We start from the raw sequence: 54,961 nt of genomic DNA, 5'->3' as shown, positions 1-54,961 counted from the left end.
GGGTCGTGCGCATTGATTGTTGCTACAACTAAGACCGTACACCGCTTTATTTGTATCTACAACTATTGCCCGGCACACTGGCTCCTGTGACCGATACCGACTGGCTCGACGACCGCGAGCGGGCCGCCTGGGTCCGCCTGGCCGCGGTACTCGAGGTGCTGCCCGGCGTCCTCGATTCCCAGCTCCGGCGCGACTCGGGGCTGACTCACTTCGAGTACTACGCGCTCGCGATGCTCTCCGAGTCCGGTCAGCACACCCTGCGGATGACCGAGCTCGCCGCGCAGACCAACGCCACCCTCCCCCGCCTCTCCCACGTCGTACGACGTCTCGAGGAACGTGGACTGGTCACCCGCTTCCCGTGCCCGGAGGACGCGCGCGCGACCAACGTCCGGCTGACCGAGGCCGGCTGTGCCACCGTCCAGGCGGCGGCACCGGGCCACGTGGCCACGGTGCGGGCGCGGGTGATCGACGCCCTCACTCCCGAGCAGGTCGACCAGCTCACCGCCATCGGCGACGCCGTGCTCGGCCGGCTCGACCCGTCGGGCTCGATGGCAGCCACCTACACCCGATACGACCAGCCGGCCACGTCCGGAGAGAGCGCGTGATCGTGCGCCCACTGTGCGCCTGCACGCCTTCTTCCCCGAGGCCGGCATCACGTGGGTGTAGACCCCGAGCGTGAAGCCGGGACCTACCGCGTCACCTGGGTGCCGGCGAGGCCGGCGATGACGGCCCCGGCGTCGGCGAGGGCGCCGATGGCGGCGCGCCTCCCGGTGTCGCTGACGAAGCGACGGGCGGCCTCGACCTTGGGGCCCATCGAGCCGGCGGGGAAGGTCGTCGCGTCGAGCTCCTCGGCCAGCTCGCGGGACCGAGGTACCGGGCGACACCGGTCCCCGACCGCCGGGACCTTCTTCCCTGGTGGGTGACGGACCCCGTCGGCAGGGTGGGAGCGGAGGCGCGAGGCCTCCGTCGACGAAAGGGAGTGCGACATGCTCGTGCGAGAGATCATGACCGCGGGCCCGGCGACCACGACCCCGCAGGCCACCACCAAGGCCGCGCTGCGTCAGCTCGCCGAGCGCGGCATCACGGCACTGCCCGTCGTCGACCGGCACGGACGCCTGTGCGGCATCGTCAGCGAGGCCGACCTCATCCAGGATCTCGTCGTCCGCGACCCGCGAGCCCAGGAGCGGCCCATCACGATCGACCCCGTCTACCCGCCGAAGACGGTCGAGGACGTCTACACCCGGGCACCCGTGACGGTCGCCGCCGAGGACGACGTGTCGGTCGCCGTCGACCTGATGACGGCCACCGGCGCCAAGAGCCTCCCGGTCGTCGACGACGACTGGACCGTCGTCGGCATCCTCAGCCGCAGCGACGTCATCAGGACCCTGGCCCGCGACGACGCGGAGATCGCCGCCGACATCGATCGGGTGCTGGCGTCGGTCGGGCACGAGGACTGGCTGGTCGAGGTCGTCGACGGCGTCGTGTCCGTCACCGGGCCCGCCGCTGTCGGCGAGTCCGCGATCGCCACGGTGGTCGCGCAGACCGTGCCCGGCGTCGTGCACGTCAAGGTGGCCGCCGACTGACGCCGAGCTCAGAGCGACGGCGGCCGGGTGGCGCCGTTGCGTGCCGCGAGGTCCGCGGTCTCGGTGGCCGCGCGGTCCTCACGCCGCAGGAACGCGCCGAGGTCGCCGCTGCGTGTTCCGGTCCGCCCGACCGACCGTCGATCACTCGACAGGCAGCTCGCGGTGGGTGACCGGGATCTTGCGCGGCGCGAGCGCCGCGGTGCCGGCCGGCATGGAGACCGTCAGGACTCCGTCGTGGTACTCCGCCGTGACGTCCTCGGCGCGGGTCCCCTCGGGCAGCGGGAGGATCCGCTCGAAGCTGCCGTACCGGATCTCGGTGCGGTGCTCGGCGTGCTCCTCGGAACGGCGCTGGCCGTGCAGCCGCAGGGTGCCGCCGTCGACGGTCAGCTCGATGTCCTTCTCGGGGTCGATGCCGGGGAGGTCGGCGCGGATGACGCGACGCTCACCCTCCGTCCACTCCTCGACGCGCACCTCCGGTGCGGCGACAGCGGTCCCCATCCAGGTCATCAGCTCGTTGACCAGCGACTGGCCGTTGCACTGAAGTGTGGTGCTCATCATCGGTGCTCCTTCCTTCTCGTCCACCTCCATCAGAGCGCGCCGATGCGCGCCGGCACAGAGGAGAACGTCCCGTTCCCGAGATGGCCGGAGTCACCGGATCGCCGGGATCAGACCGGTTCGGGGGTCCACTCGTACTCGGGCTCGTAGCTCGGCGTCTCCCGGTCCACGAAGGCGTCCGGACCGGCGAAGAACAGCGACAGCTCACCGGTGTCGGTCCACCGGATGACGTAGGGCGGCGTGCCGTCGTCGTGGTCGACCTCCAGGACTTCGGCGAACCGGTCGGTGTGGTCGAGCCGCGGGGCGCGGACCACGATCCGGTCACCCTTGCGTGCATACATCGGTGCTTCCTCTCATCGTGAAGTCCTAGCGCTCCTGCGGTTCGCGGGCGACGGCACGCCGGGCCCAGGCGTCGAAACCCCCCGGGTCGCGCCGCTGGATCTCGTCGAGCAGCTGCGCTCGCTCCTGCACCAGGCGCAGGACCGTCGCCGGCGGGCAGCCGCGCCGCCGGATCTCGTCCTGCGAAGTCCGCCACCGCCGGGCGAGGTCGCGGTCGGAGAGGCACTCGGCGCGGTCGACCGGACGCACCGGCCGCCTGCTGGGCACGGTACTGAGAGCCGCCTCCACCAGGACCGGGGTGCCGGCTCCGACGGCCACCAGCACCAGCAGCGCCCACACGTCGAGTAGCGCCGGCAGCCCGACGATCAGAACCGCAACCACCGCGAACCAGCCCCCGCACGTGAGCGACAGCCTCAGTCGGTGCTCCATCGGCTCCGTCCAGGTGAGCCCGAAGACCACGCCGAGGCAGGTGAGGGTCACGACGGCCCCCAGCAGCGGCGCGGCGCCGACCCCGACCCATCCGGCGACCGCGGACACGGTCACGAGAAGGGCCAGGGTCCAGGTCCAGGCGGCGCGGTACGTTCTCATGTGTCCACGCTCCATCGCCCGCCGCCGCGGTCGACAGGGCCGAAGGTGCCCTGTCGCCGGGACCTCCGGCTCCGCCGGTCGGACGGCACCCACCGTGGTGACGGAGCCGTCCGACCGGGACCGCAGGGCCGAAGGGCCCTACGCAGCCCGCCGGGAGACGATGAACGTGGTGTCCATGAGCGTCGACACCAGCGGCCACTCCGGACCGGGTGCGTCCGGGCACCTGATGCTCGATCCGATCCAGGCGGTGCTGGTCGCCGTGGGCAGCGACACCGACGGCCTCAGCTCGGCGGAGGCGGCCCGACGGCTCGCCGAGACGGGACCGAACACCCTCAGCGCGCCCCCGCGCGCATCGTTCCTCGCCGCGCTCGGGCGCCAGCTCGCCCACCCGCTCGCCCTGCTGCTCTGGGTCGCCGCGGGCCTGGCACTCGCGGTCGTGCCCGCGGCCTTCGCCTACCGGTTGCCCGCGGGGCCGCCGGCCGCCGACCTCGCTCCCCTCCTCTGCGGCGGGATCATCGGCTACCGTGCGCTGCTGCGCGCCCAGGTTCCCCCGGCCGGCACCCTGGTGCCCGTCGCGCTCGAAGCGCTGGGTCACGGTGGGGCGCTGGCACTCGCGGGCATCCACATGTCCGACGTGCCGCCGCTGGACTACCAGCGCCACCTCTTCCTCGAGCGCGACCTGCGCACCGTCACCTCGAACACCCGCCGCGACGGCGAGGAGCTGCTGGCGCTGGCCGAGCGGCTCGGCGTGCGCACCCACGTCACGACGTACGGTTTCGACCAGGTCGACCTCGCGCTGCGGGACCTCGCGGCCGGCCGGCTCAGCGGGTCCGCCGTCGTCGCGACGGGCTGACCGAGCGGGTCATCTCCGCCGCAGGGCCAGGGCGACACCCGGGATCGCGCTCAACGCCAGCAGCGCGGCCGCATGCACGGGCGAGATCGCCACCGTGCCCAGGAGCCGCTGCAGGGGCGACCACACGACGGCCGCGACCTGGAACAGACCGGCCAGGACGACCGCCCCCTCGAGGCCGCGCGACCTCCACGCCGGCCCGGACCGCGGCGCGCGCAGCGCGAGCGCCACGCCGAGCTGGGCCAGCCCCAGGCTCAGGAACACCCAGGTCTGCACCGCGTCCGCGTCCGGGCAGGTGAGTCCCGCGACGACGGCCACCGCAGCGATGAGAGCGCCGGTGGCGAGGATCTGGGTCACCAGGCCCCGGCCGAGGACGGACCGCTCCGGCGGCGGCGACGGCCGGCGCATGTCGTCGGGGTCCATCGGCTCGCCTCCGAAGGCGACACCGGGCAGGCCGTGGGTGACCATGTTGATCCACAGGATCTGGGCCGGGCCCAGCGGCAGCGCCATCCCGACGAACGGTCCGACCACGAGGACCAGCACCTCGGCGAGACCTCCGGACAGCCCGTAGCGCAGGAACCGGCGGATGTTGGCGTAGATGCGCCGGCCCTCACCCACCGCGACGACCACGGTGCGCAGGTCGTCGTCGGCGAGCACCAGGTCCGCGGCCTGTCGCGCGACCTCGGTGCCACGCTCCCCCATGGCGATCCCGATGTCGGCGCGGCGCAGCGCCGGCGCGTCGTTGACCCCGTCCCCCGTCATGGCGACCACGTCACCCCGGCGCTGCCACGCGGCCACGATGTCGACCTTGTTCTCGGGCTGGGTCCGGGCGTACACCCCGATCCGGTCGACCCGGTCGAGGTGCTCGCCCCGGCGCACCTGGTCGCCGTCGGCGACCTCGGGTCCCTCCCGGGTGATCGTCAGCTCCTCCGCGATCGCGCGCGCGGTCGCCGGGTGGTCGCCGGTGATCATCACGGTCCGGATGCCCGCGGCGCGACAGGCCTCGACGACCTCGCGGGCGGTCTCGCGGGCGGGATCGGACAGCGCCGCCAGCCCGCGCAGCACCAGGCCGCTGTTGAGCTCACCGGCGCCCGGGCTGACGTCGTACGACGCGTCCGCGACCGCCAGGACCCGGAAGCCGCGCGCCGCCAGCTCCCCGGCTATCCGCCGGGCCTCGTCCGCGCCGGACGGGTCGGCGAGCCGGTCGAGCACGGCCTCCGGTGCTCCCTTGCAGACCACCAGCCAGGAGTCCGCGCCCCGGTGCACCGTCGTCATCTGCTTGGTGCCGCTGTCGAACGGGACCTCGTCCACCCGGGGCCACGCCCCCCGGGACCCGAGCACCGAGCCGTCGTGCTTCGTGGCCGCGACGAGGAGCGAGGCCTCCATCGGGTCGCCGATGACCGCCCACTCACCGGCCTGCGGCCCGTCGATGCGCGCGTCGTTGCAGAGCACCAGGTCCCGCATCATCAGGTCCAGGGTGGCCGGGTCGGCCGTCCCGAGCAGCTCGCCGTCCGCGCCGTACCCGCGCCCGGTCACGAGCCAGGAGCCGTCCGGGGTCCAGAGCTCCTGGACCACCATCCGTCCCTCGGTCAGCGTGCCGGTCTTGTCGGAGGCCAGGACGGTGACCGAACCGAGGGTCTCGACCGCCGGCAGCCGGCGGACCAGCGCCGAGTGGCGAGCCATCCGGTAGGCGCCCAGGGCGAGGGCGATCGACACGACGGCCGGCAGGGACTCGGGGATCGCCGCCACGGCCAGGCTCACGGCGAGGATCACCATGTCGTCGAGCGGCTCTCCGCGCAGCAGCCCCAGCCCGAGGACCAGGGCCGCCAGCGCCAGGGTGAGGACCACCAGCTGGCGCGAGAGGCGCGCCAGCCGCACCTGGAGTGGCGTGGGCCGGATGCCCGTGGCCAGGAGACTGGTCGCGATCCGGCCCAGGCCGCTGTCGGCGCCGGTCCGGGTCACGACCGCGCCGCCGCGGCCGCGGGTGACGACGGTGCCGCCCAGGACCGGCTCACCGATGCCGCGCCCCACCGGCACCGACTCCCCTGTCATCGCCGACTCGTCGACCTGCAGCCCGGCCGCCGCCGTGAGCTCGCCGTCGGCCGCGACGATGTCCCCCGCCTCCAGGCGAAGCAGGTCGCCGGGGACGACGTCGGCTCCGGACACCCGGACCAGGCGACCGTCTCGACGGACGGTCGCCTGCGGCGCGGACAGCTCGTCGAGCGCGGCCAGCGCGGTGGCGGCCCGCATTTCCTGGACCACCCCGATCGCGGTGTTGAGGACCACGACCGCGGCGATGATGCCCGCGTCGGTGACGTCACCCAGCACCGTGACGACGACGGCCGCGGCGATCAGCAGCAGGATCGTCGGGTCCCGCAGCTGGCCCACGACGCGGCTGACGAAGCTGCGCGGGCGAGCCCGGGGAGGCAGGTTGGGGCCGAACTCGCGCAGCCGGGATTCCGCGTCGGCGCTGCTCAGCCCCGCCGGATCGGCGGGGCCCGCAGTCATTTGCTCAGCGATCCGGCCTGCTCGAGCACGAGACCCGGGACGGCGTCCACGACGACCTTCGGCGGCACCACCCGGACGGGGCACTGGGCCGTGCGCAGTAGCGCGCGGGCCGTGCCGCCGAGGTGGACGGCCGCGGGGATGCCGTGGGAGCGACGCACGATGACGAGCACGTCGGCGTCCGCGGACGCCTCGACCAGCGCGGTCACCGGGCGACCGTGGACGATCCTCGTCTCGACCTCGACGTCGGAATAGGTCCGACGCCACTCCTCGGTCAGGAGGTCCATCTCGTCGGTGGCCCGTCGGCTCCAGTCGTCGAGGTCGACGCGGGCCTCGATGATGTCGTCGTAGCCGCTGGGCAGCTTCCAGGCGTGCAGCACGACGAGCCGGGCGCCGCGCGCCGCAGCCACGGCGAACGCGTCACCCAGCAGCTCGGTCGCGTGGGTCGGCGACTTCACGCCGACGAGGACGACGCCGCGGGCGGGCTCCGGGCGCCAGCCTGCGGGCACGGAGAGCACGGGGCAGCTCGCGGTCGCGGCCACACCCGTCGCGGTGTTGCCGAGCACCAGCCGCTCCAGCAGGGGGCGGTCGTCGCGGCCGACGACGAGGAGGGCCGCTCCCTCGGCCGCCTCGGCGAGGCGCTTGGCCCGGGGGCCGCGCAGCAGCTGGCTGCCGGCCTCGAGCTCGGGGTGGATCTCCCGGAGCTCCTTCAGGGCGCCGCGCAGGACCTCACCCCCGATCTCGGCGAAGTCGTTGGGCGTGACCGGCATCATCGGGGAGATCGCGACGTAGTCGGGGACGACGTGCGCCAGGGAGACCTCGACGCCGAGACGTCGCGCCTCGCTGACACCGAGGCGCAGGGCGCTCTCGTCCGTGGGTGAACCGTTGACCCCGATGACGACGGGACCGGTGCTGGCGCTCATGTCATGCCTCCTCGATGGTGGTGGTGGACGGCGGTACGGGATCGACCACCATGACCGGGCACGTGCCGAGACGCAGGACTGCGCGCACGACGGAGCCGAGGTGGGGTCCGAGCGGGATCGCGTGGCGGTGGCGGCCGACGACGAGCAGGGCGACCTGCTGCGTCTCGTCCACGAGGGCCTGGCCGGCGCGGGCGTGCCGGGCCACGACCTCGGTCTCGACGTCGGGGTACTCGGCGAGCAACGGAGCCAGGTCGGCGGTCATCGCCTGCACCTGCTCGGCGTCGTGCCGAGCGACACCCTCGGCGTCGAAGATCAGGTCGTCGTAGACGTCGCTGTAGTGCCAGGCGTGCAGCAGGCGCAGCGTCGCGCCGCGCAGGTGCGCCTCCTCCAGTGCCGCCCGGACGATCTCGTGGGACCCGCCGGGTTCGTGGACCGCGGCGGTCACCGTCTGGCGATCGGAGCTCTCGCTCCAGCCCGCGGGGACCGCCACGACCGGGACCGGCGAGAGCGCCGCGACCGGGTTGGTGGTCGACAGCGTGGGCACCAGGCCCCGCTGCCCCATCCGCTGGTGCTGCAGGACGACGAGTCCCGCGTGCTGGGCGATGTCGGCCAGGACCCGGGTGACGGGACCGTGGGCGAGCTCGGTGCTCACCGGCAGCTCCTCACCCAGCTCGTGCTCGAGCGCCAGGGCCGCGTGGTCCAGCGCCTTGCGGCCGAACTTGCGTACGGCGCGCTCCTCGACGGTGAGCGGGACGCCGTCGGGTGAGATGAGGACCGGGTGGAGCACGTGCACGAGGTGGACGCCGGCACCCCGTCGCCGCGCCTCGGCGGCTGCGAACCCGAGCGCGGCCTGGACGTCCTCGTCGCCGGTGACGCCGACCAGGATCTTGCGGGGCGTGGTCTCGAGCATGGTGACCTCCTCGGCCAGGGCTTCTGTCTCCAGACTCGCCCGGCCCCCGTACGACCGACAGGGACCTTGGTCACCACGACCGCGGACCGGCGACCCGTGCGTCCACCTCCACTCCCCGGGAGTGTGGAGGGAGGACGATCGAGGAGGACCGACATGAGTGGCAACGTGAGCGCCGAGAAGGAACTGCAGGCACTCGTGGTCTACGAGTCGATGTTCGGCTGCACCGAGCAGGTGGCCCGTGCCGTGGCCGAGGGCCTCCGCATCGAGGGCGTCGCGGTGACGCTCACCGACGTGCGCGACGCCGCACCCGCCGACGAGTCGGAGTTCGACCTGCTCGTCGTGGGTGCCCCGACCCATGCATTCTCGCTGAGTCGTCCGTCCACCCGGGCCGACGCGGTGCGCCAGGGCGCAGAGCCTGAAGTCGCCACCACCGGGGTGCGCGAGTGGCTCGCCGCGATGGGCGCGGCGTCCGGTGCGCCGGACCGCCTCGCCGCGGTCTTCGACACCCGGGTCACCAAGGTGCGGCGGCTGCCCAAGGCCGCGGGCACCCGCGCGGCCCATGTGCTCACCCGCCACGGCTACGACCTGGTCTCGCGCCCGACCCCGTTCCTGGTGGAGGACCTCAAGGGACCGCTCGTGACCGGCGAGCTCCACCACGCCGTCACCTGGGGCCGGGTCGTCGCGCTCGCCGCGCGGCAGCGCCTCCACCCCACTCCTGCTCCGGTCCGCTGAGGGGTGCGTCATGCATGAGCTCCTCGTCCTCGGCGGCGGGACCGCCGGGACCATGGTCGCCAACAAGCTCCGTCGCCGCCTCGAGCCCGACCTCTGGTGCATCACCGTCGTCGACCAGGACGACGAGCACCACTACCAGCCTGGCTACCTCCAGGTCCCCTTCGGCACGGCGGACCCGGCCGACGTCACCCGCTCCCGTCATGCCCAGATCGCCGACGGCGTGCGGTTCGTGACCGGAACGATCGACGTCGTGGACGCCGAGCGTCGCGAGGTGCGCCTCACCGACGGCACCGTGCTGGCCTACGAGCAGCTCGTCATCGCCACCGGGACGTCGCCCCGCCCGGACGCGACGCCCGGCCTGACCGGCGAGCTGTGGCAACACAGCATCCACGAGTTCTACACGCTCGCGGGAGCCACCCGTCTCCGGGAGGCGCTCGGACGCTTCGGCCGCGGTCGGCTGGTCGTCCACATCACCGAGATGCCGATCAAGTGCCCGGTCGCGCCGCTCGAGTTCACGTTCCTCGCCGAGGCGTGGTTCCGCGGACGCGGTCAGCGCGACGCCGTCGAGATCACCTACGTCACCCCGCTCTCGGGCGCCTTCACCCGGCCGATCGCAGCCGAGCGTCTGGGGCACCTGCTCGACGAGCGCAAGATCCACGTCGAGACCGACTTCGTGGTGGAGCACGTCGACGACGAGCTCTCCGCCCTCGTGTCGTACGACGGGCGCACGATCCCCTTCGACCTGCTGGTGACCGTGCCGCTCAACATGGGAGCGGACTTCGTGGCCCGGTCCGGCCTGGGTGACGACCTCAACTACGTGCCGGTCGACCCGGAGACGTTCCTGGCCCGCGGCCACGACGACATCTTCGCGATCGGCGACGCCAGCGACATCCCGACCTCCAAGGCGGGGTCGGTCGCCCACTTCGCCGTCGACGTCTTCGTCGACAACTTCCTCGAGCACATCGCCGGACGCCCGATGACCCACGCGTTCGACGGGCACGCCAACTGCTTCGTCGAGAGCGGCGACGGCAAGGCGCTGCTCATCGACTTCAACTACGAGGTCGAGCCGTTGCCCGGCCGCTTCCCGCTCCCGTTCCTCGGACCGATGACGCTCCTCGAGGAGACGCGCATCAACCACCTCGGGAAGCAGGCGTTCCCGTGGATCTACTGGAACGTCCTCCTGCCGGGCCGGCCTCTCCCGTTGCCGGCGGCGATGAGCATGGCCGGCAAGCACGCCCCGCACCCCACGGACCCTGAGGAGGAGTGATGACGACGACCACCATCGGCGGCCACGTGCTGACCGTCGACCAGGAGGGCTTCCTGACCGACCCGAGCGAGTGGGACGACGACGTCGCCGTCGCGCTCGCCGAGCAGATCGGGGTGGTGCTCGACACCGAGCACCGGGAGATCCTGAGATTCCTGCGCGCGGAGCACGCACGCACCGGCGAGACGCCGACGCTGCGGCGTGTCAGCACCGGGATGTCGATCCCGGTCAAGCGGCTCTTCGAGCTGTTCCCCGTCAAGCCCGCCAAGAAGATGGCGTACGTCGCCGGGCTGCCGAAGCCCCGCGGCTGCGTGTGAGGAGACCACCATGACCACCGACCTGTCCCCCGAGACCCCCCTGGTGCCGTCGTTCGGGACCGCGGAAACGGGCCGCAAGCTCGCCATCATCTGCTCGAAGGGCAGCCTCGACATGGCCTACCCGGGCCTGGTCCTGGCCAACGCCGCCCTCGGGGAGGGCGTCGAGGTGCACCTCTTCTTCACGTTCTGGGGCTTCGACATGATCAACCCCCGGCACATGGACAGCCTGAAGTTCACCCCGCTCGGCAACCCGGCGACCCACCTGCCGCAGGGGCTCGGCGGCGTGCCCGGCATGACCGCCCTGGCCACCCACCAGCTGCGCAAGGCCATCGCGGACCTCGACGTGCCCGACGTACCGGACTTCCTCGAGCAGATCATCGCCTCCGGCGGTCACCTGTGGGCGTGCCGCATGTCCGCGGACATGCAGCACCTCACCGAGGCCGACCTCTACGAGGGTGTGGAGGGGATCATCAGCGCCTCCGACTTCATCGAGAAGACCGAGGGCGCCCAGCTGCTCTTCATCTGATCGTCAGCGCGCGGGGACCGACCAGCGCACCGTCGTGCCGGAGCCGGCCTCCGAGGACACCACGCACTCCCCGCCCAGGCGCTCGGCCCGCTCGCGCATGTTCGAGAGCCCGCTCTCCGCGACCCGGGCCGGCAGACCGCGGCCGTTGTCACTCACGGTGAGGGTGATGTGCGCACCCGCACTCAGCAGGACGGTGACGGCGCTGGCCTCGGCGTGCCGCGAGGCGTTCGACAGCGCCTCGGCCAGCACCGCGAGCACGTCGGGTGCGATCTCCGGACCGATGAGTGTGCGGATCGGGCCCTCGAAGGTCAGGCTGGGCCGGAACTTCAACGTGCCGGCGGCCCGGTCCACCATGCGGGTCACCTCGGCCTGGATGTCGGCGGTGTCGCCCATCGCCCCGAGCGCGAAGATGGACCGGCGGATGTCCTTGATGGTCGCATCGAGGTCGTCGACCGCGGCGTCGAGGCGGCTCGTCACCTCGGGCCTGTCGACCATGCGGGCCGTGCTCTGGAGCCCGAGACCGATGGCGAACAGCCGTTGGATCACCAGGTCGTGCAGGTCGCGGCCGATCCGGTCCCGGTCCTCGAAGACGGCGAGCCGCTGCTGGTCCTCCCGGCTCCGGACGATCTGCAGGGCGAGCGCCGCCTGCTCGGCGAAGCTCGCCGGCATCGCGGTGTCGACCGCGTGGAAGCGCGCGATGTTGCCGGGGGTCCAGGCGAGGGCGAGCACGCCCTCGATCCCGGATTCGCTCCGCAGGGGCACGACGACGGCCGGCCCGAGACTCGGCCAGCCGAGGAGTGCCGACAGGTCCAGCGCACGGGGGTCGCTCGTCAGGTCCTCCACCGAGACCGGTGCACCGGAGCGCACCACGTCGCTCGCCAGGGACCGCTCGAGGTCCAGCCCCGCCATGAGCTCGGCGTCGGCCGGCGCTCCCGACACCACGCGCAGGCGGAGAGCGTCCGCGTCCGTGCCCGCCACGATCCACGCGGCGTCGGCCTCCGCCACCTCGCGGGCGCGGTCGGCGACGAGCTGGAGAGGGTCGGACGCCCGGGCGGGGCCGGACAGCATGCCGGTGATCTCCGCGGTGGCGGCCAGCCAGCTCTCCCGCCGGGTCGCCTGCTCGGCGAGCCGAGCGTTCTCGATCGCCACGCCGGCGGCCGCGGCCAGGGCGACCACGATCTCCTCGTCCTGCTCCGTGAAGTCACCGCCGCCTGCCTTCTCCGTCAGGTACAGGTTGCCGAAGACCGTGTCCCTGATCCGCACCGGTACGCCGAGGAAGGAGCTCATCGGCGGGTGGTTGTCCGGGAAGCCGTAGGACGCCGGGTGCTCGGCGATGTCGTGCAGTCGGAGCGGTTCGGGCCGTTCGATGATCAGACCCAGCAGCCCGTGCCCGGTGGGCAGGTCGCCGATCTCGCGTACCTGGGCTGGGGAGAGCCCGTGGGTGACGAACATCCGGAGACCCGGTTCGGGACCCGCGCCGAGGACACCCAGGGCGGCGTACCGGGCGTCGACGAGGTCCCCTGCGATCTCGACGATCCGCGCGAGCAGCCCGTCGAGGGACAGGTCGGCGGCCATGGTGACGACCGCGTCGAGGAGGAGCCGCCACCGCGCCTGCTCGTCGAGGACGCCGTGCACCCGGCCGAGGAGCTCGCGCAGGAGCTCGTCGAGCCCCGACGCAGCGAGGGCCTCGCCGGCCTGCGGAGGAGGCACCGGCGGCCCGGCGTGACGGGGACCCTCGGCCGTCATCTGCCCTCCCTGTCGCGTCGTGGCGCCATCTGCGACTACCACCATGGCATCTGTCGGGCGCCGACGGGGCGATGAGGTCAAAGGTCCTCCTCTCCAGGGGCCGGTGTGTACTGGTGACAGGCGGGCGCCGGGGTCACGATGAGACGGACCCGAGGAGGCATCATGAACAACACCCGTGGACCCGCCGTCCGACTGGCCGAGCTGCCCGCCTTCGACTGCTGGCACCTCATCGAGTCGGTCGAGATCAGCCGGGTCGCCTGGAACGGACCCCGAGGTGTCTCCGTCGTCCCGGTGAACCACGTCGTGTCGGACGGCGCACTCTGGTTCCGCACGACCCCCTACTCCGCCCTGGCCCTCGAGTGCCGCGGCCAGTGGGTGGCCGCGGAGGTCGACAGCGTCGACCCGACGACGCGCACCGGCTGGAGCGTGGTGGTGCGGGGGGTGGCCGAGCTGGTCGACGCCGAGGACGTCCCCGAGCATCTGGCCGACTTCCGGGTCTGGCCGGCCGGCACCCGCAACGTGTTCGTCCGTGTCGACCCGGTCGAGGTGACCGGCCGCAAGCTGGTCGCACCCCACGAGGGCTGACCCGACAACTCAGGCGTCCAGGTGCTTGGTGGCGAAGATCGCCGCCTGGGTCCTGCTCTCGAGACCGAGCTTGGCCAGCATCGAGGACACGTAGTTCTTGACGGTCTTCTCGGCCAGGAACAGCGTCGTCGCGATCTGCCGGTTGGTCATGCCGTCGGCGATCAGCTCGAGGATCCGCAGCTCCTGCGCGGTGAGCTGCTCCAACGACGGGTCCGTCTTCGGCCCGCTGCGCAGCCGTTCGAGGACCTGGGCGGTGACGGCGGGGTCGAGCATCGACTGACCGGCCGCGACCCGGCGCACCGTGTCGATGAAGTCGGTGCCCCGCACCTGCTTGAGGATGTAGCCGGCGGCGCCGGCCATGATCGCCGAGAACAGCGCCTCGTCGTCGTCGTACGACGTGAGGATCACCGCGGCGATCTCGGGGTCCACGGAGCGGATCTCCCGGCAGACGTCGATCCCCGAGCCGTCGGGCAGGCGCCCGTCCAGGATCGCGACGTCGGGCTTGAGCGCCGGGATCCGCCGGGCGGCCTCCTCGGCCAGGCCGGACTCGCCGATCACCACGATGTCACCCTCCGACTCGAGGAGCTCCTTGATGCCTCGACGCACGATCTCGTGGTCGTCGAGCAGGTAGACCTTGATGCGCGTGGTGGCACGGGGTTCGTCCGACATGACCCCAATCTAGGGCGCCGCTGCCGGTCCGTCGGGCTCCGATGGACCCGCCTTCGCGGGACCTTGGTCCCTCGACCGCGACCGGCGACCGGCCGGGACCTGATCGGGACCGTCTCGGGACCTCTGGCCCTACGGCCCACCGCTCCGGCACTGCAGCGTTGATGCATCCCGAGGAGGTGGGGTCATGAGCGCGAGGCCCGGGCCGGCGACACTGCGCCGGATCGTCGAGCTCGCCTGTCGCGCCCCGAGCGTCCACAACACGCAGCCCTGGCTCTGGCGGGTGACGGGAAGCCGGCTCGACCTGTACGCCGACCCCACGCGTCAGCTGGTCGTCGCCGACCGCGACGGCCGGAACCTGACGATCAGCTGCGGCGCCGCCCTCCACCACGCCCAGGTCGCCGCGGGCGCCCTCGGCCTCCAGGCGTACGTGCGCCGGCTGCCGGTGGCGGGCAACCCGCGCCACCTGGCCTCGCTCGAGCTGACGCCACGCCGCCGGTCCTCGCACGCCGAGGCCGAGCTCCGCGCCCTGGAACGACGCAGCACCGACCGCCGCCGGTTCACGGCGTGGCCGATGACCGAGGAGCGGCTCACCGCCCTGGCCGGCTCCGCCTCCACCTGGGCCGTCCACGTCACCCCGGTCACCGACGTCGCCACACGGGTGCGCCTCGAGCTCTTGGTCAGCCGGGCGATGGCGCTCCAGGACGCGGACCCGCGGCTCACGGCGGAGCAGCAGCGCTGGATCGACCACAGCCCGGTCGACGGGATCCCATCGTCCGCGGTCCGTTCGGGCTGCGGTCGCCGGCTCCGAGCGTCCCGCTTCGACCACCCGGTCCCGGCCGAGCCGGAGGAGCCGATGCAGAGCACCGACGGGGTGCTGCTGCTCAGCACCGACGCGGACGACCCGGCGGCCTGGCTGCGCACGGGCGAGGCTCTCAGCGCCTTGTGGCTGCGCGCGACCACCGAGGGGCTGTCGGTCGTCCCCCTGAGCCAGGTGGTCGAGGTCGCGGAGACTCGGTCCGTGCTGCACCACGACCTCCTCGGGGGTCGGGTGGTGCCCCAGGCCCTGCTCCGGATCGGCTGGCAGGAGATCGGCCGCAGCGAGTTCCCGCGCACGCCCCGCCGCCCGGTCGACGACGTCATCCTGCGCTGACGCACGGGCCCTGGTGGGCCCTAGGTCCGTGCGTCGCAGGCCGTCCGTCCGTACCGCGACGGGAGTCCGGTGCCGACAGTGGACTCATGGAGACCACACCCCTTCCGACCGGCGGCATCGTCGTCGGCGTCGACGGCTCCGAGTCCGCCGACCGCGCTCTGGCCTGGGCCGCTCAGGAAGCCGCCCTCGACCACCGGCCCCTCGTCCTCGTGCACGCCCTCGGCACCCTGGGCACGCCGGGCACCGTCTGGCTCACGGAGGCGGACGAGCTCGTCCAGGAGATGCGCGAGCACGGTGGGAAGCTCCTCGCCGACGCGGCGCAGGACGTCACCCGGCGCCATCCCACGGTGGACGTGCACACCTGCGTCGTGACCCAGGACGCCCGGCAGGCCCTGCTCCACCTCGCCGACGACGCCCAGATGATCGTCATCGGGTCGCGGGGCCGGGGTCCGATCCGCAGCCTGGTGCTCGGGTCGGTCAGTGCCGCGGTCGCCCGACACGCGAGCTGCCCGGTCGTGGTCGTCCGTCCCCACCACCCGGGCACGGTGCGTCGCGGGGTCCTCGTCGGTGCCGACGGGACCGCCGGCTCGATCCCGACACTGGACTTCGCCTACCGCCAGGCATCGATCCGCGGCCTGCCGCTGACGGTCATGCACTGCGTGTGGGACGTGATCGCCGCGTCGACCACCGCCCAGGTGGTCCCACCCGGTGAGCCCAGCACGGAGGATGCTCGCCTCCTGCTCGCGGAGTCGGTCGCGGGGATGACCGAGAAGTACCCCGACGTGTACGTGACCGTGGAGGTCGGCCGAGGGCTGCCCGAGCGGTGCCTGGGGGCGGCGTCCGAGCAGATGGACCTCGTCGTCGTCGGTCGCCGGCACTCCGGGGCACTCTCCCGTGCGTTGTTCGGCGACGTCGCCCACCATCTCGTCGAGCACGCTCGCACCGTGGTCGCCCTCGTCCCCGAGACCTCGTGACCTCGTGACCGACGAACCCACCTCCCCCGTCCTCGCAGGAGTCGACATGATCATGTCCGAGCACGTCACCGGGTCCATCGTCGTCGGCGTCGACGGGTCCGCCTCGTCGGACGCGGCTCTCGACTGGGCGGCGAGCCAGGCCGCGGCCGAGGGCCTCCCCCTGATCCTGCTGACCGCCGTCTCGACGCCGGCGCCCCGGTCCGCCGCCTGGCTGACGGCTCACGGCATCGACGAGCGCCGGCTGCGCGTCCAGCTCAAGGAGGAGGCTCGCGCGCTCCTGCGTCGGTGTGACCGGCGGGTGCACGAGACCCACCCCGACCTCGTCGTCGAGCACGACGTCCGCTGCGAGGACGCACGCGACGCCCTGCTCGACGCGGACGCCGGCCTGCTGGTCGTCGGGACCCGGGGTCTCGGCTCCGTGTCCCGGCTGCTCCTCGGCTCCGTCGCCAGCACCGTCGTCAAGCACGGCACCAGCCCGACCGTCGTCGTGCGGTCCGACGGCCCGTCCGGGACGGGTGGCGGCGTGGTGGTCGGGATCGCCGGTGACGCCGGAGACACCGCCGCGGTCGACCTGGCGTTCCGCATCGCGTCCGCCCGCGGCCTCACGCTCACCGCGTTCCACAGCTTCTGGGACGTCGTCGGCGCCGACGAGGAGCGTGACATCGCGCGCGACGAGCCCGGGTACGACGACCAGTGGGAGCTGGTGGCCGGCGCGGTGGCCTCGGCGGCGGCTCGGCACCCCGACGTGCCGGTGCGCCACCGGCTGTCGCGGGGGTTCGCCGACGAGCGGCTGCTCCGGGCGTCGCGGGGCGCCGACCTGCTGGTCGTAGGGCACCGCCGCAAGCCGTTCCTCAGCGAGCTGGTCTACGGCTCGGTGGCTCCGCACCTGGTCGAGCACGCGCACTGCTCGGTCGCCGTCGTGCCCTACCGGGAGCAGGTCTCGCCGGCCGAGGACTGAGTCCGCGCTACCGTGACCGGGACCGGCCGCCCGCCACCACGTCGAGCAGCCGCAGCTCGTCCTCGGAGACGGACGTGGACGCGGCGGCCGACGTGGTCATGCGGTGCCCCGCCTCATGCGAGCTGGGCGGGGCGCCGGTCCGCGCGCCGGACGTGGTGGGCGTGCCGGGGTGCGGCCAGCAGCACCGGGCAGGCGGCCTCGCGCAGGACCGACCGGGCCACCGGGCCCAGCTGCGAGCCCCGCGGCAGCAGCGGGTCGTGTCGGCCGAGCACCAGCAGCGCGGCGTCGTACGACGCCTCGATGAGCGCTTCGCCGGGCCGGGCGTTGCGGACGTGCACCTCGACGGGCACGTCCTCGTAGGCGACCAGCAGCGGGGCCAGCGCGCGGTCGATGCCGGCACGGAAGGTCTCGGGCCACGTGGGGTCGGTGACGTGGGTGAGGGCGCCCTGGCCGGCGCCGGGCGGGCGCCACCATGTGCTCACGACGGTCAGCCTGGCCTGCCGGGCACGAGCGGCGGCGAAGGCCTCGAGCAGCACCTCGGCGCTGTCGGCGGCATCGTCGACACCGACCACCACGTGGGGGGACCCCGTGGGGTCCTCCCAGCCGTCCGGGACCGAGACGACCGGGGCGTGGACCCGGGCGGCGACGCCGCCGGTCACCGAGCGCACGTAGGGGTGGGTCCGCCGGGACTCCGGGCTCCGCCCGACGACGACGAGCGGTGCGCTCCCCGCAGCGGACACGACCGCGTCGACGGCCGGCGCCTGCACGAGCGCCGAGGTCACCGGCACCAGGTCGGTGACCAGTGCCGAGACACTGGCGACGGCCGTCTCCAGGACGGCGGCTCCCTGCCGCTCCAGCTCGCGGACGTCGGCGGCGCGCAGCAGGTCGACGGCGTGCAGCACGTGCAGGCCGCGCCCCTGTCGCAGTGCTTCGACCGCGGCGTACTCGAGGGCGGTGGCCGAGCCTCCGCGACCGACTGCGACCACGACGGGTGGGGGCATGGATTCCATGACGTCTCCGTTCTGTTGTCTCCACCGTCGGGCACCACGGCCCCGCGACCTAGGGACCAACGGCCCCGGTCCGGGGGCCACCGGTCCTCGCGGGACCTTCGGCCCTCCCGCTCGTCGCTCCACGGATACACGCTCGACCCATGAGCACCTTCGTCTTCGACTTCACGCAGGGAAACAAGGACCTCAAGGACCTCCTCGGCGGCAAGGGCGCCAACCTGGCGGAGATGACCCGGCTCGGCCTCCCCGTGCCCCCGGGGTTCACCATCTCCACCGAGGCCTGTCGCGCCTACCTCGCCCACGGCCGGGAGCCGGACCAGCTCGCCGCGGAGGTCACGCAGCACCTGAGGGCGCTGGAGCAGCGGATGGGGCGCCCCCTCGGCGACCCCCTCGACCCGCTCCTGGTCTCCGTCCGCTCGGGAGCCAAGTTCTCGATGCCCGGGATGATGGAGACCGTCCTGGACATCGGCCTCAACGACGAGTCGGTCGTGGGCCTGGCCCGTCAGAGTGGCGACGAGCGGTTCGCGACCGACTCCTACCGCCGCCTGCTCCAGATGTTCGGGACGACGGTCCTCGGCCTGGACGCGGCCGACTTCAGCAGTCGTCTCGACGATCTCAAGCAGGTCCGTGGCGCGGCCGCCGACACCGACCTGGACGTCGACGACCTGAGGTCGCTGGTCGATGCGTTCAAGTCCGTCATCCGGGAGCGGACGGGCGGCGACTTCCCCCAGGATCCCGACCGGCAGCTGCGGCTCGCGATCCGCGCGGTGTTCACGTCCTGGAACACCCCGCGGGCCGCCCTCTACCGTCGCCAGGAGCAGATCCCCGACGACCTCGGCACGGCGGTCAACGTCCAGGCCATGGTCTTCGGCAACCGCGGCGGCGCCTCGTCCGGCTCTGGCGTGTGCTTCACCCGCGACCCCGCTACCGGAGAGAAGGGGGTCTACGGCGACTACCTCCAGAACGCCCAGGGCGAGGACGTGGTCGCCGGCATCCGCAACGCGATGCCGCTGGCCGACCTCGCCGACCTCGACCGGACGTCGTACGAAGAGCTCCTGCTCATCATGCAGGTGCTGGAGCGGCACTACCGCGACATGTGCGACCTGGAGTTCACGATCGAGGACGGCCGGCTCTGGATGCTGCAGACCCGGGTCGGCAAGCGGACGCCCGATGCGGCCGTCCGGATCGCGTGCGCCCTGGTCGACGAGGGCCTGATCGACCTCGACGAGGCGCTGCTGCGGGTGACCGGTCCGCAGGTGGCGTCCCTGATGTTCCCCCGCTTCGCGGCCGACCCCGACCGGCACCCGGTCGCCGTCGGCATGAGCGCCTCCCCCGGCGCCGCTGTCGGCCGGGTCGTGTTCGACTCGCCCACCGCGGTCGCGTGGACCGGCCGGGGCGAGGACGTGATCCTGGTCCGCAAGGAGACGAACCCCGACGACCTGGCGGGGATGGTCGTGGCGCGCGGCATCCTGACCAGCAGGGGCGGCAAGACCTCCCACGCGGCCGTGGTCGCGCGCGGGATGGGGCGCACCTGCGTGTGCGGATGCGAGTCGATCGACGTCGACCTCCCGCACCGACGCTTCCAGGTCCGCGGCGGCCCGCTCGTCCAGGAGGGCGACGTCATCTCGATCGACGGGAGCACCGGCGAGGTCTTCCTCGGAGCCGTCCCGGTCAGCGACTCGGCACTGGTGCGTCGCCTCGAGGGCGAGCAGACCGATTCGGCGGTCGCCGCCTCGGTCGCGCGGCTCCTCGTGCATGCCGACGCCCGGCGCCGCCTCGGGGTGCGGGCCAACGCGGACACGCCGACCGACGCCCGCCGGGCGCGTCGCTTCGGCGCGAGCGGCATCGGGCTGTGCCGCACCGAGCACATGTTCCTGGGCGAGCGACGCGAGCTCGTGGAGCACCTCATCGTGGCCGCGGACGAGACCAGCCAGACGGTCGCCCTGGACAAGCTCCTCCCCCTCCAGCGCGCGGACTTCACCGAGATCCTCGAGGCCATGGACGGGCTGCCCGTGACCATCCGGCTCCTCGACCCCCCGCTCCACGAGTTCCTGCCCGACCTCACCGAGCTCGCCGTCCAGGTGGCGCTCGAGGACGAGCGGTTCACCGTCGACGAGCACGACCACCGGCTGCTCACGGCGGTCCGGCGCCTGCACGAGCAGAACCCGATGCTCGGCCTGCGTGGCGTCCGTCTCGGCATCGTCATCCCCGGTCTCTTCGCCATGCAGGCCCGGGCGATCGCCGAGGCGGCCGCCGACCGCACCGCCGCCGGCGGTGACCCGCGGCCGGAGATCATGGTGCCGCTCGTCGCGTCCGAGCGGGAGCTGGCGCTGGTGCGCACCCAGCTCGACCAGGTCGTCGCGGCGGTCGCTGCCGAGCGGGGCGTCGGGCTGGCACTGCCGATCGGGACCATGATCGAGCTGCCGCGCGCCGCCGTGACCGCCGACCGGATCGCCGCCTCGGCCGACTTCTTCTCGTTCGGCACGAACGACCTCACCCAGATGACGTGGGGCTTCTCGCGCGACGACGTGGAGGCCTCGTTCTTCCCGACCTACCTGGACCACGGCATCTTCGCGGTCTCGCCGTTCGAGTCGCTCGACGTCGAGGGGGTCGGCTCGCTCGTGCGCACGGCGGCCCGGCTGGGCCGGCAGGCGCACCCGGGCCTGCACCTCGGGGTCTGCGGAGAGCACGGCGGAGACCCGGCGTCGATCCACTTCTTCGACGAGATCGGCCTCGACTACGTCTCGTGCTCGCCGTTCCGGGTGCCCGTCGCCCGCCTGGAGGCGGCTCGCTCGGCGCTGCTGGGCGCCGAGCGGGAGCCACTTCCTGACGACAGCTGACCTGGTCCCTGCCCGGCCGCGCCGGGATCCGGGTCGCCCGGCAGCTCACTCTCGGGGCCTCGGAGGTCGAACCTGCTGCGCGACTCGTCGCCCGGAGCAGACGCGGGTCGCGCCGTAGCGTGGTCGTCGTGAGGACCTACACGCGCCGGGGGCTGCTGGTCGTCGGCGCCCTGGGCGCGGTGTCGGCCTGCACCTCGGAGGACCCGACGTCCCCGCAGCCGCGGCCGACGCCCAGCGGTTCGACCAGTTCGACCAGCGGTTCGACCGGGCCGGGCCGGGCCGGCTGGGCCCAGCTCCGACGCTCGGTCTCGGGCAGCCTGGTGCGGCCCGCGGACCCGACGTACGACCAGGTCCGCCTGCTGGAGAACCCGAGGTACGACGGGCAGCGGCCGCTCGCCGTCCTGGTGGTCGCGTCGGCGGCGGACGTCGCGACCGGCCTCTCGTTCGCCCAGGAGCACGACCTCCCGATCGCGATCCGGTCCGGCGGGCACAGCTACCCGGGCTGGTCGGGAGGAGGCTCGCCGCGGGCCCTCGTGATCGACTGCCGGCCTCTCGCCCAGGTGCGGCTGGAGGGCAGCACGGCCACCATCGGGGCCGGTGCCGCGCTCGCCCGCGTCTACGATGCGATCGGGAGCCGGGGCCGGGCGGTCGCCGGCGGCTCCTGCGCGACCGTGGGCATCGGCGGCCTCGCCCTCGGCGGCGGGGTCGGGGTGCTCACCCGGGCGATGGGCCTGACCTGCGACGCGGTGACGTCGATGCGGGTCGTGACCGCCGACGGCCGGGTCCGCACCGCCAGCGCCGACGAGGAGCCCGACCTCTACTGGGCCCTGCGCGGAGGCGGAGGTGGTCACCTGGGCGTGGTCACGTCGTTCGACCTCGGGACCGCGCCCGCGCCGACGCTGCACACCGTCTACCTGCAGTGGCCGATCTCCGCGGCTCCGCGGGTGATCGAGGCGTGGCAGCAGTGGGCGCCCGGCGCCGACGAGCGGCTCTGGTCGACGCTCAAGGCGCTCGGCGGCGGGCGCCACCCGGACGGCCCGATCCTGCTCCTGTCGGGCACCTGGACCGGCCCGGCCGCCGCCCTCGACGCGCAGCTCGCGGGGCTCCTCGACCACGTGCCCGCTCCGGCCGTCCGCGCCGACCACACCCGGGGCTACCTCGACGCGATGCTGTCCTACGCCGGGTGCGCGTCGATCCCGGTCGACCGGTGCACCACCGGACCCGGGGGGTCGCTGACCCGCGAGGCGTTCGGCGCCACGTCGCACGTCATGTACGACGAGCTCGGCCCGTCCGGCATCGGCGACCTGCTCGACCGGGTCGACGCGGCCCAGTCGTCGGGTCTGCTCGAGGCGGGCATCTCGCTGGACGCGCTCGGCGGCCGGGTGCGCGACCTCGCGCCGGGCGACACCGCGTTCGTGCACCGGGACGCGCTCGCCACCGTGCAGTACACCGCGACCTTCCCGCCCGGCACCCCCGGCGCCGCCGACCGCTACGTCCGCGGGTTCCGCGCCGCGATGCTGCCCCACTGGGGCAACCACGCCTACGTCAACTACGCGGACCCGACGATCCGCGACTACCGCACGGCCTACTTCGGCGCCAACGCCGAACGACTCGCGCAGGTCCGGTCGGCGTACGACCCGGACCACGTCTTCAGCCAGCCCCAGGACTTCTGACCTGCCGCGCCGCTCAGGCCGAGGTCACCAGCAGCACCACGTCGACGAGGGCGATGCCGATCGCGGCCACGAACGGCGCCCGACCCCGACCGGTCAGGGCGACGACGGCGAAGACCGCGACGACGCCCAGGGCAGCCAGCGACCCGACGCTCGCGAGACCGGTCCCGACCGCGACCACCACGGAGCCGGTCACGAGGACGGTCGTCGCCACGGCCGGCAGCCGGCGCGCACCGATCCGGTGCGGGAGGCCTCGGACTCCCGTGGCCTCGTCGTCGGCGAGGTCCGGCAGGACGTTGAGGAGGTGGGCGCCGACCCCGAGCAGCGCGGCCGCGGCGACCGCCCACCAGGGCGGCAGGTCGGCCGGCTCACCGGCGAGCCCCACGAACACCACGAGGGCACCGAAGGAGAAGGCGTACGGGAGCCAGGACCACAGCGTCGACTTGAGCCGGAGGTTGTAGCCCCAGGCGGAGGCGACGGCCAGGAGGTGGACGATGCCCGCGGCCCAGCCGCAGGCCAGCGAGAGGGGCACGACCGTGAGCACCGCGAGCCCGCAGGCGACCCGGACCGTCCGGCTGCCGACCGCCCGGGTGGCGAGGGGCTTGTCAGGGCGGCGCACCGCTCGGTCGCGGCCCAGGTCGACGAGGTCGTTGGACCAGCCGACGGACAGCTGGCCGGCGAGGACGGCGAGCCCGACGAGCACGACGCGTCCCGGGGACAGGTCGTCCGCCACCGCCAGGAGCAGGGCGAGCACGACGACCGCCGCCGCCGGACCGACGTGGGCCGTGCGCACCAGCGCCGACATCGGGCCCATGGACCGAGTATGCCGACCGACGCGTCAGTCCCCCGCCAGCCGCCGCGCGAGGTACGGCGCGGTGACGCTGTCGGAGGACGCCGCGACCTCGGCCGGGGTGCCGGCAGCGACCACCCGGCCACCCGCGCCGCCTCCACCGGGTCCCAGGTCGATCACCCAGTCGGCGGTGAGGATCGTGTCGAGGTCGTGCTCGACGACGACCACCGTGTTGCCCGCGTCGACCAGCTGGTGCAGCTGGCGCTGCAGCAACGCGACGTCCGCCGGGTGCAGCCCGGTGGTCGGCTCGTCGAGCAGGTAGAGCGCGTGTCCGCGCCGGGCACGCTGCAGCTCGGTGGCCAGCTTGATCCGCTGGGCCTCGCCGCCACTCAGCTCGGTCGCCGGCTGCCCGAGCCGCAGGTAGCCCAGGCCGACGTCGCGCAGCGTCTCGAGGCTCCGCGAGGCGGGCGCGACGTCCGCCAGGAACGCGGCGGCATCGTCGACGGACATCGCCAGCACCTCGGCGATGTTCTTCCCGCGGTAGGTGATCTCGAGCGTCTCGGTGTTGTACCTCGCTCCGTGGCAGGTCGAGCAGGGTGCGTAGGTCCCGGGCAGGAACATCAGCTCGACCGAGACGAACCCCTCGCCCTGGCAGGTCTCGCAGCGCCCCTCGGGCACGTTGAACGAGAACCGCCCCGCGCCGTACCCGCGCGCTCGGGCCTCGTCCGTCGCGGCGAAGAGCCGGCGCACCGCGTCGAACATCCCGGTGTAGGTCGCCAGGTTCGACCGCGGCGTGCGGCCGATCGGTCGCTGGTCGACCAGGACCAGCCGGTCGAACGACTCGTGCACCGCCGGGTCCTCGGCGAGCACCCCGGTGACCAGCGTCGACTTGCCGGAGCCGGAGACGCCGGTCACCGCGGTCAGCACGCAGAGCGGGACGTCGACCGACACGTCGTCCAGGTTGTGCCGCGAGACGCCGCGCAGCGACAGCCAGCCCTGCGGGGTCCGGAGGTCGTGCTCGAAGCGGCTCGACCGCCCGAAGAGGTGGGCGCTGGTGGCCGACTCCACGACCTCCTCCAGGCCGGCGACGGGCCCGCTGTAGAGCACCCGGCCGCCCCCCTCGCCCGCGCCGGGACCGATGTCGACCACCCAGTCCGCGCGGCGCACGACGTCCAGGTCGTGCTCGACGACGAAGAGCGAGTTGCCCGACGCCTTCAGTCGGTCCAGCACGTCGAGCAGCGGTGCCGCGTCGGCCGGGTGCAGGCCGGCCGAGGGCTCGTCGAGCACGTAGACGACCCCGAAGAGTCCCGAGCGCAGCTGGGTGGCGATCCGCAGCCGCTGGGCCTCGCCCGGCGAGAGGGTCGTCGAGCTGCGTCCGAGGCTGAGGTAGCCGAGCCCGAGGTCGAGGAGGACGTCGATGCGCGCGACCAGGTCGGCGCAGATCCGGACCGCGACCTCGTGCGACTCCTCGGGCTGCTCCGCGCTGGGCCGCAGGAGGGCGACCGCCTCGACGAGCGACAGCGCGTTGACCTCGGCGATCGACCGACCCGCGAACGTCACGGCCAGCGCCTCCGGGCGCAGCCCGCTGCCATGGCAGGCGGGGCAGGGAGCATCGCGGACGAACCGCAGCGCCCGCTCGCGCATCCGCTCGCTCGTGGAGTCGGAGAGCACGTGCATGACGTGCTTGCGGGCGCTCCAGAACTTGCCGTAGTAGCCGTGGTCGACCCGGTCCCGCTCGGGCTTGATCAGCACCGACGGCTGCTCGTCGGTGAAGAGCAGCCAGTCCCGGTCCTTCTTCCGCAGCTTGCGCCACGGCGTGTCCACGTCGATCCCCAGTCCGGTGACGATGCTGCGCAAGTTCGCGCCCTGCCAGGCGCCGGGCCACGCGGCGATCGCGCCGTCGCGGATGCTCAGCGAGGGATCGGGGACCAGCAGCTCCTCGGTGACGTCGTGCACGACGCCGAGTCCGTGGCACCGGGGGCAGGCGCCGGCGACGGTGTTGGGCGAGAACGCCTCGGCCGGCAGGTGCTCGGAGTCGGCCGGGTAGTCGCCGGCTCGCGAGTAGAGCATCCGGAGCAGGTTCGACAGCGTCGTGATCGTCCCGACCGTCGACCGCGAGCTGGGTGCCCCGCGCCGCTGCTGGAGGGCCACCGCCGGCGGCAGCCCGGTGATCTCCTGCACGTGCGGCGCGCCGACCTGCTGCAGCAGGCGGCGGGCGTACGGCGCGACCGACTCGAAGTAGCGGCGCTGCGCCTCGGCGTACAGCGTGCCGAAGGCGAGCGACGACTTGCCCGACCCGGAGACGCCGGTGAACGCGACCATCGCGTCACGGGGGATGTCGACGTCGACGTCGCGCAGGTTGTGCTCGCTCGCGCCGCGTACGCGCACGAAGTGGTCCATCGGGGGTTCGCTCACCCAACAGCACAGTACCCCTGGGTCGAACCCAGGCGCGGCGCCCGGTCGCTCAGGCCCAGCCGAGCTCGCGCAGCTCGGACTCGGACATGCCCATGGCGTGCCCGACCTCGTGCACCAGCACGGTGCGCACCCGGGCGGGCACGTCCTCGAGCCGCGCGCAGACCTCGACGATCGGGAGCCGGTAGAGCGTGATCGTGTCCGGCAGCGTGCCGGGGGCCCGGCCGTAGTGCGAGGTGCGCGGGACCCCGCGGTAGAGGCCCAGCAGCAGGATCCCGGGACGACGCTCCGACTCGGCCTGCTCGTCCTCGACCAGCACCGCGATCTCGCTGACGACCGGCAGCACCCAGTCGGGCAGGGAGTCGAGGGCGTCGACGACCATCGCCTCGAAGACGTCGAGCGGCACTGCCCCCGGGTCCATGGGACCGAGTATGCCCAGCGGCTGTCTGGTCAGGCGCCGCGGCCGAAGTCGAACGTCGCGATCGGGTTGCTGGTCGGGCGGGTGGAGCCGCCGGTCGGCTCGAGGGTGATGGCCGCGCCGTTCGCGGTGGCGGCGTCGCCCACGAGGACGACGGCCTGGTCGGCGCCGGCCGACATGATGCCGGCGGAGACCCTCCCGGAGGCCGGCTGGTCGAGCCATAGCTGGTAGACCAGCCCGGCCGGCGCCGGGGGGAGGTGGCGGGTGGCGATCACCGCCTGGCCGACGGAGTCGGAGCGCCAGACGGTGGCCTCCCAGCCGCGGTCGGACTCGACGGTCGTGTGCGTCCGGTCCGCGGCGTGCATGACCTGCGCCGAGGCCGTCACCGGCGCCGGGTCCTCGGACCCGCGACCGACGGTGGCGCCGACGCCGATCGCGGCGATCAGCACGGCCGCTGCCGCGCCGGCGACCGGCCCGGTCCGCCGGCGACGACGAGGGATGCGCGCGGCCGGCAGGTCGGTGGTGCGGGGCGGCAGCGGACGGACCCGGGAGACGTCGCGCAGGACGCGGCGCCGCAGGCCCTCCGGAGGAGAGAGCTCCACCGGGGCGGCCAGCAGGACGACCGCGTCGCTCATGCTCGCGAGCCCGGTCCGGCAGTCGCCGCAGGTCTCCAGATGCCTCTCGAACTCCAGGATCTCCCCGTCGCCGAGGGCATCGAGCGCGTACGCACCGGCGAGGAGGTGGACAACGTGGGTCGGCACGGCCTCGCTCCTGTCTGGTACGCCGGACGCGTCGATGCGGCCCCGGTCAGGGACCTGGGCCGCATCGAGGCGCGTGGTGCCGGGTGCTACTTGGAGGTGGTGTTCACCGTGATCTTGGCGATGCCGACCAGCAGGCCGGGCTTCACGGCGTCGGTCTTGAACGTCTGGTTCAGCAGCGGGGCGGCGTCGGCCGAGATCTCGACCTTGGTGCCCTCGAGGATCGCGTTGCTGCCCTCGGTCTGCAGCGGCTGGAGGGTGCGGCCGTCGAGCTGGAAGAGGAACGCGTTCGTGACCGCGACCTTGCCGTTGACGCTCACGTCGCCGTAGACCCGCGAGACGCCGGGGTCGACGTTGAAGTTGGTCAGCTCGACCGTGGTGCCACCGGCGGTCAGCGACAGACCGGAGCCCTCGTGCTGGACCTGGCCGATGACGTAGGGCGAGACCTCGCCGGGCTTGAAGACGGTGACGTTGCCGCCGGTGATCGGGAAGATCAGCGAGCCGTCCTCGAGCTTCGCGGTGCCGACCACACCCGGGGTGAGCTTGAGCGCGGTGAGCGCGTCGGTGAAGCCCTTGTCGAGGGCGATCGCGGTGGTCTCACCCTGCAGGGCGTCGATGGCGGCGACCGGCTTCGGGGCCGCGGCGGAGCTGGAGGAGGAAGACCCCTCCGAGTCGGATGAGCCGCAGGCGGCCAGCGGACCGGCGAGCAGGGCCACGGTGGCCAGCGCTGCGAGCGTCTTCTTGGGGTTCGAGATGGTGCGCATGTGGCGCTCCCTACTGATTGGCGTCGTGGTGCTCTGTCGCGGGGTAGTTCGCCACCACCCCGGAACCGGATTGGTAGAGGAGGGACATTGGTCCCGACGCCGACGGACCGACGCACCTGTCGACCACGAGGTCCTCCGTCGCACGATCGAGTGACATCGGGAGGACGAGAGGCGTGGACATGGACATCACCGAGACACCCCGCTGGGCGAGCGGGAAGCTCGTCGACCTGCCCCCGGACGAGTGCACGCGGCTCCTCGCCGAGCGGTCGGTCGGCCGGGTCGCGTGGACCGGGCCGGCGGGGCCGACCGTGCTGCCGATCAACTACGTGCTGGTCGACGACGAGATCTGGTTCCGGACCACGGCCCATTCGTCGTTCGCGACCGAGGTCGACGACCAGCCCGTGGCCTTCCAGATCGACGACGTCGACGAGTTCACCCGGTCGGGCTGGAGCGTCCTGGCCCGGGGGACGGCGCACGTCGTGTTCGACACGACGCGGCTGCCGCGCACCTGGTCGGGGCCGGAGACATGGCCGTCGGGCGCGCACGCCCTGTACGTCGTGATCGAGCCGCGCCTGGTGACCGGCAAGCGCCTCTTCGCCAGCTGAGGGCGCCCGTGGCCGAAGGACACGGGCAGGTCACCGTGAGGTCACGGGACGACAACGGCCCCCGGGGCCCGAGGAGTCAGAGGATGTAGAGCATCTCCTGGTAGGTCGGCAGCGACCACAGGTCGTCGGCCACCAGGCCCTCGAGCGTGTCGGCGGCCGCGCGGACCGCCGCCATCGCCGGGATCACGGTGTCGCGGACGTACGTCGCGGCGACCATCGGGTCGTGGTCGTGCTCCTGGGCGAGGGCGTCGCCGAGCCCGGCGAGGCCGGCCTTCAGCTCCACGATGGGGCCGGAGACCGACTCGAGCAGGGAGAGGTCCGCGTCAACGCCGGCGGCCTTGAGGGTGGCGACGTTCGACGCCAGCTCGGTCTGGTAGCGGATCGCGCTCGGCAGGATGATCGTCGTGCCCATCTCGAGGGTCAGGTTCGCCTCGACGCCGACGCTGAGGATGTACTGCTCCAGCCCGACCTCGTAGCGGCTGTGCATCTCGCGGTCGTTGAAGACCGAGTACCTCGAGAACAGCTCCAGCGCGTCGTCGGAGATCAGCTCGGGAAGCGCGTCGATCGTGGTGCGGAGGTTCTTCAGGCCGCGTTGCTCGGCCTCGACCTGCCACTCGTCGGAGTACCCGTTGCCGTTGAAGATCACGGCACCGTGGTCGGCCACGATCGTCGCGAGCAGGGACTGGACCGCCTCGTCGAAGTCGGTGCCCTCGGCGACCGCGCCCTCGAGCACGGTGGCGCAGTGGTCGAGCGCCTCGGCCATGATCGTGTTGATCACGACCATCGGCGCGGCCACGGTCTGCAGCGAGCCGGGGGCGCGGAACTCGAAGCGGTTGCCGGTGAAGGCGAACGGACTGGTGCGGTTGCGGTCGCCCGGGTCCTTGCTCAGGTCGGGGAGCGTGTCCACGCCGACGATCAGCGTGCCCTTCTCCTTCGAGCGGGTGGCACCGCCCTTCGCGATCTGGTCGAAGACGTCGGTGAGCTGGTCGCCCAGGAAGATCGAGATGATCGCCGGCGGCGCCTCGTTGGCGCCGAGGCGGTGGTCGTTGGACGCCGACGCGACCGAGGCCCGCAGCAGCCCGCCGTACTTGTGGACGGCCCGGATGACGGCGCCGCAGAAGACGAGGAACTGGGCGTTTTCGTGCGGGGTGTCGCCCGGGAGCAGCAGGTTGCCCTGCGCGTCGTTGCCGATCGAGAAGTTCACGTGCTTGCCGGAGCCGTTGACCCCGGCGAACGGCTTCTCGTGGAAGAGGCACTCCATGCCGTGCTTCTTGGCGATCGCCTTGAAGGTCGTCATCAGCAGCTGCTGGTGGTCGGAGGCGACGTTGGCGCGCTCGAACATGGGGGCGATCTCGAACTGGCCGGGGGCCACCTCGTTGTGGCGGGTCTTGGCCGGGATGCCGAGCTTGAAGAGCTCCCGCTCGGTGTCCATCATGAAGCCGAGCACCCGCTCCGGGATCGCTCCGAAGTAGTGGTCGTCGAACTCCTGGCCCTTCGGCGGCTTCGCGCCGAAGAGCGTGCGGCCGGCGTTCAGCAGGTCGGGGCGTGCCAGGTAGAAGTGGCTGTCGACCAGGAAGTACTCCTGCTCGGGGCCGCAGTACGACACGACGCGCTCGGGCTCGTGCCCGAACAGCCGCAGCACCCGCTCGGCGTGTACGGCCATCGCCTGCTGCGAGCGCAGGACCGGCGTCTTGTGGTCGAGCGCCTCCCCCGTCATCGAGATGAAGACGGTGGGGATGCAGAGCGTGTTGCCGTTCGGGTTCTCCAGGACGTACGCCGGGCTCATCACGTCCCAGCCGGTGTAGCCGCGGGCCTCGAACGTGTTGCGCAGCCCACCGTTCGGGAACGACGACGCGTCGGGCTCGCCCTGGACGAGCGTCTTGCCGGAGAACGACGCGAACGCCGTGCCGTCGCCGACCGGGTCGAGGAAGCTGTCGTGCTTCTCCGCGGTCAGGCCGGTCAGCGGGTAGAAGACGTGGGCGTAGTGGGTCGCGCCCTTCTCCAGGGCCCAGTCCTTCATCGCCGAGGCCACGGCGTCGGCGACCAGCGGGTCGAGGGGAGCCGACTTCTCGATGGTCGCGAGCACGGACCGGTAGACCGACTTCGGCAGCCGCTTCGCCATCACGCTGAGGCTGAAGACGTTCTGGCCGAAGACCTCACCGGGCTCCTCGCCGGGATCGAAGCTCACGGCCGGTGGCAGGTACGCCTCGACGTCCGTGATGGCCTGCAGACGTACCTTGTTCGCGCTCATGTGCTCGGTGCTCCCTCACGACGTACGCCGCTCCCCGCGGCTGACAGTCGTGAACCTAGACGCGTCACATGTCGGGATTGTTACGCGGCCGTGACGGACGCGGACCGGCTGGCCCGGTCTACCAGGAACCGGAGCCGGTGCCGTTCGAGTTGCAGACGAGGTCCTTGGTCCACGCCGCGCCGGTCCAGTTGCCGAGGGAGCTGTGGACGCCGACGATCCACGTGGTGGCGCGGAAGTCGGACGATCGCGAGCCCGTGAGCGTCTGCCGCTTCACCGGGGAGGACACCGTGTCGACGACGTTGTTGCCGAGCGCCAGGCTGAAGCCGTACGTCGCATCGGTCGGGCCGCTGTCGGTGAACCCGGTGATGGTCACCGAGATGTACTCGGTGTTGCCCCACTTGGTGCAGCTGTAGCTGCCGCGCACCGCGGTGGGCATCTCCATCTTGTCGGCCCCGACGCTCAGCGTGGACGGCTGGGACGAGGTGAACTTCGCGTCCGCGACCGCCGGGATGGCGAGCAGGGAGAGCACCACCAGGAGGACCGAGACTGCACGGCGGCAGTGGTCGAACCAGGGTGTCAAGGGGTCTCCGGACTCGGGGCGTGCGGGTGGGTGTGGACCTCAGTCTCCGGGGCGGGTCTCAAGCGGGTCGCGAGTGCAACTCAAGAAACCTTCAAGAAATGACATGATCGTGTTATGGGGAGCAACGATCGTCGAGCCGTGGTCGTCGAGGACGACGAGGACATCAGGGCGCTGATCGAGTTCACACTGGCGCAACAGGGCTTCGACGTCGTCGCCGTGGACTCCGGTCTGGCGGGTGTCGAAGCCGTCCGCGAGCACCAGCCCGACCTGGTCACGCTCGACCTCGGGCTGCCCGGCATCGACGGCATCGAGGCCTGTCGCCGGATCCGCGAGATCAGCGACGCGTACGTCGTGATGATCACCGCCCGTGACGACGAGATCGACCGGCTCCTGGGCCTGGAGACCGGTGCCGACGACTTCATCTCGAAGCCGTTCAGCGCCCGCGAGCTCAAGGCCCGGGTGAACGCGATGTTCCGGCGGCCGCGCACCGTCAACGGCGTGGTCCCGGGGAGCAACGGGACTCCCGCCGAGTCCTGGGTCGACGACCGACACGAGGTGCTCGTGCACGGCGTGCTGCGGGTCGACGTCGACGGCCGACGCGCCTTTCGCGACGACGAGGAGCTGGTGCTGACCCGCACCGAGTTCGACCTGCTGACCGAGCTGATGCGCACGCCGGCGCGGGTGTGGACCCGTGAGGCCCTGCTGCGCTCGGTCTGGGGCACGGAGTGGGCGTCCGACACGCACCTCGTCGAGGTGCACATCGGCAACCTGCGCCGCAAGCTCGGTGAGGCACGCGGCGAGGTGCGGTTCATCCGCACGGTCCGCGGAGTGGGCTACCGGATGGAGCTCGTCACCTAGGTTCCCCTAGGACAGGAAGGTCGCGAAGGCGTCGTCGGCGCGGCGCTCGGCTCCCGCGAGGCCCTGGGCCGCGACCCGGGCGCCGGCGAGATCGGAGACACGCAGGTGCTCCTCGATCCGGGTGCTCACGGCGCACAGCTCCTGGGCGCCGAGCGTGCAGGCCGAGGTCCGGAGGCTGAGGACCGCGTCCATCGCCTCGCGGTAGTCGTCACCGAGCATCGCCGACTCGATCCGGCTCACGCGCCCGGGCAGCAGCCGGCGGAAGCGGGCGACGAAGTCGAGTGCGAACTGCACGTCGTCGTCGTGACCGGTCAGGCTGCTCACCGCGGTCGCGTCGAACGCCGTGGGTGGAGACAGGACGTCACTCATGGGGACCCTCCAGTGCAGGCTCGTCGATGTCGTCTTCGTCGACCTCGGGCTTCGAGCCCCAGATCGTGCTGAGCCCGAGCAGCAGCAGCCCCCCGAATGCAATCCAGAAGATACCGTGCTGGACCGCCGGTGCGCGCAGGACACGGATGACGGATCCGAGCTTCGGGACGACCGTCTTCACCTCCCAGACGGTGTCACCCTGGATCGTCGCGGTCCACGGGTCGTCGTTCTCGTTCGCGTCGCCCTGGGTGCGGAAGACGATCGAGCCGTCGTTCTGGGTCTTCACCTCGACGACCCGGTGGGTCTCGACGCGGTGGTCCTCGACCGGGATCTGGTAGCTGATCACGTCACCGACGGCCAGCTCGCTGGCCGGCTTCTGGGCGGTGACGACGACGTCGCCCGGCATGATGCCGGGCTCCATGCTGCCCGTGAGCATCGTGGCGGTTCGGTAGCCGAAGAGGTGGGGTCCCACCGCGACCAGGAGGAACACGGCGAGGCAGACCAGCGTCAGCAGGTTGCCGCCGAGACGGATCACCCGGCGGACCATCGACCGGCGTACGACCGGGGCCTCGGCCGCGACCCGCTTGGCGGTCACCCCGCTCGGGGTGATCGTCGGGCGGACGGCGGCCCGGTGGCGACCGGCGATGACGGCAGTGCTGCTGCTCATGGTCTGTCTCCTCGCGGCTGGGTCGTCGTCGGCTGGGGGTTGTGCGAACCCGAAGGCCACCCACGCCGTGGGTGGCCCCCGGGAGTCCGATCAGAGCGCGGTGTTCGCGGCGCGCTGGGTGGCGTCGAAGGTGAAGGTCAGCGTGTTCGAGAGACCCTGGAACGTGTTGTCCGCGGCGGTCGGCAGGCTGACCGAGACCCGGAGGAAGGACGTGGCACCCGACGCGTTGAGGGTGGTCGTGGCCGCGGCCAGGTCGATGTCGGTGCCGATGACGGCGCGCTGGGCGACGACCGAGGTCGTGGTGCCCGAGCAGGTCAGGTCGTTGGTGCTCGCGGCCTTGGTCCAGGCGACCGAGCACTGGTCGATCTTGAGCTGCAGGCCGTTGGTGGCGTTCGAGGTGAGGACGTTCGCGGTGGAGCCGGTCGTGGTCAGCTTGACCGAGCCGAACGACGTCGTGTCGGTGGAGCGGCTCAGGGTGACGGCCCGCTGGGCGACGTCGCCGGGGACCATGTCGGCGACCGGGGTGGCCATGCTGACCGCGCCGGCGGCGGAGGACAGGACGACCTTGCCGGAGGCGACCGACTCGCTGGCGGTGGTGGTGGAGGTGAAGGCACCGAAGGTACCGAGGCCGGCGACCGAGGCAGCGCCACCGACGAGCACGACGGACGCGAAGATCTTGACGGCGGTGGAGCTGGCGGCGAGACGCATTGCTGATTCCTTTGAGTTGGGGACCAGCGGCTTGTGCGGCCGGCCCGTTCCTTGATGACCAGAACAATGCCGGGGCGAGTTCAAGGCAGAAGCCGGTAAAAGCACGACGTTCCCTCAAGGAACGCGCAAGACCCCAAGACGCCCGAAAAACCGCCTCTGACCTGCGGAAACGTCGCGCAGGACGGCGCGGGGCACCGGCCGGACCCGGTGTTTCACGGGTTTCGACCGGGCTTTCGGGCTCAGGTGCCCGCGATCTCGCGCCACCAGGCGGCCACCTGGGCCGGTTCGAACGCGAGCGACGCGGCCTGCGCGGCCATCTCGGTGACCGCGGTCCCCGGCACGTCGCTGTCCCACCACGACCCCGCGGGCACGACCAGCTCGCGCTCCATGAACGCGGCGAGCCGCGTGTTGACGGTCTCGGCGTCGGCCTGCGCGAACACCAGGAAGGTGTTGGTGTGCGGCGGGTCGGGCGTCACCCGGAGGCCGGCCGCGCTCAGCTCGGCGGCGAACGCGGCCGCCCAGGCGGCGTACTCCCCCATCCGCGACAGCTGGTCGCGCAGGCCGACCAGGGCGCCCAGGGCGTACGGCGTCATCCGGTAGAGCGTGCCGCCCATCCGGCGCCGCCAGGCGCGCAGCTCGGCGGCCAGGTCGGCGGCACCGGCCACGGCGGCACCGGCCGGCGCGTCGAGCCCCTTGTAGAACGAGACGTAGACGCTGTCGGCGAGCGCCGCGATCTCGGCCAGCGGCCGGTCGTAGAACGGCTGCGACTCCCAGAGCCGCGCACCGTCGACGTGGAGGGGCACCCCGAGCTCGCGGGCCGCGCCCGACAGCTCGGTGAGCTCCGCCCACGACGGCAGCCGGCACCCGGCGTCGCGCAGCGGCAGCTCGACCAGCGCGGCACCCAGCCCGACCGGGAGCGCCCGGAGGTCGGCCGCGGTCGCCGTGCGCCGGCCGACCGTGAGGTGCTCGAAGCGGAAGTCGTGCAGCAGTCGTGGGCCGTCCTCCTCGTGGACGAGCAGGTGGGAGCGGTCCGGGATCGCGACCCGGCGCGACCCGCGGCGCTCGCACCAGACGCGGAGCGCGGCCTGCTGGCCCATCACGCCGCTCACGAAGAAGACCGCGGCGGGCTTGCCGAGCAGCTCGGCGACCTGCTCCTCGAGACGGGCCACGACGCCGTCGTCGCCGTACACGTCCCACTCGTCGACGCCGAGCTCCGCGCAGGCCGCGGCGAGCGCGGCGAACGTGTCCGCGGGCGAGACCCGGGGGCTGCGGATCGCGGAGCGGGTGCAGGAGAGGGAGGCGGCCCGGAGCCGGTCCTCGAGTTCGGTCACCGGGCCACCCTAGGTCTCACGTCACGTCGAACCAGCCGCCCAGGGCCGGCACCCGCCGCAGCACCACCTGGTCGAGCAGCAGCACCACGAGCAGCGAGACGCCGAAGACCGGCAGGAAGACGCCGAGCGCGACCAGGCCGACGAGCAGCACCGGCGACGACCGGACCGGCAGCCGGCCCCGGGGCGCTCCGACCGACATCGCACCGCGCGGTCGGCGACGCCACCACATCAGCGGTCCGGTGACTCCCATGAAGACCACCGCCAGGCACATCAGCGCGGAGCCCCAGAACGACCAGAGGCCGAGCGCCCGGCCCTCGTGCAGCCCGATGCCGAGCGAGACGACCTTGGCGAGCGCCGGGTAGTCGTCGAAGCCGTACGTCGAGACGACCCGACCGCCGTACCGGTCCACGTGCACGGTCCGCTCGTCGGTCGGTGCGTCGAACGCGTAGCCGATCACCGAGAACACGCCGGTCGAGTCGGCCTCGTCCGACGGCATGGCCACGGTGAACGGGTGCCGGAGGCCCGCGCCGTCCGCGACCTCCACGGCGGTGTCGATGTTGGCGACACTCCCCTCCCTCGCCGAGCGCGGGACCTCGGACTTGCCCATCCCCCACGGCACGTCGACGGCGTGGCTGTGCGGCAGCGACTCGTCGAGCGTCGACGTGGGGTCGCTGATCGCGCCGGGATCGGTGCTCCACAGCGAGGTGCCCCGGTCGGTGGCGAGCGCCTGCACCTTCGCGCCCCAGATGCCGGTCCACGGGAGGCCCGACACGAGCAGGAGAAGCAGTCCCCCGCCCACGAACAGCCCGACCAGGCCGTGCCGCGAGCGCAGGGTCGCTCCGGCCCGACCGGCCTGCCGGGCCCGGCGCCGGCCCCGCCGGCCGCGGACGTAGAGGTAGTAGCCGGTCAGCGCCATCACCAGCGCCCAGCAGGCGCCGAGCTCGATGACGAGGTCGCCCCACGGGCCGGCCATCAGCTCGCCGTGCAGCCGCACGGCGTAGCCCGACACCGTGGTGTCGGGGTCGAGCGCGCCGAGGTACGTCGGCCCGTACGGGTCGACGAAGGCGTCGCGGGTCGAGCCGTCCGGCAGCGCGACCGAGAAGACCGTGCTCCGGTCGGGCGCCGCCGGCTCGGTCATCGACACGATCGTGCCGTCGGGGAAGGCGTTGTGCACGGCGGCGAGCTGGCCGGAGTGGGGCTGGGAGAGGGTGCCCGGCTGCCGGTCGACGCGCATCAGGTCGGCGTGCAGCAGCGGCTCGAGCTGGAAGCGGAACAGATAGATCAGCCCGGTGGTGGCCAGGACCAGCAGGATCGGCACCACCAGGAAGCTGGCGAAGAAGTGCCACCGCCAGACGGCACGGAACAGGCCGGCGCCGGGCCGGCGGCGCGGTGGGTCGGGGTTGGGCGCGCGCTCGGGCGCGATCACGTCGGTCAAGGGTCTCTCCTCGGAGAACGCAGATGTGCGCGAGCAGGCAGGGCCTGTCGCGTGGGGTGGTGGGTGCGGTGCCGTCGTCAGGCGGCGGCGAGGAGAGCAGGCGGCCCGCGTCGTACGACGCAGCGCGCGATGCGGGCGGGAGCCCGCAGCCCCGGCGGCTCGGCCGGGACGGTGACCAGGTCGCCCCGCGGGGCGACCGGCCGGACGTGGACGAGCGCCCACGCCAGCAGCAGCGGCCGGACCAGCGCCGCCGACGCGAGCGCGACGAGGGTCCAGAGGCTGCGCTCGCCGATCGCGAGCCAGACGCCGACGAGGACCGCGGCCACCAGGTGGGCGGCCATCATCGGCGCGTGCCCGGCCAGGTCGTCGACGAGGTGGCCGACCGGGAGCGCGGGCTGCAGCTGGGTGGAGCCGATCATCGCGTCGTACTGGTCCTGCAGCGAGCCGACCCGGCGGCCGTCGACCGTCGGCAGCGCGCTCGACACCGGGCGCGTCGTCGCCGCAGACGGGTCACCGCGGTGGCCGGCGGCGATCGTCAGGACGAGGTGGACCAGCGTCTGTCCGCCGACCAGGAGGACGACGATCCGTCGCAGCGACGCCGGCCGGGCCAGCAGTGGTGCGCACAGGGCCGACGAGCCGACGAACAGCACGACGAGCCACGCGGGGCCGGGCAGCAGGCCGTCGGCCGTGACGTGGCCGGTGACGCCGAGGAAGCAGGCGACGAAGGCGAGCAGGAGCGCGCGTGCCCAGAGCACGACGGGATCCATGCTCGACTCCACGGGTCGAGATGCTTCCATGCCCACCCGGTGCGGGTCAGTTCAGCATGCGCATCGTGGACGGCACGCCGCCGCCGCGGTGCACGTCCTCGACCAGCTCCTGGAGCGCTGTCAGCGCGACGTTCTGCGACATCGGGCCGTAGGAGACGCGGGCGACACCCAGCTCCTCGAGGCGCGCCAGCGACGGCACCCCGGGGATCCCGATCATCGTCAGCCGCTGCGGGCCGTACGCCTCGACCAGCGTGGCGACCTGCTCCTCGTCGAGCTTGGCCGGCACGAAGACGACCGGCGCCCCGGCGTCGAGGAACGCCCTGCCGCGCTCGACGGCGTCGGCGAGCACCTCGGCCTGGTCGCGCTCGCGACCCTTGACGAAGGCGTCGGTGCGGGCGTTGAGCACGAAGTCGACGCCCTCCTGCTCGGCGGCCTTCATGACCTTCTCCACGGTGGCCGCGGCCTCGGCGAGCGGGCGCATCTGGTCCTCGATGTTGGCGCCGACGATGCCGAGCCCGATCGCCCGGCGGACGGTCTCGGCGGCGTCGCCGTACCCACCCTCGAGGTCGGCGGTGACCGGCAGCTCGGTGGAGGCGGCGATCCGGCCGGCCGCCTCGAGCATCAGGTCGACCGGGATCTGCTCCCCGTCGGGATAGCCGTACGACGCCGCGATCGAGTGGCTGGCGGTCGCGAGCGCGGTCGTGCCCTCGACGTCGCCGACGACCTTCGCGCTGATCACGTCCCACACGTTGACGACGGTGAGGAGCTCGGGCGCCTGGTGCAGGCGGAGGAGGGTGCTGGCCTTGTCCCGGGTCCGGTCACGGGTCTGCTCGTCGGTCATGTCCGCCAGGGTAGCCAGGCGGGGTCCCCGCAGCGCTCAGCGGCAGCCGACGGACGCTCTCGAAGCGCCGCTCGGTCCCGTCGACCGGGTCGGTGAACGCCAGCTCGCTCGCGAGCAGCTGCAGGGGGCGGGTGAAGTCGTCGATCGCGACCTCGCGGTCGACGGGGTAGAGCGGGTCGTCCACGATCGGGATGCCCAGGCCGTGCAGGTGCAGCCGGAGCTGGTGGGTCCGCCCGGTGCGCGGGGTGAGCCGATAGACAGCGAGCCCCGCGCCCTGCCTCGACTCGAGCTCGACCAGGGTCTCCGCGCCGTCGCTCACGGTCACCGGCAGCGTCAGGTCCGCGCGCCACGGCGCGAGCGCGCGGTAGGTCTTGCTGACGAGCCGCTGCTCGAACAAGTGCTGGTAGGCACCGCGCCAGCGCCGCTCGGTCGCGAGCATCAGCACCCCGGACGTCACCCGGTCGAGCCGGTGCAGCGGCGTGAGCTCGGGCAGCTCCAGCTCGGCGCGCAGCCGCACCACGACGCTCTGCCGGACGTGCCGGCCGCGCGGGATGGTCGAGAGGAACGCCGGCTTGTCGACCACCACGAGCCGCTCGTCGCGGTGGAGCACCGGCAGCTCACCGGGCACCACGGGCTCGTCGCGCAGGTCCCGGTGGAACCACACGAAGGTGTGCGGGGTGTAGTCGTCACCCTCGCGCACCGGCCGGAGGTCGTCGTACACGAAGCGCTCGTCGGCCAACAGCCGCTCGACGTCGACCCGCTCGGAGAGCCGGTGTCGCAGCCACGCACCCATCGTCGGCCAGGGCTCGGACCGGCCCCGGTCCGGCGTCCGGACCCACGCGGCGCCGAGCCCGTGCCGCGTCGGCAACGGGGAACGCGGGGGCACCGATCAGCTCCAGAAGACCCGGTCGACGACCGAGCGGGCCAGGCGGGTGTAGCGGAGCTGGTCGTTGACCATCGCGTCGGTGGACCCGGCCGGGTAGCCGAGGATCGCGGCGACCGCCGACCGCTCCCGGGTGTCACGGGGCAGCTCGTCGCTGGGCTTGCCCCGCACCAGCGTGACCGCGTTGCGGACCCGGCTGACCCGGCGCCAGCTCTGCTGGAGCACGGCGGCGTCGTCCTCGTCGACCAGCCCCGCCTCGCGCGCGGCGGTGAGCGCCTCGAGGGTGCGCGAGGTGCGCAGCCCCGGCACGGTGCCGGCGTAGCGCATCTGGAGCAGCTGGACCGTCCACTCGATGTCGGCCAGGCCGCCGCGGCCCAGCTTGAGGTGGGTGTGCGGGTCGGCACCGCGCGGCAGCCGCTCCTCGTCGACGCGCGCCTTGATCCGGCGCACCTCGACCACGTCGTCATCGCTGATCCCCTCGGGCGGGTAGCGCAGCGGGTCGATCATGGCCTCGAAGCGCGCCCGGAGGTCCAGGTCCCCCACGACCGCGTCGGCGCGCAGCAGCGCCTGGGCCTCCCAGACCTTCGACCACTTCGCGTAGTAGGCGGCGTAGGAGTCCAGCGTGCGCACCAGCGCGCCCTGCTTGCCCTCCGGGCGCAGGTCGGCGTCCACCAGGAGCGCGGGGTCGGGGCCGGGCAGCGCGAGCAGCCGGCGCAGCTCGTTGGCGACGGACTGGGCGTACGACGACGCGACCTGCGGGTCGGCGCCGGGCTCGGGGTCATGGACGAACAGCACGTCGGCGTCGCTGCCGTAGGACAGCTCGAACCCGCCGTAGCGACCCATCGCGACGATCGCGATCCGGGTCGGCGCCTGGTCGAGGCCCTTCTGTCGTCGTACGACGCGGCCGGCGACGTCGAGCGTCGCCTCGAGGGTGGCGTCGGTGAGCCGGGACAGCCCGGCGCCGACGTCGGCCACGTCGGTGAGCCCGAGCAGGTCCCCGCACGCGATGCGCAGCAGCTCGCGCCGGCGTACGCCGCGGATCGCCAGCACCGCCGCCTCCGCCTGCTCGTGGCGCCCCGAGGTCGCGAGCATCTCCTCGGTCAGCGCCTCGGCCGGCTCCGGCCGCAGGTCGCCGGCCAGCATCCGCACGCCCTGGGGCTCGCGCTCGAGCAGCGTGGTGGCGTAGCGCGAGGTGGCCAGGATCGTGGCCAGCCGCTCGGCGACCTGGCCCTCGTCTCGGAGCGTCGAGAGGTACCAGGGCGTGGCACCGAGCGTCTCGCTGATCCGCCGGAAGCCGAACAGCCCGGCGTCCGGGTCGGGGGCGTCGGCGAACCAGCCGAGCATCGCGGGCAGCAGCGTCTTCTGGATCTGGGCGGTGCGGCTCACGCCGGTCGTCAGCGCCTCGAGGTGGCGCAGTGCCGCCTGCGGGTCGGCGAAGCCGAGCGCCGCGAGCCGCTGCCCGGCGGCCTCGGGCGACAGCCGCGCCTCGCCACCGGGGATCTTCGCGACCGCGACCAGGAGCGGGCGGTAGAAGAGCTTCTCGTGCAGCCGCCGGACCTCGCGGCGGTGGTGCTGCCAGGTCTTGTCGAGGATGCCGACCGGGTCCTTGAGGAAGTTCATGCTCCGGCCGAGCCGGCGCAGCGACAGCTCGTCCTCGGGGACCACGTGGGTGCGGCGCAGGCGGTGCAGCTGGATCCGGTGCTCGAGGGTCCGCAGGAAGGCGTAGGCGTCGTGCAGCGCCTCGCCGTCGTCGCGCCCGACGTAGCCCTCGTTCGTCAGCTCGGCCAGCGCGCTGAGCGTGGTCGCCGGCCGGATCCGCTCGTCGGCGCGTCCGTGCACCAGCTGGAGCAGCTGGACCGCGAACTCCACGTCGCGCAGCCCGCCGGACCCGAGCTTGAGCTGGCGCTCGGCCTCCTTGGCCGGGATGTGGTCGACGACGCGGCGGCGCATCGCCTGGGTGTCCTGGACGAAGCCGTCGCGCTCGGCGGCCGACCAGACCATCGGGCGGGTCATCTCGACGAACTCGCGACCCAGCGCCAGGTCGCCGGCGACGGCCCGCGCCTTCAGGAGTGCCTGGAACTCCCAGGTCTTCGCCCAGCGTTCGTAGTAGCCGCGGTGGCTCGCGATGGTGCGCACCAGGGGGCCGGACTTGCCCTCGGGTCGCAGCGCGGCGTCGACCGGCCAGATGGTGCCCTCGCCGGTGTGGTCGGAGCAGACCCGGATCAGGTTCGTGGCCAGCTGGGTGGCCGCGCGCAGCACGGCGTTCTCGTCACCCTGCTCCCCCGCCTCGGTCGCGGCGTGCACGAAGATCACGTCGACGTCGGAGACGTAGTTGAGCTCGTGACCGCCGCACTTGCCCATCGCGACCACCGCGAGCCGGGCCAGCCGGGCCGGCTCGCCGACCCGCTGGCGCGCCACCGCGAGCGCCGCGTCGAGCGTGCCGGCGGCGAGGTCCGACAGCTCGGCGGCGGCATCGTCGACGGCCAGGTGGTGGGTGAGGTCGCGGGACGCGAGCCGGAGCAGCACCCGGCGGTACTCCACGCGCAGGGCGTCGACCGCCACCGCGTCGGGCACCGTCGCGACCGGGTCGGCGTCGTCCGGGTCGGCGCCGACGGCGCGCAGCAGCCCCGCTCGGACCGCCCACGCCGCGGGCCGGGTCGAGCCCAGCTCGGGGTCGGTCAGCTCGTGCCACTGGTCGGGGTGGCGCACCAGATGGTCGGAGAGCGCCTCGCTCGCGCCGAGCACGCAGAGCAGCCGCATCGCGGTGCCCTCGTCGTCGACCAGCTCCTGGAGCAGCGTGGTCGGGTCGTCGACGACCTCGATCAGCCGGCACAGGCCGGCGATCGCCTCGTCGGGGTCGGCGGTGCGAGCCAGCAGGGCGAGCAGCGGCTCGGCCGCCTCGCCGAGGTGCGCGAGCGCGACCACCGCGGCGTCCGGGTCGAGGAACCCCAGGCGCAGCAGGTTCCCCTTGCTGGTCGCCGGCCGCCTCATCGTCGGGCTCGGCCTCGGGCGTGCCCCCGGGCGAGGGTGGTGAAGCCGTCCGCCAGCGGCCGCCACGCGTCGTCGAGCTCGTCGCGCGCGGCGCCGATGTCGCGCAGCAGTGCGTCGGTGTCGATCCCGCGGGACTCGTGGGAGCCGCGGTCGGACTCCGCCCACGGCTGGAGCACGGGCACGTCGACCTCGGGGTGCAGCTGCACCCCCCAGGCGAGCGGTGCGAACCGGACGGCCTGGACCTCGTCGCGCCCGGTCACCGCCAGCAGGGTCGCCCCAGGCGGCAGCTCGGTGACCACGTCGTCGTTCCACTGCACGCCGCGCCGCGGGGTGGCCAGCGGTCCCAGGAGCGCATCGTCCTTCGCGGCGTCGGTCCAGCCGACGCCGAGCAGGCCGACCTGCTGACCGTGGGGGTTGCGCTCGACGGTGCCGCCCAGCGCGACCGCGGCGAGCTGGTGGCCGAGGCACACGCCGAGGGTCGGCACGTCGGTGGCGACCGCCTCGCGCACGAGCTCCTTCGCCGGGCCCAGCCACGCGTGCTTCAGGTCGTCGTTCGCGCCCATCGGGCCGCCGAGCAGCAGCAGGCCGTCGTACGGCGTGAGGTCGGCGGGCAGCTGGTCGCCGGCGTAGGGCCGGCGGACGTCGAGCTCGCACCCGGCCTCGGTCAGCCAGTCGCCGAGCAGGGCCAGCGGGCACTCGCGGTCGTGCTCGACCACGAGCACCAGCGGGGCGCTCACCGGGCCCTCATGGTGCGGGGTGCTCGGGAGCCAGGGTCACGACCAGCACGCCGACGCCCGCGAGCGCGGTGAGCAGGCCGACCCAGATCGGGACCAACGGCACCGACAGCACCAGCAGCAGGACCCCGGCCAGGATGGACGTGCGGCGGGCGGCGGGCACCCGCTCGCGCAGCGCGCGGAGCGCCACCCCCGTGGTCGCGCCGATCGCGGCGGCGACGACCAGCACCACGAGGCCGTAGCGGCCGTAGCCGTTGACGAGCAGCAGGACGCCGATCACCGCCTCGAGACCCGCGAACCCGAGCCCGACGAGCAGGAGCCGACCGATCCCCTTCGCTCGCTCGTCGCTGACCAGCGCCGGCTCTGCCATCAGACCACCGGCAGCATGCGGTCGCGCTCGAAGGCCGAGACCTGACCGCGGTACTCGTCCCACTCGGCGCGCTTGTTGCGCAGGAAGAAGTCGAAGACCTGCTCGCCGAGGGTCTCGGCCAGCAGTTCCGAGGTCTCCGCGACCCCGATCGCGTCGTGGAGGCTGCGCGGCAGCGGCTCGATGCCGAGGCTCTTGCGCTCGCGCTCGGTCAGCGACCACACGTCGTCCTCGGCCTCGCGCGGGAGCTCGTAGCCCTCCTCGATGCCCTTCATGCCCGCGGCCAGGACGACGGCGTACGCGAGGTAGGGGTTGCACGCGGCGTCGAGCGTGCGCAGCTCGATGCGCGTCGACTGGCCCTTCAACGGCTTGTACATCGGCACCCGGATCATCGCCGAGCGGTTGTTGTGACCCCAGCAGATGTACGACGGCGCCTCGCTGCCGAACATCATCCGCTTGTAGCTGTTGACCCACTGGTTGGTGATCACGCTGATCTCGGGGGCGTGCTTCAGGATGCCGGCGATGAACTGGCGCCCGGTCTTCGAGAGCTGGTACTCGCTGCCGGCCTCGAAGAAGGCGTTCTGGTCGCCCTCGAAGAGGGAGACGTGGGTGTGCATGCCCGAGCCGGGGTGGGTGGTGAACGGCTTCGGCATGAACGTCGCCCAGATGCCCTGGCCCAGCGCCACCTCACGGATCACGGTGCGGAAGGTCATGATGTTGTCGGCAGTGGTGAGCGCGTCGGCGTAGCGCAGGTCGATCTCCTGCTGGCCCGGGCCGCCCTCGTGGTGGCTGAACTCCACCGAGATGCCCATCGCCTCGAGCATGGTGATCGCCTCACGGCGGAAGTCGGCGCCCTTCGACTGCGCGGTGTGGTCGAAGAAGCCGCTGCGGTCGACCGGCACCGGTTCGGCGCCCGGCTCCGGGGAGTCCTTGAAGAGGTAGAACTCGATCTCGGGGTGCGTGTAGAAGGTGAAGCCCTTCTCCGCGGCCGTGCTCAGGGTGCGCTTGAGGACGTGGCGCGGGTCGGCGTACGACGGGGAGCCGTCGGGCATCTCGATGTCGCAGAACATCCGCGCCGTCGACGGGCCCTCGCCGCGCCACGGCAGGATCTGGAAGGTCGCCGGGTCGGGCTTGAGCAGCATGTCGGACTCATAGACCCGGGCGAAGCCCTCGATCGCCGAGCCGTCGAAGCCGATCCCCTCCGCGAAGGCACCCTCCAGCTCGGCCGGCGCGACCGCGACGGACTTGAGGAAGCCGAGCACGTCGGTGAACCACAACCGCACGAACCGGACGTCTCGCTCCTCGAGAGCGCGGAGTACGAAGTCTTCCTGCTTGCCCATGGGCGCAGCCTATCGGCGCACGCCCGCCGGACTCACCCGGTCCGGTCGGTGGTTGAGGAAGGCGCGCAGCGCCTGTCGTCCCGGTGGTTGAGGAAGGCGCGCAGCGCCTGTCGTCCCGGTGGTTGAGGAAGGCGCGCAGCGCCTGTCTCGAAACCCCCGCAGCCGACGAGCCGGCGTCAGTGCTTGCCGCAGACGTTGACGTCCTGCGAGCCCATCACGCCGTCCCACACGTCGCGCATCGGCACCATCCAGTCCTGGGTGACGCTCGCGAAAGCGATCGTGCCGCGCACGCGGTGGCGGACGCCCTCGACCCAGACCTTGCGGATCGTCAGCGGGATGGTCACGGCGTCCTGCGTGGTGCCGGCCCAGCAGGCCGAGCCCTTCGACTTGCTCCGTGCCTCGGCGAAGCTGATCGGGTCGCCGACGTGCTCGCCGCCGTACCGGAACGCGAGCGTCGTGACGTAGCCGGTGTGGCCCTCCCAGGGGGTGCCGACCTCCATCGACATCCCGTGCGTGTGCTTGGTCGGGACCGTGAACGTGACGGCGCCGTCCTCGACGGTCTTCTGAGCGGTCTCCCAGACCTTGACCCCGTAGCCGGTGTGGCTCTTCCAGCGCGCCTGGGTGAGGCCGATGGTGCAGCCCTCGCAGCCAGGGACCTCGAACGTGATGGTGGTCTTGGGCACGGCACGCTGCGCGGGGGTGACCGCGTCGGCGCTGGTGGGGGCTGCCGTCAGGGCACCGGCAAGGCCGGCGACCACAGCGGCGATCGCGGCCGCGCGGCGTCGTGCGGGGCTGGTGCTGTTCGTCATCGTGTCTCTCTCCCGAAGTAGGTGTCGGGGTGGAGACGCCCCTGCTGCACGTTCGGTTGCGTGCGCGGGGAGACTTCTGCGGGTCAGTCCTCGTCGGGCAGGGTCTTGGACTCCCGGTCGCCGAGCGTGGGCCGGCCCTGGTTGCAGTAGACCTCGAGCTCGATCGAGCTGCCCTGCTTGGCGAAGACCGCGTCGACGTCGTCGTCGGGTCCCGGCTCGTAGCTCACGGTGCGCCACCCGTCGCGGGTCTCGGTCGCGATGCCGTAGGCGACCACGCCGCGGCACTCGACGACGAAGGTGCCGAAGACGTCCTCGATCTCGTCGCGGATCCGGGTGGCGCCCGGCTCGGGCCGGCTGCTGCCCTCGGGGCGGACGACGTCGTTGCCGAGCGGGCCCTGGCCGCGGATGCTCGCGCCGACGGACGACACCGTCAGTACGCCGATCGTCACGGCCAGCGCGGCGGCGCCGACCCAGGCGACCGCGAACCCGACCGAACGACGGCGCCACCAGCGCACCCGCACCTCACCCATGCGACCATCCTGACCCGTCGACCCTCCGCCTCTTGCTAGCGGAGGGTTAAGGCGGCGCTAAGGCGAGACCCGGGATCCGCACGACCGGCTAGGTTCACCGCGTGGCCCAGGTGCTGATCATCGAGGACGACCCGCGCATCCGTCCCCTGCTGATGCGGTCCCTCGGCGAGCGCGGACACGCGGTCTCGTCGGCGTCGTCCGGGATGCAGGGCCTGTCGATGGCGGTGGAGAACCGGCCCGACCTGGTGATCCTCGACCTCGGGCTACCCGACGTCGACGGCACCCAGGTCCTCTCGATGCTGCGCGCGGTGAGCGACGTGCCGGTGATCGTCGCCAGCGCACGCGACGACGACCCGTCGCTGGTCGGCTGTCTCGACGCGGGCGCCGACGACTACGTCGTCAAGCCGTTCACCACCGATCAGCTCGAGGCCCGGATCCGGGCCGTGATGAGGCGCGCCGCCACGTCGCGCACCGAACGGCGCACGCTCGTCGTCGGCGGGCTCGAGGTGGACCCGGTGTCGCGCCGCGTGACGCTGGACGGCGCGCTACTGGACCTGAGCCCGCGCGAGTTCGACCTCCTGCGCCACCTGGCCGAGCGGCCGGGCGAGGTGGTCACCAAGCGCGAACTGCTGACCGACGTCTGGAACCAGCCCTGGGGCGGATCCGACAAGACGGTCGACGTGCACCTGTCGTGGCTGCGCCGCAAGCTCGGCGAGTCGGCGGCCGCACCCGCCTACCTCCACACGGTGCGCGGGGTCGGTGTACGACTCTCCGAGCCGGTCGACCCGAAGAGCTGAGCCGATGCGCCGGAGCCTGATCCTGACCGTCGCCGCGGCCGTCACCATGGTGCTGCTGGCCATGCTCGTGCCGATGGCGGTGCTGCTGCGCAGCTATGCGCTCGAGGACCGGCTGTCCCGTGCGGCCCTGGAGGTCCAGGCGACCGAGACGGTCGTCTCGGACGGCGACAGGGGCGCGGTCACGACGTACCTCGACAAGATCAACCGCAGCTCCGACGTCGTGACCACCGTGCTCTACCCGCCGTCCGGCCTGCATCCCGACGGGGAGGCCATCGGGCCGTCACCGGACCAGGACGCAGACGTCGTGCAGGCCCGGCTCACCGGACAGGCCAGCGTCCGGGACGCCGACGGCGGCGCCGAGATCCTGGTGCCGGTGTCCCTCGGCATCAGCAGCGCCGCCCCGGCCGAGACCCCGGTGATCCGGGTCGAGGTGCGCCCGCCCGGGCTCGAGTCCGACATCGTGCGCAGCTGGCTCATCCTCTTCCTGCTCGGCGCGGCCTTGCTGGCCGGCGCGCTGCTGCTCGCGGACCGGCTGGGTCGCTCCTTCGTGGTGCCCATCCGCCGGCTCGCGACGTACGCCGCCACCCTCGGCGACCGCAGCCCGCCGACGCCGGTGACGCCGTCCGGCCCGCCGGAGGTGCAGGAGCTGACCACCGTGATGAACCGCCTGGTCGGCCGGATCGAGTCCCTGCTCGAGCGCGAGCGCGCCGGGGTGGCCGACGTGTCGCACCGGCTCCGCACGCCGATGACCGCGCTGCGGCTCCGCATCGACGCCCTCACCGAGCCCGACGACCGGGCCCGGCTCACCGGGGACCTCGACGAGCTGCAGGCCACGGTCGACCACGTCGTGCGCGAGGCGCGCAGGTCCGAGCGGGAAGGCGTCGTCCCCCAGGCGGACGCGGTGGCCGTCGTGGCCGAGCGGGCCCGCTTCTGGGAGCCGCTGGCCGAGGACCAGGGCCGGCCCTTCGAGGTGCGGGTCGAGCCGTCCGGCCCGGTGCTGACCCGGACGTCGGCGCAGGACCTGCAGGCCCTCGTCGACGTACTGCTCGACAACGTCTTCAGCCACACCCCGGACGACGCGGCCGTGCTGGTGACGTTGGCCGAGCGCACCGGTGGCGGGCTGGTGCTCACCGTCGAGGACGGCGGACCGGGCTTCCCGGAGGGCCTCGACGTCTCCGACCGAGGTGCTTCCGGCGCCGGGTCGACCGGGCTCGGGCTGGCCATCGCCGACAAGACCGCCACCGAGTCCGGTGGCGGTCTGTCGTGGGATGCGTCTGCCCTGGGTGGCGGGCGGGTCGTCGTGGAGCTCGGTCCGCCCGCCTGAGCGTCAGCGCGCGAAGGTGAGCTTGCGGGTCACCGAGCCGGGACCGTCGACGCGGCTGATCTTCACGGCGAACACGTCCTTGCCCGCGGTGTTCGCGCTGCGGAAGTCGCGGAAGTCGACCTCGTAGCGACCGTCGTCCGGGACTGCCCGCAGCGTCTGGCTGCCGACCAACTTGCCGTCGTGCTTGACGACGACCTTCCAGGTGGAGCCGGCCGGGACGCCCTCGAGGTCGGCGCTGACCTCGAAGCCGCGCTCCTTCTCGGCGGACATGTCGTACGACGCGCCGGCGACGGTGCCGCGGGCGTGCCGTTCGGGACCGTCGGCCTGGGCCGGGCCCGCGACGAGCACGGCGGCAGGGGCGGCCACCAGGGCGGCGGCGGTGGTCAGGGCGATGATGCGCTTGTTCATGAGTGCTCCTCGTGGGGTGGGTCAGGGGTCAGCGGTCGAGCGTCGCGACGCAGGGGTCGCCGTTCTCAGGGGTGGCGGTGACCGTGAAGCTGGTGCCGTCGTCCTCGTTGACGGTCACGTCGACGTCCAGCTCGGCGTCCTCGTCGGTCTGGCGGTCGCCCTCGAGGACGGACACGCCGTCCTGCTCGACGACGACGTTCCAGGTCTCGGCGGGTGCCGCCGACTGGAGCTCGAAGGTCACCTCGAGGCCGTTGTCGTCGTTCTCGGCGGACATGTCGTACGTCGCGCCGCCACACGTGCCGGTGGCGCTGGTCTCGTCGTCTCCGCTCAGCGCCCACACGGCGCCGCCGGCCCCGACCAGCACGACCAGGGCGACCACGATGGCCAGGACTGTCTTCTTCATCTCGTCTCCTCCGTCTTGATGACGTGGAGACGGTCTCAACGCAGGACCTAAGCGCGAACCATCGTCGCGCTAAGGGCAGGCAAAGCCCTCAGCCGGTGGGGACGTTCGCCTCGAGCTCGGCCAGCCAGGCGGCCGGACTGGCGTCGGAAGGCATCCGCCAGTCGCCTCGGGGCGACATGGTGCCGCCCGCGCTGACCTTCGGCCCGTTGGGGAGCGCCGAGCGCTTGAACTGGCTGGCGAAGAAGCGGCGGATGAAGATGTCGAGCCATCGGCGCACCGTCGGCAGGTCGAACTCCACGCGACGGTCGTCGGGGTAGTTCGGCGGCCACTCCCCCGCGTCGGCGTCATGCCACGCGTGCCAGGCCAGGAACGCCACCTTGCTCGGCGCGAAGCCGTAGCGGAGGACGTGGAAGAGCGTGAAGTCCTGGAGCGAGTACGGCCCCACGGACTCCTCCGTGGACTGCGGCAGCTTGTCCTCGCGGGTCGGGATCAGCTCGGGGGTGATCTCCTGACCCACGATCTCCTCGAGCACCTCGTTGGTGTCGTCCCCGAACTGGCCGGAGCTGACCACCCAGCGGATCAGGTGCTGGATGAGCGTCTTCGGCACCCCGGCGTTGACGTTGTAGTGCGACATCTGGTCGCCGACGCCGTAGGTGCACCAGCCGAGCGCGAGCTCGGAGAGGTCGCCGGTGCCGAGCACGATCCCGCCACGGTGGTTGGCCAGCCGGAAGAGGTAGTCGGTGCGCAGCCCGGCCTGGACGTTCTCGAAGGTGATGTCGTACTCCTCCACCCCGCGGGAGTACGGGTGGTCGAGGTCCTCGAGCATCTGCCGGGCCGCGCCCGTGATGTCGAGCTCCTCGAACGTGATGCCCAGCGACGTCGCGAGCCGGGTGGCGTACGACTTGGTGGCCGCGCCCGTGGCGAAGCCCGGCATCGTGAAGCCGTGGATGTCGGTGCGCGGCCGGCCGAGCCGGTCCATCGCCTTCGCCGCGACGATCAGCGCGTGGGTGGAGTCGAGCCCCCCGCTGATGCCGATCACGACCTTGGGCTGGCCGATGGCCTGCAGGCGCTGCTCGAGGCCCGAGACCTGGATGTTGTAGGCCTCGTAGCAGTCGAGGGCGAGCCGGTCGGCGTCGTCGGGGACGAACGGGAAGCGGTCGACCTTGCGGCGCAGGCCGATGTCGGCCGTGGTCGGCGCGAGCTCGAACTCGACGGTGCGGAAGTCGGGTCCGACCGTGCGCCGGTTGTCGTCGAAGGTCCCCGTCCTGATCCGTTCGAGGCGCAGCCGGTCGAGGTCGATGTCGGCGACCGCCGCGCGGGCGCCGTCGGGGAACCGCTCGGTCTCGTCGAGCAGCTCGCCCATCTCGTAGATCATCGTCTGCCCGTCCCAGGACAGGTCCGTGGTCGACTCGCCCTGCCCCGCGGCGGCGTAGACGTACGCCGCCAGGCACCGGCTCGACGCGCTGCGCACCAGCAGTCGCCGGTCCTCGGCGCGGCCGACCGTGATCGGCGACCCGGAGATGTTGGCGAGCACCGTCGCGCCCGCGAGGGCGGCCTCGGCACTGGGGGGCACCGGCACCCACATGTCCTCGCAGACCTCGACGTGGAGCACCAGCCCGCGGACGTCGACGGCCTCGAAGAGCAGGTCGGGCCCGATCGGGACCTCCTGGCCGGCCAGGATGGTCGTCCCCCGCACGTCGTCACCGGGCGCGAACCACCGGCGCTCGTAGAACTCGCGGTAGGTCGGCAGGTACGACTTCGGGGCGACGCCCAGCACGCGTCCTCGATGGATCACGACGGCGGTGTTGAGCACCCGGTTGCCGTGGACGAGCGGCGCGCCGATCACCAGCACCGGCGCCAGGTCGAGGGACGCCTCGACGATGGTCGCGACCGCGTCGAGGACCGCGTCGAGCAAGGTGTCCTGGAGGAAGAGGTCGTCGATGGCGTAGCCGCTCAGGCACAGCTCCGGGAAGATCGCGACCGCGACGCCCTCGTCGGAGCAGGAGCGCGCCTGCTCGAGCACCGCCTCCGCGTTGGCCACCGGGTCGGCGACACGCACCGGGACGGTGCAGGCGGCGACCCGTGCGAAGCCATGGGCATAGGCGGAGTAGAAGTCCACGTCTGGGAGTTTCCCATGCGGCGACCGCTAACCCCGCGCGACCACGCTCCAGGCGGTCGCCTCGACCTCGAAAGGTCCCTTTGGCAGCAGCTCGGCGCAGCGGGCGCGCAGCGCCTCGCGGCGGGCCTCGTCGAGGCCCGCGACGTAGTCGCCGGCCGGCCCGACGCCCCGCGTGTAGGGCTCCCACCACTCGTCGAACCCCGGGTACGGCACGGAGACGGTGAGCGTGCCCTCCTCGACGTCGCTGAGCCCCGCCCGACGGGCGAGGCCGCCGAGGTCGCCCTCACCGGTCCCCGGCAGCGCGGCCTCGTCGGCGGCGTCCGGGTCGAGGTCCTGCACCGCCCGCCAGAACGTCGACAGCGGGCCCGATCCTCCCGCGTGGTTCCACACGGTGGCCGCGACGACCCCGCCGACCCGGCCCATCTCGCGCAGGCCGCCGACCGGGTCGGACATGAAGTGCACGACCAGGTTGGCGAAGGCGAGGTCGAACGCGCCGTCGTCGTACGGCAGCGCCTCGGCCGTCCCCTGGCGGATGTCGACGCCCGGGCAGCGCTCGCGCGCCGCCGCGACGAACGGTGGCGACGGGTCGAGCGCGGCGACGCGGTCGGCGCCCAGTCGCTCGACGAGCCGGGCGGTCAGCACGCCCGGCCCGCACCCGACGTCGACCGCGCTCATCCCGACACGGACGCCGGCGAGCTCGACCAGCCGGTCCGCGAGCGGTTCGGAGTAGCGCCCCATGAACCGGGCGTACGCGTCGGCGGCGACGTCGAAGGCCATGCCCCTCACTGTAGGCCCGATCAGCCGAGGAGATCCGAGGCGTAGGACAGCAGGTCCCCGACCGCGTGCATCACCAACGACAGCTCCCCCGACGAGGGGTCCCAGGCGACCAGTCGCCAGCTGGGGTCCCTGCCGAACACCGCGACCCGGAGCAGCACGGTCCCGTCGTCGAGCAGGCCTGCGACGGAGAGGCCGCCGTTGCTGTAGTTGGCCTCGGGGTCACGAAGTGGCAGCTGCGCGCGCACCGCCAGATCGTCCCGGTCGACGACGAAGACCGAGAAGGGCCCGTTCTCATAGGCCGTGCCGGCGATCGTGTCGGTCTCGGCGCGCAGGGTCGACAGCCGGCCGATGCTGCGCAGGTCGACCCGTCGCGGCTCGCCGCCGGCCCAGTCGGTCAGCTCGGCGGGACGGCCGTAGTCGGCGCTCTCGACCACCGCACCGTCCGGGTCCACGGTCCCCCACCACCCCAGCCCGCTCGCCGGGTACGGCACGTGCGTCGTCCGTCCCGAGGCGGTGTCCACACGCCACCCACCCGGGCTTCCGTCGTTGAGGAGCAGCGTCGTCGGGTCGAGCCACGTCCACCGGACGAACTCCCACGCCTGGAACCCGTCGGGGTTCTCGAGGGTCGTGCGCTCACCCGTGGGCAGGTCCCAGATGTCCACGCCACTCTCGGTCGAGACCGCGAGTCGGGTCCCGTCCGCCGTCAGCTCGGCGCTGCCGTTGTCGGTGCCCGGAGCCACGCTCCGCCAGGCGCCGTCCGGGGTCAGGAGGAGGATGCTGTCCTCACCGCGCACGGTCAGCACTGCGGCCGGGACCGGATGATCGGCGAGGCCCGGCGCCGACGCGGGCGGATCGAGGACATCGGGCAGCGCCGAGGCGAGGCCGGCGGCCGCCTCGGGCAGGTCGTCCACCTGGCGGGGGTCCCACGCCGGCTGGACGACCTTCGTCGTCGCCGTCGCCGTCGGCGTCGGCGTCGGCGGCGTCACCGGTGGCGCACTGTCGTCGTCGGCCCGACCGAGTTGGGCGACGAGCGCGACCACGACCACCAGCACCGCGGCGAGGGCCGCGGCAGCGGCACCCCGGCGGGTCGCCCGACGACGCCGGGCGCCCACGAGGGCGCGGGCGGCGAGGTCCGGGCTCTCGATGCGGTCCGTGGCCCGTTCGAGCAGGTCGTGCAGCTCGTTCATCGCGTCCTCCCGATCAGGTCGAGCAGCTCCGGGGCGCCCGCACGCAGCCGGGCCAGCGCGGCGGCGTTCTGGCTCTTGACGGTCCCGACGGTCACGCCCAGCGCGGCCGCCGTGTCCTGCTCACTGAGGTCGTCGAAGTGCCGGAGCACCACGACGGCCCGCTGCTTGGGGGTGAGCCGGCCGAGCGCCCGCCGTACGACCAGAGCGGCCTCGGTGTCCGTCGACACGTCGGCCAGGTCGCGCGGCGACGCGGTCGGGACGTCCCGTCGGCGACGCCACCACGAGATGTTGTCGCGCACGATGACGGTCCGGGCGTACGCCGTGGGGTTGCCGCCGCGCAGCCGTGGCCAGCGCAGGGCGACCTTGACCAGCGCCTCCTGGACGAGGTCCTCGGCCCGGTGCAGGTCACCGGTGAGCAGGTACGCCGAGCGCAGCAACCGGCGCTGCGCGCCCGCGGCCCACTCGGTGAACTCCTCGTCCACGGCGACCTCCTCTCACGACTGGGAACGCACGGGACGGCACCCGGGGTTGGCCCGACTTCCGATGAGTTCGGCGCGCCGGCGCGGTCACTGTGCTGACAGCATGAGCGAAGGAGACCCCCGATGCCCCAGATCAGCACCTGCCTGTGGTTCGACGACAACCTCATGGAGGCCGTGGAGTTCTACACCACGGTCTTCCCGAACTCCGAGATCCGCGGGGTCTCCCACTACGAGGACGGACGTGTGCTCGCCGCCGAGTGGACGCTCGACGGACAGCCGTTCCGCGGGATCAACGGCGGGCCGGTGCACGCCGGCTTCACCGAGACGATCTCGTTGAGCGTCACCTGCGCCGACCAGTCCGAGGTCGACTACTACTGGGACACGCTCGTCGACGGCGGCCGGCCGAGCGAGTGCGCGTGGCTCGAGGACAAGTTCGGCCTCTCCTGGCAGATCGTGCCGGTGCGCCTCTACGAGCTGATCTCCGACTCCAACGCGGCCCGGGCGCAGGCCGCGGTCGGCGCGATGATGCAGATGCAGAAGATCGTGATCGCCGACGTGGAGGCCGCCGCCGACGCCGTGCCGGCCGGCGCGTGACCAGCACCACAGGGTTCAACTGCACCGTCCGGGGCTAGCCTGACGAACGGTCCGTGGACTCCACCAGGGAGCCGCGAGACCTTCGTCCCAGGGAGAGTCCATGAGCGAGGAGACGGCGCCGTACGGCACCGGCCCGGCCCAGCAGGCAGGGCCCGCGATCAAGCGGATCCGCACCCACCACCTGCGCGAGATGAAGCAGCGCGGCGAGAAGTTCGCGATGCTCACGGCCTACGAGCAGTACGCCGCGCAGACCTTCGACGAGGCCGGCATCGAGGTGCTGCTCGTCGGTGACAGCGCCTCCAACAACGTCTTCGCCAACGAGACGTCGCTGCCCGTGACCGTCGACGAGCTGATCCCGCTGGTGCGCGCGGTCACCCGCTCGGCCCACCGCGCCCTCGTGGTCGCCGACCTGCCGTTCGGCTCCTACCAGGCGTCCGCCGAGCAGGCCTACCTGACCGCGGTGCGCTTCATGAAGGAGGCCAACGCCCACGCGGTGAAGCTCGAGGGCGGCGCGGAGATGTCTCCGCAGGTGCGCAAGCTCACCCAGGGCGGCATCCCGGTGATGGCACACATCGGTTTCACGCCCCAGTCCGAGCACAACCTCGGCGGCTACCGCGTGCAGGGGCGCGGCGACGCCGCCAAGCAGGTCATCGAGGAGGCCCGGGCGATGGAGGAGGCCGGCGCCTTCGCGGTCGTCATGGAGATGGTCCCCGGCGACGTCGCCGCCGAGGTCACGGCCGCCGTGTCGATCCCGACCATCGGCATCGGCGCCGGCCCCGAGTGCGACGGGCAGGTGCTCGTCTGGCAGGACGCCTTCGGCCTGCGCACCGGCCGGATGGCGAAGTTCGTCAAGCAGTACGCCGACCTGCACGGCGTACTCCTCCAGGCTGCCCAGGACTACGCCGCCGACGTCAAGGCCGGCACCTTCCCCGGCCCGGAGCACACCTTTTAGCCAGAGGGTGGTTTCGAGGCTC

General features: G+C 72.7%; 56 protein-coding genes. 19 read left to right on the top strand and 37 right to left on the bottom strand.

The features are described from left to right. Positions 1-86 precede the first annotated feature (86 nt). Positions 87-605: a MarR family winged helix-turn-helix transcriptional regulator gene (locus tag PD653B2_RS15715; protein WP_085873334.1), complete on the top strand. Its 519-nt coding sequence runs from the start codon at positions 87-89 to the stop codon at positions 603-605. 83 nt (positions 606-688) lie between these two features. Here PD653B2_RS15715 and PD653B2_RS25360 read toward each other — a convergent pair whose 3' ends face one another. Continuing rightward, a complete protein-coding gene (locus PD653B2_RS25360; protein ID WP_085873333.1) occupies positions 689-988 on the bottom strand; it encodes a hypothetical protein in 300 nt (99 codons plus the stop codon). Between PD653B2_RS25360 and PD653B2_RS15705 the strand changes: the two genes are divergently transcribed. Then, on the top strand, positions 987-1,583 hold the full coding sequence (locus PD653B2_RS15705; protein WP_085873332.1) for an HPP family protein: 597 nt from the start codon (positions 987-989) through the stop codon (positions 1,581-1,583). The genes PD653B2_RS25360 and PD653B2_RS15705 overlap by 2 nt on opposite strands. A 141-nt stretch (positions 1,584-1,724) precedes the next feature. Here PD653B2_RS15705 and PD653B2_RS15700 read toward each other — a convergent pair whose 3' ends face one another. From PD653B2_RS15700 to PD653B2_RS15690, 3 genes are all read right to left on the bottom strand, one after another. Beyond that, on the bottom strand, positions 1,725-2,138 hold the full coding sequence (locus PD653B2_RS15700; RefSeq protein ID WP_165763498.1) for an Hsp20/alpha crystallin family protein: 414 nt from the start codon (positions 2,136-2,138) through the stop codon (positions 1,725-1,727). Positions 2,139-2,248: 110 nt separating this feature from the next. After that, positions 2,249-2,479 carry a DUF1918 domain-containing protein gene (locus PD653B2_RS15695; protein ID WP_085873330.1) on the bottom strand — a complete coding sequence of 77 codons (231 nt, stop codon included), beginning with the start codon at positions 2,477-2,479 and terminating at the stop codon, positions 2,249-2,251. 25 nt (positions 2,480-2,504) lie between these two features. After that, positions 2,505-3,065 (bottom strand): hypothetical protein, encoded by a 561-nt coding sequence (locus tag PD653B2_RS15690; protein ID WP_085873329.1) that lies wholly within the window; start codon positions 3,063-3,065, stop codon positions 2,505-2,507. A 175-nt stretch (positions 3,066-3,240) separates the two neighbouring features. Between PD653B2_RS15690 and PD653B2_RS15685 the strand changes: the two genes are divergently transcribed. Next, on the top strand, positions 3,241-3,918 hold the full coding sequence (locus PD653B2_RS15685) for a cation-transporting P-type ATPase (protein WP_165763497.1): 678 nt from the start codon (positions 3,241-3,243) through the stop codon (positions 3,916-3,918). A gap of 9 nt (positions 3,919-3,927) precedes the next feature. Here the strand turns inward: PD653B2_RS15685 and PD653B2_RS15680 are convergent, their stop codons facing one another. From PD653B2_RS15680 to PD653B2_RS15670, 3 genes are read right to left on the bottom strand one after another with little or no spacing between them, the layout of a single operon-like run. Then, positions 3,928-6,423, bottom strand: coding sequence for a cation-translocating P-type ATPase (locus tag PD653B2_RS15680; RefSeq protein WP_085873327.1), 2,496 nt, complete (start codon positions 6,421-6,423; stop codon positions 3,928-3,930). Next, positions 6,420-7,343: a universal stress protein gene (locus PD653B2_RS15675; RefSeq protein ID WP_085873326.1), complete on the bottom strand. Its 924-nt coding sequence runs from the start codon at positions 7,341-7,343 to the stop codon at positions 6,420-6,422. Before PD653B2_RS15675 ends, PD653B2_RS15680 begins: the two co-directional genes overlap by 4 nt. Position 7,344: 1 nt before the next feature. Beyond that, the gene (locus tag PD653B2_RS15670) at positions 7,345-8,253 is read right to left on the bottom strand and encodes a universal stress protein (RefSeq protein ID WP_085873325.1); all 909 of its coding nucleotides are present in this window, start codon (positions 8,251-8,253) and stop codon (positions 7,345-7,347) included. 153 nt (positions 8,254-8,406) lie between these two features. Here PD653B2_RS15670 and PD653B2_RS15665 point away from each other — a divergent pair, with 153 nt between their 5' ends. The 4 genes from PD653B2_RS15665 to PD653B2_RS15650 are packed head-to-tail and all read left to right on the top strand — an operon-like array spanning position 8,407 to position 11,092. Beyond that, entirely contained in the window at positions 8,407-8,985 is a 579-nt protein-coding gene (locus tag PD653B2_RS15665) for a flavodoxin family protein (protein WP_207559314.1), read from the top strand. A gap of 10 nt (positions 8,986-8,995) precedes the next feature. Beyond that, entirely contained in the window at positions 8,996-10,252 is a 1,257-nt protein-coding gene (gene sqr, locus PD653B2_RS15660) for a type III sulfide quinone reductase, selenoprotein subtype (protein WP_085873324.1), read from the top strand. Further along, on the top strand, positions 10,252-10,566 hold the full coding sequence (locus PD653B2_RS15655) for a TusE/DsrC/DsvC family sulfur relay protein (protein ID WP_085873323.1): 315 nt from the start codon (positions 10,252-10,254) through the stop codon (positions 10,564-10,566). Before sqr ends, PD653B2_RS15655 begins: the two co-directional genes overlap by 1 nt. 10 nt (positions 10,567-10,576) lie before the next feature. Next, positions 10,577-11,092: a DsrE/DsrF/DrsH-like family protein gene (locus PD653B2_RS15650; protein ID WP_085873322.1), complete on the top strand. Its 516-nt coding sequence runs from the start codon at positions 10,577-10,579 to the stop codon at positions 11,090-11,092. A gap of 3 nt (positions 11,093-11,095) precedes the next feature. On the opposite strand, the gene PD653B2_RS15645 is transcribed toward PD653B2_RS15650, so the two are convergent. Then, entirely contained in the window at positions 11,096-12,838 is a 1,743-nt protein-coding gene (locus tag PD653B2_RS15645; protein WP_085873321.1) for a GAF domain-containing protein, read from the bottom strand. Positions 12,839-13,000: 162 nt separating this feature from the next. On the opposite strand from PD653B2_RS15645, the gene PD653B2_RS15640 reads away from it, so the two are divergent. Continuing rightward, positions 13,001-13,423, top strand: coding sequence for a pyridoxamine 5'-phosphate oxidase family protein (locus PD653B2_RS15640; protein WP_165763496.1), 423 nt, complete (start codon positions 13,001-13,003; stop codon positions 13,421-13,423). A 9-nt stretch (positions 13,424-13,432) separates the two neighbouring features. Here PD653B2_RS15640 and PD653B2_RS15635 read toward each other — a convergent pair whose 3' ends face one another. Next, positions 13,433-14,092, bottom strand: a complete 660-nt coding sequence (locus PD653B2_RS15635) for a response regulator (protein WP_085873319.1) — start codon at positions 14,090-14,092, stop codon at positions 13,433-13,435. 184 nt (positions 14,093-14,276) lie between these two features. Between PD653B2_RS15635 and PD653B2_RS25065 the strand changes: the two genes are divergently transcribed. The 3 genes from PD653B2_RS25065 to PD653B2_RS15620 all read left to right on the top strand — a co-directional run bounded on the left by PD653B2_RS25065 (position 14,277) and on the right by PD653B2_RS15620 (position 17,174). Then, positions 14,277-15,242 (top strand): Acg family FMN-binding oxidoreductase, encoded by a 966-nt coding sequence (locus PD653B2_RS25065; RefSeq protein WP_085873318.1) that lies wholly within the window; start codon positions 14,277-14,279, stop codon positions 15,240-15,242. An 86-nt stretch (positions 15,243-15,328) separates the two neighbouring features. Further along, positions 15,329-16,216, top strand: coding sequence for a universal stress protein (locus tag PD653B2_RS24280; RefSeq protein WP_089503986.1), 888 nt, complete (start codon positions 15,329-15,331; stop codon positions 16,214-16,216). Positions 16,217-16,220: 4 nt separating this feature from the next. Beyond that, positions 16,221-17,174, top strand: coding sequence for a universal stress protein (locus PD653B2_RS15620; protein ID WP_085894200.1), 954 nt, complete (start codon positions 16,221-16,223; stop codon positions 17,172-17,174). 113 nt (positions 17,175-17,287) lie between these two features. Here PD653B2_RS15620 and PD653B2_RS15615 read toward each other — a convergent pair whose 3' ends face one another. After that, positions 17,288-18,184, bottom strand: coding sequence for a universal stress protein (locus tag PD653B2_RS15615; RefSeq protein WP_085873316.1), 897 nt, complete (start codon positions 18,182-18,184; stop codon positions 17,288-17,290). A gap of 140 nt (positions 18,185-18,324) precedes the next feature. Between PD653B2_RS15615 and ppdK the strand changes: the two genes are divergently transcribed. Beyond that, the gene (gene ppdK, locus PD653B2_RS15610; RefSeq protein ID WP_085873315.1) at positions 18,325-21,021 is read left to right on the top strand and encodes a pyruvate, phosphate dikinase; all 2,697 of its coding nucleotides are present in this window, start codon (positions 18,325-18,327) and stop codon (positions 21,019-21,021) included. A gap of 128 nt (positions 21,022-21,149) precedes the next feature. Further along, the gene (locus tag PD653B2_RS15605) at positions 21,150-22,694 is read left to right on the top strand and encodes an FAD-binding oxidoreductase (RefSeq protein ID WP_133058928.1); all 1,545 of its coding nucleotides are present in this window, start codon (positions 21,150-21,152) and stop codon (positions 22,692-22,694) included. 13 nt (positions 22,695-22,707) lie between these two features. On the opposite strand, the gene PD653B2_RS15600 is transcribed toward PD653B2_RS15605, so the two are convergent. The 5 genes from PD653B2_RS15600 to PD653B2_RS15580 form a co-directional block, all read right to left on the bottom strand. Then, positions 22,708-23,505, bottom strand: coding sequence for a UbiA family prenyltransferase (locus PD653B2_RS15600; RefSeq protein WP_207559313.1), 798 nt, complete (start codon positions 23,503-23,505; stop codon positions 22,708-22,710). A 24-nt stretch (positions 23,506-23,529) separates the two neighbouring features. After that, complete coding sequence (locus PD653B2_RS15595) at positions 23,530-25,896, bottom strand: ATP-binding cassette domain-containing protein (RefSeq protein WP_207559312.1); 2,367 nt, start codon at positions 25,894-25,896, stop codon at positions 23,530-23,532. Positions 25,897-25,945: 49 nt separating this feature from the next. Continuing rightward, positions 25,946-26,314: a metallopeptidase family protein gene (locus tag PD653B2_RS15590; protein WP_085873312.1), complete on the bottom strand. Its 369-nt coding sequence runs from the start codon at positions 26,312-26,314 to the stop codon at positions 25,946-25,948. A gap of 29 nt (positions 26,315-26,343) precedes the next feature. Then, positions 26,344-27,072: an anti-sigma factor gene (locus PD653B2_RS15585; RefSeq protein ID WP_085873311.1), complete on the bottom strand. Its 729-nt coding sequence runs from the start codon at positions 27,070-27,072 to the stop codon at positions 26,344-26,346. Positions 27,073-27,158: 86 nt separating this feature from the next. Beyond that, positions 27,159-27,833 carry a hypothetical protein gene (locus PD653B2_RS15580; protein ID WP_207559311.1) on the bottom strand — a complete coding sequence of 225 codons (675 nt, stop codon included), beginning with the start codon at positions 27,831-27,833 and terminating at the stop codon, positions 27,159-27,161. A 179-nt stretch (positions 27,834-28,012) separates the two neighbouring features. Between PD653B2_RS15580 and PD653B2_RS15575 the strand changes: the two genes are divergently transcribed. Further along, the gene (locus PD653B2_RS15575; protein WP_085873310.1) at positions 28,013-28,438 is read left to right on the top strand and encodes a pyridoxamine 5'-phosphate oxidase family protein; all 426 of its coding nucleotides are present in this window, start codon (positions 28,013-28,015) and stop codon (positions 28,436-28,438) included. Positions 28,439-28,514: 76 nt separating this feature from the next. Here PD653B2_RS15575 and PD653B2_RS15570 read toward each other — a convergent pair whose 3' ends face one another. Together PD653B2_RS15570 and PD653B2_RS15565 are read right to left on the bottom strand one after the other, a co-directional pair. Beyond that, entirely contained in the window at positions 28,515-30,689 is a 2,175-nt protein-coding gene (locus tag PD653B2_RS15570) for a glutamine synthetase III (RefSeq protein WP_085873309.1), read from the bottom strand. A 118-nt stretch (positions 30,690-30,807) separates the two neighbouring features. Beyond that, a complete protein-coding gene (locus PD653B2_RS15565; protein WP_085873308.1) occupies positions 30,808-31,269 on the bottom strand; it encodes a hypothetical protein in 462 nt (153 codons plus the stop codon). Positions 31,270-31,383: 114 nt separating this feature from the next. Here PD653B2_RS15565 and PD653B2_RS15560 point away from each other — a divergent pair, with 114 nt between their 5' ends. Further along, positions 31,384-32,127 (top strand): response regulator transcription factor, encoded by a 744-nt coding sequence (locus PD653B2_RS15560; RefSeq protein ID WP_207559310.1) that lies wholly within the window; start codon positions 31,384-31,386, stop codon positions 32,125-32,127. Between the two features lie 6 nt (positions 32,128-32,133). Here the strand turns inward: PD653B2_RS15560 and PD653B2_RS15555 are convergent, their stop codons facing one another. The 14 genes from PD653B2_RS15555 to PD653B2_RS15490 form a co-directional block, all read right to left on the bottom strand. After that, positions 32,134-32,496 carry an Hpt domain-containing protein gene (locus tag PD653B2_RS15555; protein ID WP_085873306.1) on the bottom strand — a complete coding sequence of 121 codons (363 nt, stop codon included), beginning with the start codon at positions 32,494-32,496 and terminating at the stop codon, positions 32,134-32,136. Then, positions 32,489-33,163, bottom strand: a complete 675-nt coding sequence (locus PD653B2_RS15550) for a signal peptidase I (RefSeq protein WP_089503985.1) — start codon at positions 33,161-33,163, stop codon at positions 32,489-32,491. The genes PD653B2_RS15555 and PD653B2_RS15550 overlap by 8 nt, the downstream gene beginning before the upstream one ends. 90 nt (positions 33,164-33,253) lie before the next feature. Beyond that, a complete protein-coding gene (locus PD653B2_RS15545) occupies positions 33,254-33,871 on the bottom strand; it encodes a TasA family protein (protein WP_085873305.1) in 618 nt (205 codons plus the stop codon). 239 nt (positions 33,872-34,110) lie between these two features. Then, on the bottom strand, positions 34,111-35,202 hold the full coding sequence (locus PD653B2_RS15540) for a threonine aldolase family protein (protein ID WP_085873304.1): 1,092 nt from the start codon (positions 35,200-35,202) through the stop codon (positions 34,111-34,113). Positions 35,203-35,218: 16 nt separating this feature from the next. Next, positions 35,219-36,628, bottom strand: coding sequence for a PepSY-associated TM helix domain-containing protein (locus PD653B2_RS15535; RefSeq protein WP_089503988.1), 1,410 nt, complete (start codon positions 36,626-36,628; stop codon positions 35,219-35,221). A gap of 86 nt (positions 36,629-36,714) precedes the next feature. After that, the gene (locus tag PD653B2_RS15530) at positions 36,715-37,404 is read right to left on the bottom strand and encodes a hypothetical protein (protein ID WP_133058927.1); all 690 of its coding nucleotides are present in this window, start codon (positions 37,402-37,404) and stop codon (positions 36,715-36,717) included. A 46-nt stretch (positions 37,405-37,450) separates the two neighbouring features. Continuing rightward, positions 37,451-38,245, bottom strand: coding sequence for an isocitrate lyase/PEP mutase family protein (locus PD653B2_RS15525; RefSeq protein ID WP_085873301.1), 795 nt, complete (start codon positions 38,243-38,245; stop codon positions 37,451-37,453). Beyond that, positions 38,223-39,038: a pseudouridine synthase gene (locus PD653B2_RS15520; RefSeq protein ID WP_207559316.1), complete on the bottom strand. Its 816-nt coding sequence runs from the start codon at positions 39,036-39,038 to the stop codon at positions 38,223-38,225. The genes PD653B2_RS15525 and PD653B2_RS15520 overlap by 23 nt, the downstream gene beginning before the upstream one ends. 96 nt (positions 39,039-39,134) lie before the next feature. Then, on the bottom strand, positions 39,135-42,119 hold the full coding sequence (locus PD653B2_RS15515) for a bifunctional [glutamine synthetase] adenylyltransferase/[glutamine synthetase]-adenylyl-L-tyrosine phosphorylase (protein WP_085873299.1): 2,985 nt from the start codon (positions 42,117-42,119) through the stop codon (positions 39,135-39,137). Next, complete coding sequence (locus PD653B2_RS15510; protein ID WP_085873298.1) at positions 42,116-42,856, bottom strand: type 1 glutamine amidotransferase; 741 nt, start codon at positions 42,854-42,856, stop codon at positions 42,116-42,118. The genes PD653B2_RS15515 and PD653B2_RS15510 overlap by 4 nt, the downstream gene beginning before the upstream one ends. 7 nt (positions 42,857-42,863) lie before the next feature. Continuing rightward, complete coding sequence (locus tag PD653B2_RS15505) at positions 42,864-43,223, bottom strand: hypothetical protein (protein ID WP_085873297.1); 360 nt, start codon at positions 43,221-43,223, stop codon at positions 42,864-42,866. Continuing rightward, on the bottom strand, positions 43,223-44,560 hold the full coding sequence (locus PD653B2_RS15500; RefSeq protein ID WP_085873296.1) for a glutamine synthetase family protein: 1,338 nt from the start codon (positions 44,558-44,560) through the stop codon (positions 43,223-43,225). Before PD653B2_RS15500 ends, PD653B2_RS15505 begins: the two co-directional genes overlap by 1 nt. Positions 44,561-44,736: 176 nt before the next feature. After that, the gene (locus PD653B2_RS15495) at positions 44,737-45,369 is read right to left on the bottom strand and encodes a hypothetical protein (RefSeq protein WP_085873295.1); all 633 of its coding nucleotides are present in this window, start codon (positions 45,367-45,369) and stop codon (positions 44,737-44,739) included. Positions 45,370-45,452: 83 nt separating this feature from the next. Then, positions 45,453-45,899 (bottom strand): hypothetical protein, encoded by a 447-nt coding sequence (locus tag PD653B2_RS15490; RefSeq protein WP_085873294.1) that lies wholly within the window; start codon positions 45,897-45,899, stop codon positions 45,453-45,455. Positions 45,900-46,000: 101 nt separating this feature from the next. Between PD653B2_RS15490 and PD653B2_RS15485 the strand changes: the two genes are divergently transcribed. Together PD653B2_RS15485 and PD653B2_RS15480 are read left to right on the top strand one after the other, a co-directional pair. Continuing rightward, positions 46,001-46,696 (top strand): response regulator transcription factor, encoded by a 696-nt coding sequence (locus PD653B2_RS15485; protein WP_085873293.1) that lies wholly within the window; start codon positions 46,001-46,003, stop codon positions 46,694-46,696. 4 nt (positions 46,697-46,700) lie between these two features. After that, positions 46,701-48,020, top strand: coding sequence for a sensor histidine kinase (locus tag PD653B2_RS15480; protein WP_085873292.1), 1,320 nt, complete (start codon positions 46,701-46,703; stop codon positions 48,018-48,020). Positions 48,021-48,023: 3 nt separating this feature from the next. Here PD653B2_RS15480 and PD653B2_RS15475 read toward each other — a convergent pair whose 3' ends face one another. The 6 genes from PD653B2_RS15475 to PD653B2_RS15450 form a co-directional block, all read right to left on the bottom strand. After that, entirely contained in the window at positions 48,024-48,428 is a 405-nt protein-coding gene (locus tag PD653B2_RS15475; protein WP_085873291.1) for a hypothetical protein, read from the bottom strand. A 28-nt stretch (positions 48,429-48,456) separates the two neighbouring features. Beyond that, positions 48,457-48,831 (bottom strand): hypothetical protein, encoded by a 375-nt coding sequence (locus tag PD653B2_RS15470; RefSeq protein ID WP_085873290.1) that lies wholly within the window; start codon positions 48,829-48,831, stop codon positions 48,457-48,459. A gap of 88 nt (positions 48,832-48,919) precedes the next feature. Next, the gene (locus PD653B2_RS15465) at positions 48,920-50,950 is read right to left on the bottom strand and encodes an NAD(+) synthase (protein ID WP_085873289.1); all 2,031 of its coding nucleotides are present in this window, start codon (positions 50,948-50,950) and stop codon (positions 48,920-48,922) included. Positions 50,951-50,977: 27 nt separating this feature from the next. Continuing rightward, positions 50,978-51,727, bottom strand: a complete 750-nt coding sequence (locus tag PD653B2_RS15460; RefSeq protein WP_085873288.1) for a class I SAM-dependent methyltransferase — start codon at positions 51,725-51,727, stop codon at positions 50,978-50,980. Between the two features lie 20 nt (positions 51,728-51,747). Beyond that, a complete protein-coding gene (locus PD653B2_RS15455) occupies positions 51,748-52,914 on the bottom strand; it encodes a hypothetical protein (protein WP_085873287.1) in 1,167 nt (388 codons plus the stop codon). Further along, positions 52,911-53,396 carry a SigE family RNA polymerase sigma factor gene (locus tag PD653B2_RS15450; RefSeq protein ID WP_085873286.1) on the bottom strand — a complete coding sequence of 162 codons (486 nt, stop codon included), beginning with the start codon at positions 53,394-53,396 and terminating at the stop codon, positions 52,911-52,913. Before PD653B2_RS15450 ends, PD653B2_RS15455 begins: the two co-directional genes overlap by 4 nt. A 120-nt stretch (positions 53,397-53,516) precedes the next feature. Here PD653B2_RS15450 and PD653B2_RS15445 point away from each other — a divergent pair, with 120 nt between their 5' ends. Together PD653B2_RS15445 and panB are read left to right on the top strand one after the other, a co-directional pair. Continuing rightward, positions 53,517-53,987 carry a VOC family protein gene (locus tag PD653B2_RS15445; protein ID WP_085873285.1) on the top strand — a complete coding sequence of 157 codons (471 nt, stop codon included), beginning with the start codon at positions 53,517-53,519 and terminating at the stop codon, positions 53,985-53,987. Between the two features lie 100 nt (positions 53,988-54,087). After that, a complete protein-coding gene (panB, locus tag PD653B2_RS15440; protein ID WP_085873284.1) occupies positions 54,088-54,939 on the top strand; it encodes a 3-methyl-2-oxobutanoate hydroxymethyltransferase in 852 nt (283 codons plus the stop codon). The last annotated feature ends 22 nt before the right edge of the window (positions 54,940-54,961 follow it).

Origin of the sequence: Nocardioides sp. PD653-B2 (assembly GCF_002117935.1) — a bacterium.
Classification (GTDB): domain Bacteria; phylum Actinomycetota; class Actinomycetes; order Propionibacteriales; family Nocardioidaceae; genus Nocardioides.
The sequence above is the reverse complement of the archived record's forward strand: the minus strand, read 5'-3'. Positions and strand labels throughout refer to the sequence as shown.

Excerpts from the sequence above, each read along its gene's own strand:
- PD653B2_RS15705 (WP_085873332.1), top strand. The coding sequence starts at position 987 with ATGCTCGTGCGAGAGATCATGACCGCGGGCCCGGCGACCACGACCCCG.
- PD653B2_RS25360 (WP_085873333.1), bottom strand. The coding sequence starts at position 988 with ATGTCGCACTCCCTTTCGTCGACGGAGGCCTCGCGCCTCCGCTCCCAC.
- PD653B2_RS15700 (WP_165763498.1), bottom strand. The coding sequence starts at position 2,138 with ATGAGCACCACACTTCAGTGCAACGGCCAGTCGCTGGTCAACGAGCTG.
- PD653B2_RS15695 (WP_085873330.1), bottom strand. The coding sequence starts at position 2,479 with ATGTATGCACGCAAGGGTGACCGGATCGTGGTCCGCGCCCCGCGGCTC.
- PD653B2_RS15690 (WP_085873329.1), bottom strand. The coding sequence starts at position 3,065 with ATGAGAACGTACCGCGCCGCCTGGACCTGGACCCTGGCCCTTCTCGTG.
- PD653B2_RS15685 (WP_165763497.1), top strand. The coding sequence starts at position 3,241 with ATGAGCGTCGACACCAGCGGCCACTCCGGACCGGGTGCGTCCGGGCAC.
- PD653B2_RS15680 (WP_085873327.1), bottom strand. The coding sequence starts at position 6,423 with ATGACTGCGGGCCCCGCCGATCCGGCGGGGCTGAGCAGCGCCGACGCG.
- PD653B2_RS15675 (WP_085873326.1), bottom strand. The coding sequence starts at position 7,343 with ATGAGCGCCAGCACCGGTCCCGTCGTCATCGGGGTCAACGGTTCACCC.
- PD653B2_RS15670 (WP_085873325.1), bottom strand. The coding sequence starts at position 8,253 with ATGCTCGAGACCACGCCCCGCAAGATCCTGGTCGGCGTCACCGGCGAC.
- PD653B2_RS15665 (WP_207559314.1), top strand. The coding sequence starts at position 8,407 with ATGAGTGGCAACGTGAGCGCCGAGAAGGAACTGCAGGCACTCGTGGTC.
- sqr (WP_085873324.1), top strand. The coding sequence starts at position 8,996 with ATGCATGAGCTCCTCGTCCTCGGCGGCGGGACCGCCGGGACCATGGTC.
- PD653B2_RS15655 (WP_085873323.1), top strand. The coding sequence starts at position 10,252 with ATGACGACGACCACCATCGGCGGCCACGTGCTGACCGTCGACCAGGAG.
- PD653B2_RS15650 (WP_085873322.1), top strand. The coding sequence starts at position 10,577 with ATGACCACCGACCTGTCCCCCGAGACCCCCCTGGTGCCGTCGTTCGGG.
- PD653B2_RS15645 (WP_085873321.1), bottom strand. The coding sequence starts at position 12,838 with ATGACGGCCGAGGGTCCCCGTCACGCCGGGCCGCCGGTGCCTCCTCCG.
- PD653B2_RS15640 (WP_165763496.1), top strand. The coding sequence starts at position 13,001 with ATGAACAACACCCGTGGACCCGCCGTCCGACTGGCCGAGCTGCCCGCC.
- PD653B2_RS15635 (WP_085873319.1), bottom strand. The coding sequence starts at position 14,092 with ATGTCGGACGAACCCCGTGCCACCACGCGCATCAAGGTCTACCTGCTC.
- PD653B2_RS25065 (WP_085873318.1), top strand. The coding sequence starts at position 14,277 with ATGAGCGCGAGGCCCGGGCCGGCGACACTGCGCCGGATCGTCGAGCTC.
- PD653B2_RS24280 (WP_089503986.1), top strand. The coding sequence starts at position 15,329 with ATGGAGACCACACCCCTTCCGACCGGCGGCATCGTCGTCGGCGTCGAC.
- PD653B2_RS15615 (WP_085873316.1), bottom strand. The coding sequence starts at position 18,184 with ATGGAATCCATGCCCCCACCCGTCGTGGTCGCAGTCGGTCGCGGAGGC.
- ppdK (WP_085873315.1), top strand. The coding sequence starts at position 18,325 with ATGAGCACCTTCGTCTTCGACTTCACGCAGGGAAACAAGGACCTCAAG.
- PD653B2_RS15600 (WP_207559313.1), bottom strand. The coding sequence starts at position 23,505 with ATGGGCCCGATGTCGGCGCTGGTGCGCACGGCCCACGTCGGTCCGGCG.
- PD653B2_RS15590 (WP_085873312.1), bottom strand. The coding sequence starts at position 26,314 with ATGGACCCGGGGGCAGTGCCGCTCGACGTCTTCGAGGCGATGGTCGTC.
- PD653B2_RS15580 (WP_207559311.1), bottom strand. The coding sequence starts at position 27,833 with ATGCGCACCATCTCGAACCCCAAGAAGACGCTCGCAGCGCTGGCCACC.
- PD653B2_RS15575 (WP_085873310.1), top strand. The coding sequence starts at position 28,013 with ATGGACATCACCGAGACACCCCGCTGGGCGAGCGGGAAGCTCGTCGAC.
- PD653B2_RS15570 (WP_085873309.1), bottom strand. The coding sequence starts at position 30,689 with ATGAGCGCGAACAAGGTACGTCTGCAGGCCATCACGGACGTCGAGGCG.
- PD653B2_RS15560 (WP_207559310.1), top strand. The coding sequence starts at position 31,384 with ATGGGGAGCAACGATCGTCGAGCCGTGGTCGTCGAGGACGACGAGGAC.
- PD653B2_RS15555 (WP_085873306.1), bottom strand. The coding sequence starts at position 32,496 with ATGAGTGACGTCCTGTCTCCACCCACGGCGTTCGACGCGACCGCGGTG.
- PD653B2_RS15550 (WP_089503985.1), bottom strand. The coding sequence starts at position 33,163 with ATGAGCAGCAGCACTGCCGTCATCGCCGGTCGCCACCGGGCCGCCGTC.
- PD653B2_RS15545 (WP_085873305.1), bottom strand. The coding sequence starts at position 33,871 with ATGCGTCTCGCCGCCAGCTCCACCGCCGTCAAGATCTTCGCGTCCGTC.
- PD653B2_RS15530 (WP_133058927.1), bottom strand. The coding sequence starts at position 37,404 with ATGGATCCCGTCGTGCTCTGGGCACGCGCGCTCCTGCTCGCCTTCGTC.
- PD653B2_RS15525 (WP_085873301.1), bottom strand. The coding sequence starts at position 38,245 with ATGACCGACGAGCAGACCCGTGACCGGACCCGGGACAAGGCCAGCACC.
- PD653B2_RS15520 (WP_207559316.1), bottom strand. The coding sequence starts at position 39,038 with ATGGGTGCGTGGCTGCGACACCGGCTCTCCGAGCGGGTCGACGTCGAG.
- PD653B2_RS15515 (WP_085873299.1), bottom strand. The coding sequence starts at position 42,119 with ATGAGGCGGCCGGCGACCAGCAAGGGGAACCTGCTGCGCCTGGGGTTC.
- PD653B2_RS15505 (WP_085873297.1), bottom strand. The coding sequence starts at position 43,223 with ATGGCAGAGCCGGCGCTGGTCAGCGACGAGCGAGCGAAGGGGATCGGT.
- PD653B2_RS15500 (WP_085873296.1), bottom strand. The coding sequence starts at position 44,560 with ATGGGCAAGCAGGAAGACTTCGTACTCCGCGCTCTCGAGGAGCGAGAC.
- PD653B2_RS15495 (WP_085873295.1), bottom strand. The coding sequence starts at position 45,369 with ATGACGAACAGCACCAGCCCCGCACGACGCCGCGCGGCCGCGATCGCC.
- PD653B2_RS15490 (WP_085873294.1), bottom strand. The coding sequence starts at position 45,899 with ATGGGTGAGGTGCGGGTGCGCTGGTGGCGCCGTCGTTCGGTCGGGTTC.
- PD653B2_RS15480 (WP_085873292.1), top strand. The coding sequence starts at position 46,701 with ATGCGCCGGAGCCTGATCCTGACCGTCGCCGCGGCCGTCACCATGGTG.
- PD653B2_RS15475 (WP_085873291.1), bottom strand. The coding sequence starts at position 48,428 with ATGAACAAGCGCATCATCGCCCTGACCACCGCCGCCGCCCTGGTGGCC.
- PD653B2_RS15470 (WP_085873290.1), bottom strand. The coding sequence starts at position 48,831 with ATGAAGAAGACAGTCCTGGCCATCGTGGTCGCCCTGGTCGTGCTGGTC.
- PD653B2_RS15460 (WP_085873288.1), bottom strand. The coding sequence starts at position 51,727 with ATGGCCTTCGACGTCGCCGCCGACGCGTACGCCCGGTTCATGGGGCGC.
- PD653B2_RS15455 (WP_085873287.1), bottom strand. The coding sequence starts at position 52,914 with ATGAACGAGCTGCACGACCTGCTCGAACGGGCCACGGACCGCATCGAG.
- PD653B2_RS15445 (WP_085873285.1), top strand. The coding sequence starts at position 53,517 with ATGCCCCAGATCAGCACCTGCCTGTGGTTCGACGACAACCTCATGGAG.
- panB (WP_085873284.1), top strand. The coding sequence starts at position 54,088 with ATGAGCGAGGAGACGGCGCCGTACGGCACCGGCCCGGCCCAGCAGGCA.